Consider the following 57,671-nt stretch of genomic DNA (forward strand, 5'->3'; position numbering starts at 1 on the left):
CGTACACGGCAAAAAAGTTTTCTACATCAAACTGTTTCATGCCATCTTGAGCCAAGGTGGGCACATTAGGCATTAGGGGTGAGCGGTCCGAGGCAGCAATGGCAATCGGACGTAATTTACCGCTCTGAATATGCGGTAGGGATGCAGTCACACTATCAAACATCATCAGCGTATTGCCGGCAATTAAATCCGGCAAGGCGAACGCGCTGCCCTTGTAGGGAATGTGTGTACCAGTAGCCCCAATACGCTGCATGAACAAGGCTGACTCCAGGTGAGAGAGGCTGCCATTGCCCTGGGAAGCGTAATTAAAGTCACCCTTCTTGGATTTAATGAACGTGATGAGTTCCGGTAGATTTTTTGCAGGCACGGAAGGGTTGACCACAATCAGATGGGGAATGGTGCCAAGTAGAGCAACAGGCGCAAAGTCCTTGGTGAGATCTGCTGGAGGATTTTTAAAGAGTGCTTGTGAGATGGATTGATTAGTCAACGCACTAATGTGAATGGTATAGCCATCAGGAGCAGCTTTCGCAGCTGCACCCAAGCCAATCATGCCACCAGCACCAGGCTTATTTTCAATAACGATGGGTTGACCCAGTGCTTCGCCTAGGGGGACAGAAACTGCTCGCGCAAACGCGTCAGTAGAGCCACCTGGAGGGAATGACAAAATTGCGACCACAGATTTTTTTGGCCAATCCGCATCTGGCGCCGCTGTAACCTGTCCGAATAAACCTATTAGGGCAGCTAAACCCAACAATGGCTTAGAAAAACGTTTCAATGTATTCATTTGGATATCCAGTTTGTAAATGAGTAATATAGTATTAGAAGAATACGCCTATGTAGCGTGACCCATAAAAACTAATAACGAGACCACTATGACTGTAGCAAAAACCGCAAATCCGATTGACATGTCGGCCTATTGGATCCCTTATACGCCGAACCGCTACTTTCATCAGAATCCCAAAGTGATGGAGTCAGCAAAAGGAGCTTACTACTTCGACAATCATGGCCGTAAATTGTTTGACGGACTTTCGGGCCTGTGGTGCTCTCCTTTGGGGCATGGTGATCCACGAATTGGTGCAGCTATTCAAAAGCAATACGAAACCATGGATTACTGCCCGGCATTTCAGATGGCGAGTGAGGCTACCTTTACGTTGGCTAGCCGGATTGTCGATATGGCGCCAGCGGGTTTAGACAAAGTTTTCTTTACTAACTCAGGATCAGAGGCAGTAGATACTGCACTCAAAATGGCTGTTGCCTATCATCGCTGTATGGGCAATGCTTCACGCTTTCGCATGATTGGTCGCGAGCGCGCCTATCACGGCGTAGGCATTGGAGGTATTTCCGTTGGCGGGATTGTTGCCAATCGCAAAGCATTCGCCAATATGATGATGAATGGAGTTGATCATCTGCCGCATACATTCAATCTCTCTCAAATGGCTTTCTCAAAAGGGCAGCCTACCTGGGGTGCGCATTTAGCAGATGAGCTGGAAAATATCGTCACTTTGCATGATGCCAACACCATTGCCGCAGTCATTTTGGAGCCGGTACAAGGGTCAACAGGCGTTCTGGTACCGCCACAAGGCTATCTTCAAAAAATCCGCGATATTTGTACGAAGCACGGCATTTTGCTTATCTTCGATGAGGTCATTACAGGCTTTGGGCGACTGGGTACCAACTTCGGCGCAGATCTATTTGGTGTCACCCCTGACATGATTATCTTTGCCAAGGCCATTACCAATGGCGTGATCCCTATGGGCGGTGTAATAGTGCGTGGTGATATTTACGATGCCATCATGGCGCAGGGCGGCCAAGAGCAGACAATTGAATTCTTCCATGGCTATACGTATTCGGGCCACCCCATTCCAACAGCTGCTGCCCATGCTGTCTTAGATATTTTTGAGTCCGATAATTTGGTGAATCGTGCGAAAGCCCTTGAGCCTGTCTTAGAAAATTCGTTACATGCGCTTAAGGGTAAAACAGGCTTACTGGACATCCGCAACTGCGGTCTCTCTGGAGCTGTCGACTTGGTGCCTATTGCTGGTAAGCCGGGATTGCGGGCGATGAAGACTTTGGAGGCCTGTATTAAAAGAGGTGCATTAGTACGTATTACAAACGATACGATTGCAGTCGGCCCCCCATTCATTTCAACGCCAGCAGAAGTAGAATTCTTGGTGAGCGTATTGAGTGATGCAATTGATGATGCAATGAAGTTGGGTTAAGTGTAGAGCAAGCTTCAGTAAGCTACATGCGCTTTAGTTAAACAGGTGGTACAGCACCGGAATGGCTACCGCACTAATCACGCCATTCATGCCCATCGCCAAGCTGGCATAAGTGCCTGCCTCGGGATGAATGCTAAATGCGCGTGAAGTGCCGATGCCGTGGGCTCCAATACCAATGGCAAAGCCGCGTTGCCACCATGCCTTCATCCCCAATGCATTAAGAATAAATGGCGCCAAAATAGCCCCGAGTATTCCAGTAGTCACAGCAAAGATCGCTGTCAAAGTTGGAGATACTCCAATGCGTTCAGCGATGCCCATTGCAATAGGCGCGGTTACAGACTTGGGATACATTGCGCCAGTAATGCTCTCATCAGCCCCCAATAATTTAGCGATGTTCACCGCGCTAATAATCGAGACTAAGCCACCCGCAATTAGTGACGCTATTAAGGGAATGGAGCGACCCTTCAGGCTTTTGAGTCCCCTATAAATCGGGATCGCTAAAGAGACGGTAGCGGAACCCAAGAGGAAGTGAATAAACTGCGCGCCTTCAAAGTAAGTCGAATAGGGCATCTCAATAAACTGAATGATGCTGGCTACCAAGATGATGGCAATGGCCACCGGGTTGGCTAGAGGATTCTGTTTAGCGGACTTGTAAACCCAGAGACCGGTTTGATAAGCAGCTAAGGTAATAAAGAGGGCAAACAAAGGGCTACCGGATAGGTATACCCAAATTTCAACTATGGAGTGTTTTTCGCTCACTGATCCACCTCTGTGGGCTTAGAGCTTAAAAAACGAACCAGGACCGCGCTGGTGGCAATTGTCAGAATGACGCTGCCTACCAAGGCACTCACAATAGCTAGGGCATTGGCTTTGAGTTGCGGCAGAAACAGGACTACGCCAACTGCAGCAGGAACAAATAGAAGACCAAGGTACTGACTGAAGGCATCAGCAACAGTCGCTAACTCTGGATTGATTCCTTTGCGCAGTGCTAGCCAGGCAATCAGGAGCACCAGTCCAATCACGGGGCCGGGCAGTGTCGGCAGGACGAACTTAGAAACAAGCTCACCCAAGCTTTGAAATAACAGAATTTGAACCAGTCCAGAAATCATGCCTTGATCTTACTGCTCTGCAATATATGTTGCAAAGCAATATATAAATTCTTGTTTTAATATAAACCTAATAAAAGTAGGATATAAAAATAACAAAAGCTGAGGACATTCTGAAAAGAAAAGTTCTTAAATTACAAAACCAATAGGAGAGCGTTAATGGCTGACTTAAACATCAACGGTAAAAAGTACAAGATAGATGTAGATCCAGAAACCCCATTGTTGTGGGCCATTCGGGATCATGTGGGTCTGACTGGTACTAAATATGGTTGCGGTGTTGGTCAATGTGGTGCGTGTACCGTATTGTTCGATGGTCAAGCGATTCGAAGCTGCGCTATTCCAGTGAGCGCTGCCGCAGGAAGAAAGATTGAAACGATTGAAGGCCTTGCTAAGAATGGCCAACTCTCAAAAGTTCAAAAAGCATGGGTCGATAATCAGGTACCCCAGTGCGGTTACTGCCAGTCTGGCATGGTGATGGCCACTACCGCTTTGTTACGTAACACCCCGAAGCCTACTGATGCGCAAATTGATGCAGCAGTCACCAACATCTGCCGTTGTGGAACCTTCCAACAAGTGCGTGATGCTATTCATGCTGTGAGCAAGGCATAAGGAACGATCATGACTAAAACAATTCAAAACACAACTAATACAGTAATCAATTCAGAGATCAATTCAGAAGCTACGAATACTTCCCGTCGTCACTTTATTGTTGGCTCTAGTGCCATCGCTACTGGTTTAGCAATCGGCTTTGATTTCTCATTGATGTCTTCAGCTCATGCTGCAATGGGTTCTGGTACCACCGCGATGACTCCCCTAGAGACGCCGGAGATCGGTGTTTGGGTCGAGGTCAGGCCGAATGACGATGTCGTGGTGCGTATCGTGCGCTCTGAGATGGGTCAGGGAACCATTACTGGTTTGGCTCAAATGGTTGCTGAAGAACTGCAATGTGATTGGAAAAAAGTTTCTTACGACTATCCGTCACCTGCCGAGAACCTCAAGCGCAATAAAGTATGGGGTAGTTACTCCACCGGCGGCAGTCGTGGGATTCGTACCTCTGAACAATATGTTCGTAAAGGGGGCGCCGCAGCCTGCATGATGCTTATCCAGGCTGCAGCTAACCAGTGGAATGTGCCTGTATCAGAGGTCGTCGCTAAAGATAGCGTCATTACCCACACACCTTCTGGCCGTAAAACCACTTTCGGCAAAGTATCCGTAGCAGCTTCTAAGTTAGAGGTACCTAAAGAAGTTCCTTTAAAGGATCCTAAAGATTGGACCGTGATTGGTAAGTCAGTAAATCGTATTGACGGCACTGCGGACAAGGTCAACGGCAAGCAGGTATACGCCATTGACTTGAAGTTGCCTGGAATGTTGGTAGCAACCATTCATGAGTCTCCAGTCTTTGGTGGCAAAGTGAAGAGCTATGACGCTAGTAAAGCTTCTAGCATGAAGGGGGTCAAGAAGGTGATTCAGGTGGGTGACTCTTCTATCGTGGTTATTGCTGATACTTTTTGGCAGGCAAAGACTGGCTTAGATGCTGTCAAGATTACTTGGGATAACGGTAGCAATGGTGATGTCTCTAGTGCTTCTATTAAGAAGATGCTCGAGGGCGGCTTAACTGCGAACGATACCTTTGTGGGTAATGCAAATGGTGATGCTAAGGAAGCAATTTCCAAGGCATCTAAAACAATCGAAGCCACGTACTTCTACCCATTCTTGAATCATGCGACTTTAGAACCGCAAACAGCTACAGCGAAATGGACGCCAGATTCTTGCGAGGCTTGGGTTCCGACGCAAGATGGTGAAGCTTCTTTGGCCGCAGTGATTGCAGCTTCAGGCTTGCCTGCTGAAAAATGTAATGTATACAAGGTAAATCTTGGCGGTGGCTTTGGTCGCCGTGGCGCCTTCCAGGACTACACAACCCAAGCAGTCAATATTGCTAAGCAAATGCCGGGCACTCCAATCAAATTGATTTGGACCCGTGAAGAGGATATGACTCAAGGCCGTTATCACCCGGTAACGATGTGTAAGATGACTGCCGCTATTGATGATAAGAAAAATATCACCGGCTTAGATATGCGTATCTCCAGCCAATCTATCTTGGCTTCTGTGCGTCCAGCAGTAGTTGCCGCTAATAAAGGTAAGGATCCAGTAGTCTTCCAAGGGCTTGACGCTGCGGGTGAGCATGGTATTACGTACAGCTTCCCGAATTTGATGATTGACCACGCTATGCGTAACACGCATGTACCGCCAGGTTTTTGGCGCGGCGTCAACGTCAATCAAAATGCGATCTTCCTCGAAACCTTTATGGATGAGATGGCTGAAGCTACTGGTGTCGACGCGGTAGAGTTCCGTCGCAAGCATATGGAAAAGTTCCCGCGCGCAGTAGCAGTATTGAATGCGGTTGCTGACGGCATTGATTGGACTAAGCCGGCTAAGCCAGGCGTATTCCGCGGTGTTGCCCAGATGCGCTCTTTTGGTAGTTATGTCGCTGCTGCTTGTGAGCTATCAGTCACAAATGGTAATGAAGTAAAAATTCATCGCATCGTTGCTGCAACTGATCCGGGTTATGTTGTGAATCCAGCTCAAGTAGAGCGTCAGGTATCAGGCTCCTTCATGTATGGTTTGTCTGCTCTTTTTGAAGAAGAAATTACGATTGAGAAGGGCGCAGTGGTACAGAAGAACTTTGATACCTTCAACTCCATTCGTCTGGCACAGATGCCTAAAGTGGAAACGATCATCATTCAAGGTGGCGGTAAAGAATGGGGTGGGGTTGGTGAGCCAACAATTGCCGTAGCAGCACCAGCAGTACTCAATGCAATTTACCGAGCTACTGGTAAACGCTTGCGTACAGTGCCATTGAAAAACAGTGGCATCAAGTTGGTGTAAGTGAGATGTTCATGGGATTGGGTAAGGGTAAGAGGTGATGAGGAGCGTACTGGCAACGATCTTGCTAGGAACTTCGATCTTATCCCTTGCTAATCAAGCCCAAGCTCAAGCCCAGGCTCAAACCTGGTCAGGGGATTCCATCGTGAATCCCCTCACTTCATCTGCAGGTGATCCAGCCAAAGGTCGAATGATTGTGGCAAGTCGTCAAACAGGCTTATGCCTTCTCTGTCATAGCGGACCTTTTCCGGAAGAGCGCTTTCAGGGAAACTTAGCTCCTGATATCGGCGTTAGCGTTGGGCATCTCAGCGAGGCGCAATTGCGAGCCAGAATAGTCGATCCCAGTCGCTTTAATCCGGGTACGATCATGCCCTCCTACTACCGAACAGTAGGGCTCAGACGAGTAGCGCCAAAGTTTGAAGGTCAGCCAATGCTGAGCGGGCAAGAAATTGAAGATGTCGTCGCTTTCCTGCTGAGCCTGAAGATCAAGACTGTTCAATGAAATCTACACTATCACGATGAGTTCATTAAAAATACATTCCGCCTCCCCTAATTCTCCTAATCTCACTAGAAGACTCTATTTGTCTGCGCTAGGTATTTTGGGTTTGTCGAGCTCGCTTGCCCCATTCTCCGCTCTGGCTAAAAAACCTGAGGCGATGGAGGCGATTGCAAAAATTGTGGGGTCAAATACTATCAAGGAAGGACGGGTCAAGCTGATTATTCCGCCATTGGTGGAGAGTGGTAATTTGGTAGTGCTCAAGGTGAGTGTCGAGAGTCCGATGACCGCCAATGATTATGTCAAAGCAGTACATGTGATTTCTGAAGAAAACCCATCCCCTAATATGTTTGTAGCGTACTTCACGCCGCGCTCTGGGCGCGCAGATCTCACTACTCGTGTGCGGCTGGCTGATTCGCAAAGAGTATGGGCGATTGCTCAAATGAGTGACGGTAGTTACTGGCGGGGTTATGCGGATACCTCGGTGACTTTATCTGCATGCACGGAAATGATATGAGTAAGACCTCACGCACTAGCATCACTGTCCCCGCAACGGCCAAAAAGGGTTCGATTATTGAGATTCGGGCGATTGCCCAGCATGATATGGAAACAGGGTTTCGTTATACAGAGGATGGTAAGCGTATTCCTCGCGATATCATCCGCGTATTCACTTGCTTCTACAACGGAGAAGAAGTGTTTAAGGCGGACTTTTACTCAGGAATTGGTGCAAATCCCCTCATCATTTTTACTACTATCGCGGTCGCATCAGGCACGATTGAGTGCAAGTGGATAGGTGACAACGGTTATGAAGCAGTCACTCAAGCAAATATTACTGTCTCGTGAAAGCTCTACCAATTTGGAGTCGTTGGCTAACTGCATCAATGGCGCTCATGATGGTGCAGCTTGCATTTGCAAGGGAGACGCCAAAAGATAGTCGCCAGTCTAGTTATCAGTTAATGACGGCTGAAAATCAAGCTATGCAAGACGATCCTAACTTAAATCCTGCATTATTTTGGGTGATGGATGGCCACAGCCTCTGGAAAGAAAAGATGGGCAACAAGAATGTGTCTTGCGCATCTTGCCATGGCGATTCTGGAAAAAAGATGACCGGTGTTGCCACTCAATTTCCTAAAGTGATTCGGGGTAAGTTACAGACTCTAGAGGGGCAAATCAATCAATGTCGTACCTCGCAGCAAGATGCTCCAGCACTCGCATATGAAAGTAAAGATCTCCTAGCATTAAGCACATTTGTGGCCATTCAATCCAAGGGCATGCCTATTGCCGTTCAGGAAACGCCTCTGAATAAGCAGGATCTACAACAAGGTAAACGTTTTTTTAATGAAAGAATGGGGCAGCTCAATTTATCCTGTGCGCAATGCCATCAGGATCGCGCTGGCCTGAAATTAGGCGGTAGTCTGATTCCACAAGGACATCCCACCGCTTACCCAATCTACCGCATTGAGTGGCAAACCATGGGCTCTTTACAAAGACGTCTGCGCAATTGTATGAGTGGAGTACGTGCTAAGCAATTCGAGTACGGGTCTACTGAAATGGCTCAGCTAGAGCTCTTTCTCATGTGGCGAGCCAGAGGGATGCCCCTGGAAACTCCAGGGGTGAGGCCTTAAGAAATAGGCTTAGTCTGAGAAGACTACAGAAGTAGCGCTGTTAATTAATACGCGGTCATGCAGGTAATATCGGAGGGCGCGCGAGAGTACGGTGCGCTCTAAATCGCGACCCTTGCGAACCAAGTCTTCCGGTGTATCACCATGCGTGACGCGTGTGACGTCTTGTTCAATGATTGGACCTTCATCTAAATCACTGGTCACAAAGTGTGCAGTAGCGCCAATCAACTTAATGCCACGGGCATGGGCTTGATGGTATGGTTTGGCACCTTTGAAGCTAGGAAGAAAAGAGTGGTGAACGTTGATGCAACGTCCTGATAATTTGGTGGATAAATCATCTGACAAGATTTGCATGTAGCGCGCTAAGATCACCATATCTACTTTTGCATCATCCACAATTTCCAGTAACTTTGCCTCTTGCGTAGCTTTAGTCTCTGGGGTAACTGGCAGGTGATAAAACGGAATATCTGCAAAATCAATACTGGAATACACCTCGCGAGGATGATTGGAAACAATTCCGCAGATCACCATTGGCAACTCACCGTTACGCCAGCGATAAAGGAGATCCACTAGGCAATGATCCAACTTCGATGCCATGATCAGCACACGTTTTAAATCTTTCACAGCGCGCAAGTCCCAAGTGAGGTCAAAGCGTGTCGCAATATCTACAAAGCCTGCTTTGAGGGCTTTGCTATCAGCACTGCAACTAAAGCTAACTCGCATAAAAAAGCGCTTAGAGGCCTTGTCATCAAATTGTTGGGCTTCCTCAATATCACCGCCTAATTCAAAGATATAGGTGGATACGGCGGCAACAATACCCGGACGATTGGGGCAGGTGAGTGTGAGGTAGTAGTTTTCTGGAGTCATGGCTTCTATGTAAAAGGAGATTGCTAATTAAGGGTAATTTTAGACTGCTGACACAACCCTTGGACTAATTCACGGGCGAATAGCGCAAATAGGTCTCTTACTTTGGGGCGCGGTTCAGGGGCGCAGCAGGCTGGCTATCTGCCGGACCGGGATAGGGCTCGCTCATATCCTTGACTGGCGGAATAATAACGTCGGTACAGATCGGCTTGGATCCTAAAGCATTGAGAAAATTACAATCCTGTTTTGTTGCTGCTGAAGCAGCATGCTCAAGTGGCGACTTACCGGTTGTGGCAGTCGATATTAGGCTCGCTGCTGTTGAGGGGTTGGCTACTGCTACCGTTGCAGCTGTAGTTCCAACAGAGCTAGCCGCTGCACTCGTAGCGCCTCCAAGCGCCATGAGTGGTGCCGCACAACCTGTCAGATTGAGGCAGAGCAGTAAGCCGCTCAAGGTAAGGCCGGTATCTAAGAAAAAAGCAGACCACCTTGTTAGGTTTGGTCTGCTTAGATGGGCCATCAAGACGTTGAGTTTATTTGCGTTGGCAAACAACGTTAAAGACTCCAGCCGCCCAAGATTCACTCACGACTGGCTCAAATTCACTATTGGGAGTTTTGTTATCTGAAACTACTTTGCCTGCACCTTTATTGCCGGCAAATTCTTTGTATTCAATAGGGCGGTAGCTAATGGCAGGACAGTTGTATTCATTGATGCCGACGATGGAGCTCACGGGCTGCTTTGTTTTCGGATTCATGCCGGGCTTTTTAAAGTCAAGCATCGACATGATGCGCGCTTTTTCACCAGAATCACTAATGGTGTCAAGGTCTACATAAACCACCATAACTTCATTGGATCCCAACTCTTTCCAGGCGGCAAAGCTATTTGAAAGCGGCAAAAGGGATAGGGCAGTCAGGATGGTAAGTGCGTGAATTTTTTTCATAGATAGCATTGTCATTAGGGTGATTAATGGGGGAGAAGCTGGATTGGATTTAGTAATAGCTATTCTAACTCTCCCGCTTATTTTTCCTTAGTATTAAGATTGAGTTGCCGACTGACTTTTGCGGGCTTCATTTGGAGGGGGAGATACTCATTTTTAGCCCAGAGTGCACTCATATTTCGGTAGAGCTTGCTCTGTACCCAGCCAGATTGACCGGTTTGGTAAATAAAGAGGGATTGCTCTAAATCTGCAAGGTCATAGAGGGTGCGTAGGCTAGGTGCTTGCTTAGTCTCGAAGGGATTATCTGCCCTGAGAAGCTCAAGTCTGCCCACATTGACGGTAAAGCTATCCCCCGGAAATGCTTGCGTCAAATTGAAGAGGCTTCCCAGTAGAGGTACCTTACTAAAAGGACGATGCTCAGAAACTGCAGTATGGGCATTACCCCAAGTCCAATTTTTAGGATTGCTACCAAATTGCGTGCTCAACACTCCTAAAGCCTTATCTAAAGCTGCATTAGAAGCTTCAGCACAACTCTCGAATAGCTCAGTTTTGGGGTCATCACACCACGGACTATTAGGATTTTGTAATTGCAGAGTTAATGCTTGTCTGAAGCTACGACTGCCGTAATTTTCTGTAAACAAATATCCCAGGCGAGAAAAGAGTTTGCGCGTTAGTTGATCGGCCCAGGCATTGAAAATCAGTGCGCCAGCGCTATCCACCCGCATATCCCCCTCAAAATTTCTGGAGAGCTCGAAGGCTTGTTGAGCTAGGGGATGTTTGGACTGAGCAGATTTAAATAGCTCCAATAATGGTGTAGCACCCAAAGAGAGGGTATCGGCCTGCATCGATTTCATGGAAGGAAGATCATGACTTGATGTGTTCTTAATCAGATCCACAATTCTGTCGTAGCGGGTAGGAAGCTCCCAGTCGCCAGTTAATGGATTGGGATTATTGCTGGCCAGTATCTGTTGATTGGCTGTAGCAATCCAATTGGCATCTGGGTTATTGCTATTTGGTAGTTGATCAAATGGTACATAGCCTGTCCAGTCATATTGCTTTTCCCAGCCCAGGGCTGGAGCGACGCCATAGAGCCCTTGGTGCAGAGTCCGCTTAGGTGCAACCCCGGCTGCCTGAAATGAGATATTGCCATCGATGTCAGCAATCACCACGTTTTGCATGGGCGCATAGTTTTTGCGCAGTGCTAGCTTGAAGCTATCCAAATCTTTTGCCTGATTCATTTCCAGCAAACCAGCAACAGATTGGTTTTCTACATCTAAAGCCGTCCAGCGCAATGCCAAAGCAAAACGATCAGTATCGATAGCACGTTTTGCTCTTGCATACGATTCAGAAATCACCGGACCATGTCGAGTTTCTTTGACTAAAAAACGCAGAGGGGGTTCGCCTTTAATGTCGATGATCTCTTCGCGAACTTTAAAGGGAACCAGACCTTCAGGGCTACGATAGACGCCTGGATTTTTGGGGTCTAACTGCTCAATATACAAATCCTGAACATCTGGGCCAGTATTCGTGAAACTCCAGGCAAACTTATCCGTTCTACCTAGCACCACCGCCGGAATTCCTGGAAGGGTAGCGCCAATGACGTTGAGACCCGGAGCCTCTAGGTGGGCCATATACCAAATGGCAGGGGCAGAGAGACCCAGGTGCGGATCGTTGGCGAGCAAAGGCTTGCCAGATACAGTGAGCTTGCCATTGATCGCCCAATTATTCGAGCCAATACCCTCTTTACCCCCTAGCACTTCATTGATGGCCAGCTCGGTTGCGGGAAGCTTCTTCGACTTTTGATCCCGTGCCAATGGATTGGGATTGAATACATTGAGGTCGCGATACATTTTCGCAAAGTCGATATTACTTACGGGCTCACCTGGCGTATACGCTGGCATCACTTCCCATACTTGTTTGGTCGTTAAAAATTGCGATAGCTCGAGACGCTGTAATTCTTTATGCCAATTACCGCCGAGATCTAATGCCATCATCAGCATCCATGCCACGCTATCAGTAGGCGACCAATGGCCCGGTCTAGAATCTGTTAAAAAATATTCCAGAGGAAGTGCCCAGCCTAAGTGGGCATTTCCAGCATTGACGCCATCTGCATAGGATTGAAGCAAACGCTTCGTGGCAACAGGGTAGCGATCAAACTGCTTTTCTGCAGCATGCTTGATGCCAAGCGTGCGAATAAAGCGATCAATTGCTAACGTTTCTTTACCTAGAACTTCTGAGAGTCGCCCGCTCGCTAGTCGACGATTGACCTCCATTTGCCATGAGCGCTCGCTAGCGTGAAGGTAGCCTAGAGCAAAGAGGGCGTCACTCGAGCTCTTAGCCTGGATATGAGGTATGTCACTCTCATCAAAGCTAATGACCACGGCGTCACCCAAACTCTGAATGACTCGCTTTCCAGAGGGGTTGGTATGGGCTGAGAGTAAGTAAATTACTCCGGCAGTAATACTCAAGATCAGGACTGCAGAACTCAGCCAGAAGATGCCTTTAAAGAGGGTTTTAAGACCCGCACTTGGAGTAGGAATTTTCATGGGAATCAGTTTAGTGGGTTTGCCTCGATCGCAGCCTAACCTCGATGAAAGCAGGCTTCCGGCCAGTCAAAAGCCTCGCATGCTAAAATTTTGCTTGTCTTGATTTATTTAGTACGGCTTTATTGCTCGTGCGAGCCCGAGTGGTGAAATCGGTAGACACAGCAGATTTAAAATCTGCCGACTCAAAAAAGTCGTGCCGGTTCGATTCCGGCCTCGGGCACCAATCGATTGATTTCAGGCATCCTTGAAATACTTCCATATTCTCATCCTACTTCTTTGCGCTTCGCCCGCTTTAGCGTCCGAGTTCTTGATATTAACTTGTGAACGCACGGAAAAGAATTACACCGAAGTCTATGAGTTCAAAATACTTCCCGCTTCTAAAACTCAAAAGGCCAAAGTCTTGATCGATGGCCGAGATTTAGATCGCTCCGATGAGATGGGTCATCAGGCGGTTAAAAGCATCGTTGTTACAGAATCAACAATACTCATTTCAATGGAGGCGCACTTTCCACCAGAGAATTTTGATGGCGTGCAATATGGATCAGGATCTGTGATGACGGTGACCACGATTAATCGGTCCACCGGCCAACTCAGAAAAGTCGAAACTATTCGAGGTGGAATTCTCTCTACTACTGTGGGTGAGGGTACAAAGATCTATCAAGAGCAGTGCGTTGCCCCTAAAAAACTTTAGTTTGGCTCTGTGACAAAACCTAATTTAGTCAGGCCAGCGCGACGTGATGCTGCCAGCACTTGAGCAACATATTCATACTTCACGGCTTTGTCGGCACGTAAATTGATTTCTGGTTGTGGTTCTTTTTGGGCGGCTTTTTCAGCATAGCCATCAAAAGTCTTCAAATCAATGAGCGAGCTATTCCAAAAGATTTGACCCTGTGCATCAATGGTGAGCTGAACTGTCTCGGGCTTGACTTCGTTGCGAACGCTATTGGCTTTAGGGAGCTCAATCTTCACTGCTTGTTGGATAACGGGCAGGGTGATGATAAAAATAATTAAGAGCACCAACATGACATCCACCATAGGGGTCATGTTGATTTCCGCCATGATGGCGTCGTCGCTTTGATCGTTTTGCAAGTTGAAGGACATGCTTATTCTCCGGATTTCACGCGGGCACCAGTCACAAAGTAGGCGAGAAGATCATTGCCAAAGCGATTGAGATCGGCGACCAACAACTTATTTGCGCGATTAATCGCGTTAAAGCCTAGCACCGCTGGAATTGCAACAGCCAGTCCTAGGGCGGTCATGATGAGTGCCTCGCCAATTGGGCCGGCAACTTGATCAATTTGTGCGCTACCCGAGCTACTGATGGCAATCAAAGCATGATAGATGCCCCATACCGTTCCAAATAGGCCGACAAATGGTGATATTGCACCAGTCGATCCCAAAAAGGTCAGACCTTTTTGGAATTGTGCGGATACACCGTCAATACTATTTTTTAAGCTCCTCGCCATCCATTCAGAGTAGTTGAGTGTTTGGAGTAGCTCGCGATGGTTGGCGGACTGACTCTGATGGTGTACGGAGGCGCCACTCGCTGCCTTAGCAATCTGATAGTAAGGATTGCTTGCATGATTTGTGAATGCGCTCAGACCTTGATCGTATGAAGTAGCTCGCCAAAATTGGTCCAACTCTAGCTTAAGTTTGTTCAGAGTGCGTAAATCCCAAAAACGTGACAGCAGGATGACCCAGGTCACAACAGAGCAAGTGAGAAGGATGATTGCCACAAAGCGTGTGACTGCATCGCCTTCAAGCCATAAATTTGCCAAGCCAAATGGTGTATTCATAATAATTAGTTCTTTAAATTAAATTTAATTAAAAGGTTGGTAGAAATTCTGGCTGGTGAGCCGTTAACTAAAAATGGTTTGAAACGATAGCGACGACCAATCTCCGTAGCTGCACGATCTAGCCGTGGAAATGAGCTAGGGCGCAGTAGGGCTACATCTTCAACACTCCCTGATTCATCAATTATTAATCTGACCACCACCTCACCTTGCTCTCCAGATCGCTTAGAGAAGGAGGGGTAATAGGCATCTGCATCGGGTTGATACACGACGACCAGTTTACCAATGTCAGTCTGGATTGGTGTGCCACTGGCCCCTGAGGTAGTTGCAGGTGCAACGGTGGCATTAGGAGCTTGGGATTCACTTTTGGATTGCGGAGTGGGTGGTGTTGCAGCCTGTTGCTGGGTTTGTGGTGGACTTGGTGCTTGGGTGGACTTTTCATCCACGGTTTTCTTCTTTTGCTCTTGCTTCGGTTTTGGCGGGGGTGTGGCTGGAGCTGCTTGGGGCTGCTTAGCAGCCTCAGGACTCACGAGATTGGCCATCACCCGTGCATCATCAAGGTTATTTTCATTATCGGGTTTCATGCCGCTCTGAAAACCAATCAAGAAGAGGAAATGCAAACCAAGGACGATGCCAATGATGATCCGTTCGCTGGTATTAAATGGCAAGCGAGCGCTCATTCGGCTGAAGAAGGCGCTCATTTAAAGATGCTCACTAACTGAGATTGAGTGCTGCGCTCATCCAAATCCGATTGCATGAGCTCTTGTGCCATTTGATGTAAAAGTTCAGCATCCTTGCTACTAATGAATTGAATAGCGCCACATTTTCCATTGTCTAGATGCATGCCTTGCGCTTCTAGTTTACGTTTGAGCTGGCGAACTACGGCTTCGCTGGTATCAATTAAATTAACGGAATCTCCCAATAACTTGCGAATGGCTTTTCTCAAGAAGGGGTAGTGCGTACACCCAAGAACTAGGGTGTCAGCACCGGCATCCTGAATAGGCTCAAGATGTTCGGCAAGTAACTCTAGTGTTTCCTCGCTATTGGCTTGACCGGCTTCAATTAAAGGGACTAGACCAGGACCTGCTTGCTTAATAAATTGACAATCATTTGGTAGTGTTGCCAGCAAGGCGTTGAACTTATCGCTTTTCAGCGTAGCTTCTGTAGCAAGGACACCTACGACACCATTGCTCGATTGCATTGCCGCTGGTTTGATGCCAGGCTCCACGCCAATAATCGGAATATGACCTAGTGTCTTACGAATATGCGCGATTGCTTCCGCAGTCGCCGTATTACAGGCCACCATAATTGCATCACAACCCTGGGCTGCTAGATACTGACAGAGTTCCATGCTGCGGGAGGCAATCCACTCGCTAGACTTTTCTCCGTAGGGTGCATTAATAGAGTCTGCCAAATAAATATAGTCATGCTCGGGAAGCTGACGTAGAGCCTCATCCAAAATGGATAAGCCTCCAACGCCAGAATCAAAAACTCCAATGAGTGCCAAGTGGATGGTCTCTTAACTATTTATTGTTATGAAACTATCGTTTTATGCAATCTTGACTGGTATGCCACCAATCTTCGCTTGCCATTCTTTTGGACCAATCTCATGCATCGAGGTGCCATCAGAACTCACTGCTACCGTTACGGGCATATCCTTGACATCAAATTCATAAATGGCTTCCATGCCCAAGTCAGCAAAGCCAACAACCTTAGCTGTCTGAATTGCTTTGGAGACCAAGTAGGCGGCACCGCCCACCGCCATTAAGTACGCAGACTTATGTTTCTTGATGGCTTCAATTGCAGTAGGTCCACGCTCTGCTTTACCAATCATCGAGATGAGACCTGTCTGAGAGAGCATCATTTCTGTGAACTTGTCCATTCGGGTCGATGTGGTTGGGCCTGCTGGGCCAACGGCTTCACCGCCTACTGGATCTACGGGGCCGACGTAATAGATCACCCGATTCTTAAAGCTCACCGGCAGCTCTTCCCCCTTAGCGAGCATGTCTTGGATGCGTTTGTGTGCAGCATCGCGACCGGTCAAAATTTTGCCATTAAGAAGTAGCGTGTCACCTTCCTTCCAGCTAGCTACTTCATCGGCAGTTAGGGTATCTAAGTTCACGCGTTTGGATTTTTTGGTATCCGGTGTCCATGTGACATCTGGCCAATCGGACAAAGAGGGCGCTTCGAGTTTGGCTGGGCCATCACCATGAAGATGAAAATGTACGTGGCGAGTAGCCGCACAGTTAGGAATCATGGCCACTGGTAAGGATGCTGCATGTGTTGGGTAATCTAGGATCTTGATATCGAGAACCGTGGTTAAACCACCAAGACCTTGAGCGCCAATACCGAGCTCATTTACTTTCTTGAAAAGCTCTAGGCGGAGTTCCTCAATACGATTTTGTGGGCCACGAGCAATCAGCTCCTGAATATCGACTGGACCCATCAAAGACTCTTTAGCCATGAGCATCGCTTTTTCTGGGGTGCCACCAATACCAATACCCAAGATACCAGGAGGGCACCAACCAGCACCCATTGTCGGAACTGTTTTGAGAACCCAGTCTACGATCGAGTCCGAAGGGTTGAGCATGACCATTTTGGCCTTGTTCTCAGAGCCGCCCCCTTTGGCAGCGCAAATCACTTCAACATCGTCGCCCGGGACGATTTCATAATGGATGACAGCGGGCGTGTTGTCGCCGGTGTTTTTTCGCTTGCCCGCTGGATCAGCTAAGACAGAAGCGCGTAGCGGGTTATCTGGATTCATGTAAGCTTGACGAACGCCCTCGTTCACCATCTCAGTCACGCTCATAGTGGCATCGCCCCACTGGACATTCATACCAATTTTAAGAAAAACGACTGCTATGCCAGTGTCTTGGCACATTGGGCGGTGACCTTCCGCGCACATGCGGCTATTAGTCAAAATCTGGGCAATCGCATCCTTTGCAGCCGCGCCTTGTTCGAGCTCATAAGCTCTGCCCATAGCAGAGATAAAGTCCTTGGGGTGGTAGTAAGAAATGTACTGAAATGCGTCTGCAACGCTTTGAATGAGGTCGTTTTGTTTAATATTGGTCATCGTAGTGGGCTTAATAAAGTAAGGTTTCTTCTATTTTAAGGGTTTGCCATAGAGCAAATTTAACGGGTTTTTACTTATCCTATGAGCTGTTGGGGATGCGTTTCCCTAATTCTGCTGCATTTTCGTGGAAAAAAACGACTGATTACTGAACAGAAGGGCTGTGAAGCATGGAACCATTAATGCAAGAAAACCGCGTATTTAACCCACCTGCAGATTTTATTAAAGGTGCGACCATTTCAGGAATGGAAGCTTACAACAAGCTGTGTTCTGAAGCTGAAGCAGATTACGATGGTTTTTGGGGTCGCCTTGCCAGGGAAAACATCTTCTGGAAAAAGCCTTTTACTAAAGTTCTCGATGAGTCCAAGGCACCTTTTTACAAATGGTTCGAAGATGGCACTACCAATGCCTCCTACAACTGCTTAGACCGTCAAATTGAAAATGGCCTTGGCAATAAAACAGCGCTTATTTTTGAAGCAGATGATGGCTCCGTTACCAATGTGTCATATCAGGAATTACTTGGGCGCGTAAATCAATTTGCCAATGCCTTGCGCAAGATGGGCATCAAGTCTGGTGATCGCGTGATTATTTACATGGCAATGACCATCGAAGGCATTGTGGCAATGCATGCGTGTGCGCGTATTGGCGCTATTCACTCTGTGGTATTCGGTGGTTTCTCAGCGCAAGCTCTGCGTGATCGCATTGTTGACGTTGGCGCAGTTGCCGTGATTACGGCCGATGGACAGTTCCGTGGCGGTAAGTCATTGCCGTTGAAGGCAATTTGTGATGAAGCACTGTCAACAGGTGAGTGCCCTAACGTAAAGCATGTCATCGTGAACAAGCGTACTGGTTCAGAGGTCACCATGACCCCGGGTCGCGATGTGTGGATGCAAGAAATCGCCGCCAATGAATCTACTGTATGCGAGCCAGAGTGGGTCAGCGCAGAGCACCCCCTCTTTATTCTGTACACATCAGGCTCTACCGGCAAACCAAAGGGTGTTCAACACTCCACTGGCGGTTACCTCTTGTGGGCGATTCTCACAATGAAGTGGACCTTCGATATCAAACCCAATGATGTGTTTTGGTGTACCGCCGATATCGGTTGGGTAACAGGCCATTCCTATATTACTTATGGTCCGCTCGCTGTAGGTGCCACTGAGATTGTGTTTGAGGGTGTGCCAACCTATCCTAACGCTGGCCGCTTCTGGGACATGATTCAGAAACACAAAGCAACGATTTTCTACACCGCACCAACAGCGATTCGTTCATTGATCAAAGCCTCTAGCAATGACCAAGCAATCCATCCAAAGAGCTATGACTTGTCTTCATTGCGTCTCTTGGGTTCAGTTGGTGAGCCCATTAATCCAGAAGCTTGGATGTGGTATTACGAGAATGTGGGGGGCTCACGCTGCCCAATCGCTGATACCTTCTGGCAGACAGAAACCGGTGGTCACATGATTTCTCCATTGCCGGGTGCAACACCCATGGTTCCAGGTTCATGCACCTTGCCATTGCCAGGCATCATGGCGGCGATTGTGGATGAGGCTGGTGTAGATGTAGCGAACGGTAATGGCGGCATCTTGGTGGTGAAGCGTCCATGGCCTTCAATGATTCGGACGATTTGGGGTGATCCAGATCGTTTTATTAAGTCCTATTTCCCAGAGGAGTTGGGTGGCACTTTGTACTTGGCTGGTGATGGCGCTATTCGTCATAAAGATACGGGCTACTTCACCATTACTGGTCGCATCGACGATGTGCTGAACGTGTCTGGGCACCGCATGGGTACGATGGAAATCGAGTCCTGTTTAGTTGCAAATCCATTGGTTGCGGAAGCGGCTGTAGTGGGCCGTCCAGATGAGCTGACTGGCGAGGCTATTTGCGTATTCGTGGTTCTGAAGGGCGGTCGCCCAACAGGCGAAGAGGCCAAAAAGGTTGCTACTGAGTTGCGTAACTGGGTGGGTAAAGAAATCGGCCCAATCGCCAAACCTAAAGATGTTCGTTTTGGCGATAACTTACCTAAAACACGTTCTGGCAAGATCATGCGTCGCTTGCTTCGCGTGATTGCTAAAGGCGAAGAGATTACCCAAGATACTTCAACCCTCGAAAATCCAGCAATTTTGGAGCAGTTAAAAGAGTCTGTTTAAGTAGCTAATGCGGCTTTTAGAGGAAACCCTTCTGGGAAACGTATAATCGAAAGTTGTACGGAAGGGTGGATGAGCGGTTTAAGTCACACGCCTGGAAAGCGTGCGTAGGTTTATAGCCTACCGCGGGTTCGAATCCCGCCTCTTCCGCCAGTAGTATAAAGTCCTTGTAAATCAATAGTTTACAAGGACTTTTTTATTGTTTCAACCTATGTTTAAACCCCATACTGCTAAGTGATTTCTTCACACAAAGAGCTGGCTGATTTTCCTTATCATTCGCGTCCTTCGCTTTTACCAAGGAGGGCTCAGATAAGATTTAAATCTTATCTAAGTAGATTGGAGTGGGAGGGCTCTACTGCGCCCGATGAAAATTAAAGATCTTTTTTGGCGAATTGGAATTAAAAAACAAATCAAGCGCTGCATTAAGGTGATTTTCTTCGCAAATCTATTCCAAGATTCTCTCTACCTTTTCAGACCCATCTTCGTAGATGAATAGAATCTCGTACTCGCCAATAATTTTTGATTTTTTAAGTTTTTTATCGCCCCACTTAATTTCTCTTTGAATTCCCAATTCTTTATCCTCAACGGTAACAAAATTATTATCAAAGTCAGTTTCAATGAGATCGAATTGAACTGCTGTCAATTTAGGTCCACTACCAAAGAGAGTTTTTCTATAGTAAATCATTGCAGCAACATGGGTTGATTTTGTATTATTTGGGGTACTTGGGTTTGGGGTGCTGGTGGTCTGTAACCTAAAGCGCTATGCGGCCTGACATGGTTGTAATGCTTAACCCACTCCCCCACGATGATCTGGGCTTCTTTTAAGCTATAGAAGATCTCCCCATCCAAAAGATTGTCTCTAAAGGTGCCGTTAAAGCTTTCACAAAAGCCATTCTCCCAAGGGCTGCCCGGTTCAATGTAGGCTGTCTTTACTCCAATGCCAGATAACCAACTACGCAGCTCTTTAGCAATAAATTCTGGGCCATTATCACTTCGGATGTGCTCGGGGATGCCGTGAGTAATCATGGCGTTGGCCAGTTGTTCAATCACTTGGATTGAGCCAATTCGTCTAGCGCAGTGGATCGTTAAACACTTTCTACTGAACTCATCAATCATGGTCAGCATCCGGATCTTGCCACCATAAGCGTCCCTGATAAAGACAAAGTCATAACTCCAAACATGATTGGTATGAGTAGCTCGCAACCTCATACAGCTGCCATCGTTAAACCAGAGTCTGCCTCTAGGAGGTTGCTTTTGTGGGATCTTTAGGCCTTCTTGCCGCCAGATGCGAGCAACCTTGGCGGTAGTCGCTTGCCCCCAACCAGCGTTACGCATCATGCCCGCAATAAATCTATAACCGTAACGGCCATAGGTGCTGGCCATGCGGATGACTTCGGCTCTAAGGGGCTCTTCGTCATCTCTAGGCAATGGCATATAGCGATACGCTGCTCTAGATAGCCCCACTAAACTGCAGGCAGTCCGCTCAGAGATAGAATGCTGGTCCATGAGCAGCTGCGCTGCATTTTTACGCCTAGTAGGGCTTAGAAGTTTCCCTTAATGACTTCCTTAAGCATGACTTCTCGTAGCGATAAGTCCGCTACGAGCTTCTTGAGTCGGGTATTTTCCAGTTCTAGATCTTTGTACTTACGAGCTTGATCGACCTTCATGCCGCCATAAATCTTGCGCCAACGATAGTAGCTTTGCTCTACCGTTCCCACTTCTTTACAGGCCTGGGCTAGGGTTTTGCCGTTCGTTGTCAGGACATCGATTTGACGCAATAAGGTGACGATTTGCTCGGGTTTAAGACGTTGGCCTTTTGCCATATTTACACTCCTTTAAGGTGAAGATTATCAAAAATCCTCTCTTCTGGAGTGGTACTAAAAATCAAGTCAGTTCAGTAAAAATAATTTTTTTATAAAGTTCAGCATTTATTAATGTTCTAGAAGTTATAAGTTGTTATTCCACTTTAATCGATTAGAAGTTGAATTCCAAGTATTGAATGAATATCTAGAAGAGGTAAAAATTCAAATTAAGGGTAAGCACTAGTGCCGCACCAATATTGATCAATATCAATAGCTAAACTAAGATGTCAGAATAGAGTCTGGTTTTATAGTGATTTATGCAAAGTGGGTATGCAATGCCTTCAACAAGCGAGATGCAGGGATTTCAGTATTTCATCTATATGGATACGAAAGATCTCATCCATAAAAAATATCAGATTAATGATCGAGAATGCTTTGTCCTAAGAATGATTACTCAATCGTATCTTCAAAACCAGGCAATGCGAGTATCAGATGTCTTGAGGCTCAAGGAGTTTGCATCACCAGCAACTCTTCACAATATTCTTAAATCTTTAATTAAGAAGAAATCTTTGTCTGTATCTACCGATCCGAAAGATGGTCGAGTCAAATATTTAAAGCCAACTACGATGACTCTCAATATGTACAGAGAAATGACTGGAGAGTTCATTAAGATCTCCACGAGCGCATGAGTTGAATAAAGTATCAGCTATTCTTTTTAAGATTACCTAAAATAAGCAAAAAACCGTCTAATTAGGTAGTTTTTGTATTATTTTCTTCTTAATGCCCCCCTAAATTAGAGGGCATATACCCATTAGTTCATCCTATAACCCCCTGTTTTTAATCAAAAAATGGGGTTTTTGATCTTTTTGTTGCATTGCCGCAAATAATTCTTGCGCTGCAATAAAAAACTTCTTAGAATGGTGCATCGCAACACATTTATTAATTTTATAAAAGTTAGGAAAACACCATGTTCCAGAATCAATTAAACGACCAACTCTCACAAGCCCAAACTAAAGCTGTTGAAAATGCTAAATACTTGGCACAAGTTGCTGTTGAAAGCGCAAAAGAATTAGCTGAAATTAATCAAGCTGCCGCTAAAGATGCCTTAGTTGTTGCTCAAGATACCAGCGCACAATTGTTGGCAATCAAAGATGCACAGCAATTTGCAAAATTGGCTCAGCCAGAAACTGCTCAAGAAGCTGCTAAGTATGCTGCTGCCTACCAAGCCAAAGTAAATCAAGTAGTACGTAATGGCAACAAAGAAGTGGCTCAAGTTGTTGAGTCTTCTATCGATGACGCACGCGCTGATATGGTGAAGTTTGTTAAGGAAGCTACTAAGACAGCTCCTGCTGGTGCTGAGGCATTTGTATCTGCATTTGCAACTGCATTTGAAACTTCACTCCAACAGTTCGATCAAGTTCGCGCTACAGCAACTGATGCTTTCGCAAACTTTGAGAAAAGTGTTGATGCTGCATTGGCTAACATTCAAGGTCAATCCGCAGTTGCTAAGCCAGCTACAAAAAGCCGCAAAGCTGCTTAATTAGCCTTAACCGCTTTAAGTGATAAGCCGCCTTCGGGCGGTTTTTCTTTTGCCAGTTGCCGTAATATCTCGGTATCAAACCAAAACGGAGAAAAACATGATCTTTGCAATTCTTTTGATGGACCTCCCCGGCACGGCCGAGTTGCGTATTCAGACACGACCAGAGCATCGGGCTTACTTGGGACAATTTGCTGAAAAGATGGCCTTTGCAGGCCCACTGACGTCGGAGGATGGGCAGACTACGGTCGGTAGCTTATTGGTCATGGACTTTCCGAGTAAGGCAGATGTAGAAGCCTGGCTATCTGATGAGCCATTTACCAAGGCGGGTGTTTATGAGAAGCCAGTCATTCATGTATTTAACAATAGCTGGCCACAACAGGTTGGGTTTCCACCGGCCAAGTAATCCAGTAGACTTCGGGTATGAATTCAATTACATTGCGCCCCTTAGCTTTTGTTGCTGTTATTGCCACCTTTGCTTTATCTGGCTGCGGCTCAATCGAGTCTGCAGCTCAAGATGATTGCACCTCTATTGGTTGGCAGGTTGGTAGCAAGGGCGATAACGACTGCTTCAAAGCACGCGTTTATGAACGCAAACTCGACTACTCACTTCCGCCCGGTGACAAGCCCTCTCCATCAGTGATCTAATATAAGGGTTTACCCTTAATCAATACACTTGAGCGCCGTCAAGGACTTGAGGGTAGAAATAACCCAAAATCATTCGAGCTTTTGGGTTTCCTATATATAGCGAAATACACTTTTTCCGCTAATTCAGGCATTCTCAATTTATGTATTTGGCAGTATTTAACTGTTTAAAAAATTAGCAGCAATTATTGCGACTAGAAATTAGAGACTACATACTATGAATCATCCAAAACCCTCAGTAGAAATCCAAGCTGTTGCCCTAGCAACTGCAGATGATTTAAGGGAAACCATTCGTCGCAAAAGTAAGCTCAAAGGGCGACAGGCCGACGATGTGTCATTGGCAGAAGTTCGCCAGTTGATTGGTGCAGCGGCTGAGCGACGTGACTTGCTGATTGAAAATTTACATAAACTCAATGATGAGTACCGTGCTTTGCATGATCGTCATTTAGTTGCCTTGGCAAAAGAAATGAATTTGCCGATGGCTGAAGTCTATGAAGTGGCTACTTTCTATCATCACTTTGAAGTGGTGCGTGGCAATGATCCAGTAGCGGATATCACTCTGCGTGTCTGCGATGGTATTGCTTGTGAACTGGCTGGCGCGCAAGACCTGCTCGCGAAACTGCCAGCAATCTTAGGTAACCCGAATGTCAAAGTCATCCCAGCGCCATGCATTGGCCGTTGTGAACAAGCCCCTGTAGCAGTAGTCCATCAGTACCCAGTGTTATTTGCAACCACAGATAAAGTCGCTGCCGCTGTCAAAAACGGGCTGACAACTCAGCCAATGGCAAAAGACGATGCCGTATTTGATCCTGCAGCCTTGGCCGAAAAAGGCGTCTCTCCTCAAGGCTTAGACCAAGTAGTCTCACCCGATTATGTTGGTTACGAGTCTTATCGCGCGCAAGGTGGTTATGCCTTAGCAAAAGAAATTGTTGAAGGCAAAAAAGACGGTGAGAGTATTGTCAAGATCATGGAAAGCTCAGGTCTTCGCGGTCTTGGTGGTGCAGGTTTCCCAGCAGGGCGTAAGTGGCGCATTGTGCGAGATCAGCCAGCTCCGAAGTTGATGGCAGTTAATATCGACGAAGGTGAGCCAGGAACATTTAAAGACCGCACATACTTAGAGCGTGATCCACATCGTTTCTTAGAGGGCTTGCTCATTGCTGCCAATGTAGTGGGTATTGATGCTTGTTATATCTATCTGCGTGATGAGTACCACGGTGCCCGTGAAATGCTCGAGCTCGAGTTAAAAAAATTACAAGCCAATCCGCCATTCAAACTTCCGTTGATTGAATTGCGTCGTGGTGCTGGTGCTTACATTTGTGGTGAAGAATCCGCCATGATTGAGAGTATCGAAGGCAAGCGTGGCGAGCCACGGATGCGTCCTCCATACATTGCCCAAGTGGGGTTGTTTGGTCGTCCCACACTCGAGCATAACTTTGAAACTCTGTACTGGGTGCGCGATATTGTTCAGCGTGGCCCAGAATGGTTTAGTTCTTTTGGACGTCATGACCGCAAAGGTTTGCGCAGCTATAGTGTTAGTGGCCGAGTTAAACAACCGGGTGTGAAGTTGGCACCAGCCGGTATTACTATTCAAGAGCTGATTGATGAGTATTGTGGCGGCATGCAAGATGGCCACACTTTCTATGGCTACCTCCCTGGTGGCGCATCAGGCGGTATTTTGCCGGCAACAATGAACGATATTCCACTTGACTTTGATACCTTGCAACCCTACGGATGCTTTATTGGTTCTGCTGCAGTGATGGTATTCGGCCACAAAGACAAGGCGCGCGATATGGCGCTCAATGTGATGCACTTCTTTGAGCATGAGAGCTGCGGACAATGTACGCCGTGTCGTGTGGGTACCAGCAAAGCTGCTAAGTTAATGCAATCGGAGTCTTGGGATCAAGAGACCCTGGAGGATTTAGCTACTGTGATGGTAGATGCCTCCATCTGTGGTCTAGGTCAAGCAGCGCCCAATCCAATTCGATGCATTGCAAAATATTTCCCACAAGAAGTAGTCTAAATCCAAGGGAAAGACGAGACAAATATGAACGCACCAGTAAACCCTAAAGAGCTTGAGCTGCAAACAGTCGAGTTCAAGCTAGACGGACAAACCATCGTTTCTTACGAAGGTGAAACCATTCTCAAGGCAGCTAAGCGCCACGGAATTGATATTCCGCATCTGTGTTTTAAAGATGGCTATCGCGCAGATGGTAATTGCCGAGCATGCGTAGTCGAGATCAATGGTGAACGCACCTTGGCACCGAGCTGCTGCCGAAGTGCTACTCCTGGTATGGAAGTCAAAGCCAATAGCGAGCGCGCACTGAAGAGTCAAAAACTCGTATTAGAAATGCTGTTATCCGACATGCCCGATGAAGGTTTTAAGTGGGTAGGTGACAGCAAAGAAGAAGAACAACAGAATCAACACGGTGAGCTCAGTACTTGGGCCACTCGCATGGATGTAACGGTGCGTCCTGAGCTGAAGGCATTGCGTCGTGACAAAGTGGTCAACGACATATCTCATCCTGCAATGGCAGTGAACTTAGATGCTTGTATTCAATGTAATCGCTGTGTGCGTGCTTGTCGTGAAGAGCAAGTCAATGATGTGATCGGCTACGCAATGCGTGGTGCGCATAGTGAGATCGTTTTTGATCTCAATGACCCAATGGGTGATAGTACTTGCGTGGCTTGTGGCGAGTGTGTGCAGGCTTGTCCAACAGGTGCCTTGATGCCTAAGGGTTTAATTGGTTCGCAGACGGTAGATCGTAAGGTGGATTCAGTTTGCCCATTCTGTGGCGTTGGCTGTCAAATTACATATAACGTTAAAGATGAAAAGATTGTCAGCGTAGAAGGTCGTGATGGCCCAGCTAATCACAATCGTCTTTGCGTTAAAGGTCGCTTTGGTATGGACTACATCCATAACCCACAGCGCTTGACTAAGCCACTGATTCGTAAAGCGGGTGTTGCTAAAGATGAGGCCTTGCTGGAAGGTAAGCAGGACTGGTCTGATATTTTCCGTGAAGCGACTTGGGAAGAGGCTTTGGAAGTTGCTGGTGGCGGCCTGAAGAAACTCAAAGATCAATACGGCAATAAAGTATTGGCGGGCTTTGGCTCTGCAAAAGGCAGTAACGAAGAGGCTTACTTATTCCAAAAACTCGTACGTACCGGCTTTGAAAATAATAACGTCGACCATTGCACCCGTCTTTGCCACGCATCATCTGTTGCTGCGTTACTAGAAGGTGTTGGCTCAGGCGCCGTGAGTAATCAGGTGAATGACGTTGAGCATTCCAGCATGATTTTCTTGATTGGATCTAATCCAACAGCAAATCATCCCGTAGCGGCTACTTGGTTTAAGAATGCGGCTAAACGTGGCGCGAAGATTGTTCTCTGCGATCCACGTATGACCGATATTGCTAAGCATGCTTGGCGTACGATGCAGTTTAAGCCGGATACCGATGTGGCGATGCTCAATGCCATGATCTACACCGTGATTGAAGAGGGCTTGGCTGATCAAGACTTTATTCAAAATCGCGCTAATAATTTTGAAGCGCTGAAAGAAAACATTAAAGGCTACAGCCCAGAAGCGATGGCCCCCATCTGCGGTATTCCCGCGGAGACATTGCGTGAAGTGGCTAGAGAGTTCGCCACTACTAAATCTGCCATGATCTTGTGGGGTATGGGTGTCAGCCAGCACGTTCACGGCACTGACAATGCCCGCTGCTTAATTGCCTTGGTGAGTATTACTGGCCAAATTGGTAAGCCTGGATCCGGCTTGCATCCACTGCGCGGACAAAATAACGTCCAGGGTGCTAGTGATGCAGGATTGATTCCCATGATGTTCCCGAACTACCAGCGGGTTGATAACCCAGAAGCACATGCGTGGTTCGAGAAGTTTTGGGATACCCCATTGGATAAGAAGCCTGGCTATACCGTTGTAGAGATCATGCATAAGATCACTGCGCCCGATAGTGATCCGGACAAGATTCGCGGCATGTATGTTGAGGGTGAGAACCCCGCGATGAGCGATCCAGATTTGAACCATGCACGTCATGCTTTGGCTGCCTTAGATTTATTGGTCGTACAAGATATCTTCATGACGGAGACCGCACTCCTAGCAGACGTAGTATTGCCAGCCAGTGCCTGGCCAGAGAAGGTCGGTACAGCAAGTAATACTGACCGCATGGTGCAGATGGGCAAAAAAGCAATTAACCCTCCGGGAGATGCAAAGCCTGACCTATGGATTATTCAACAGATTGCGAAGCACATGGGCCTGAACTGGGACTACCAAGGTGCTGATGACGGTGTTGCTGCAGTCTATGACGAAATGCGTCAAGCAATGCATGCAGCGATTAATGGCATTACTTGGGAGCGCCTTGAAAAAGAATCTAGCGTGACCTACCCATGCCTGTCCGCCGAAGACCCAGGCCGCCCAATTGTGTTTAATGACAAGTTTGATACCAAAGATGGCAAAGTGAAGTTAGTGCCAGCCGATATCATTCCTGCCAACGAGCGTCCTGATACAGAGTATCCATTTGTATTAATTACAGGTCGTCAGTTAGAGCATTGGCATACCGGCAGTATGACGCGCCGGGCAACTGTATTGGATGCGATTGAGCCAATGGCAACGGTATCCATGAATGGTGAAGATATGACCCAGCTCGGTGTTTCTGCTGGCGATGTGATCACTGTTCAGTCCCGTCGTGGCGAGGTTGGCATTCATGTGCGTCGAGATGATGGCACACCCCGTGGCGTGATCTTTATTCCGTTTGCTTATTACGAGGCTGCAGCTAACTTAATCACCAACTCTGCCTTAGATCCATTTGGCAAGATTCCGGAGTTTAAGTACTGCGCTGTGAAACTGGCTAAAGGTGGACAGGCTTCTGCAGTAGTGGGTTATGGCACTAATGATCCCGATCGGCAAAAAGTTACATCTGTTTAGTAATAAATAGCCCCTCAACCAAGCCCCACCTTTAAGGTGGGGTTTTTATTTTTTTGGTTTGATCATCGGTGAAAATGTAGATACAATGTAGATACATTTTAAACAAGGGGGCATCATGCAAACTATCATTAAAAAGTGGGGTAACAGTCCTGCATTGCGTTTAAATACTGCTGTCATGAAGTCTGCCCACTTGAATATTGATCAGCTTGTCTCGGTTAAGGTGCAGAGAGGCCGAATCGTTATTGAGCCAATTGTTCAGAATGAATATCAGCTTGATGAATTACTTTCTGGGATAACTGCGAAAAATCTTCATCACGAAAATGATTTTGGTGGGCCTGTAGGCGAAGAATTGCTCTGATGGTTAAGGCTTACATTCCAAATGCTGGAGATATTGTTTGGTTGGAGTTTGATCCTCAAGCTGGGCATGAGCAAGCCGGGCGACGTCCCGCTGTGGTTTTAACGCCAGAAGCCTATAACAAAAAAACAAATTTGATGATTTGTTGTCCCTTGACTACAAAAATTAAGGGCTATCCATTTGAGGTTTTGGTGGAAATTGATGACATTCAATCCGCGATTCTTTCCGATCAAGTTAAATCTCTGGATTGGAAGATTCGTAAAGCGAAATATAAGGGCACAGTCAGCACTTTTGCCCTTGCTGAGGTGCGAAGTAAGGCTAAAGCGCTTCTTTCGATCACGTAAATATGTCGCAATTAATTCACTTGAATTTAAGTGGGCATACGCAAGCATTGCTTCGTAAGGAAAGCAATGTTCATACTATTGATCAGCAAGTCAATTTCTGGGCAAGGTGAGGTAAGGCCTGCATAGACAATCCAGAATTGCCAACTTCCTTTGTAGCTAACTGCCTAGAGTCTCTTAGTGAGGCTCAAAGCAATGGTTTCATACCTTTTATCCCTCGACCGACTGATTAGTGGGGTAAAAAATACCAAGAATCCTATTGCCCTTTAGAATTAACTTTCCATGGCTAGCTCAAAACCCTCAACACCACAAACTGATACCAAAGCAGAGCTTCCAGTTCTGATTATTGGAGCCGGATTAGCAGGCTTAACCGTTGCATTGCATATGGCCGAATCCCAGCCAGTGATTCTCATGGCCAAGCGTGGCCTTGGTGAAGCGGCGACAGCTTGGGCACAAGGCGGCATCGTAGGGGTCGTAGATAAAGAAAATGACAGTATTGATTCTCATGTGGCTGACACCTTAGATGCAGGCGCAGGCCTCGTAGTGGAGTCGACTGCACGTTATATTGCAGAAGAAAGTGCTGAGGCTATTCGTTGGTTGGTTGAACAGGGCGTACCGTTTACTACGGATGAGTCAGGGCCAATGGGCCTGCATTTAACTCGTGAAGGTGGCCACAGTCATCGTCGTATTGCACACGCTGCTGATGCCACTGGTAAAGCAATCCATGAAGTTCTTCTGGATAAAGCCAGGGCGCATCAAAACATTCATATCTTGGAGCATTGGATTGCGTTAGATCTCATCACCAATCGCCACTTAGATGCGAAGACGCAGCGTAGCAAACCGAATCGTTGCTATGGTGTCTATGCCCTCGATATTAAAAATAATCATGTAGAAACAATTGAAGCTAAGTCAGTCGTCTTGGCTACCGGTGGTGTGGGTAAGGTCTACCGATACACCAGCAACCCAGATACGGCTACTGGCGATGGTATTGCCATGGCCTGGCGGGCAGGTTGCCGCGTCGGTAATATGGAATTTATTCAGTTTCATCCAACGTGCCTGTATCACCCCAGCGACAGAACATTCTTAATTACTGAGGCGATGCGTGGTGAGGGTGGCTTACTCAAACTGCCAAACGGTACTCGCTTTATGCCAGAGCATGATGAGCGTAATGAGTTGGCTCCTCGTGACATTGTTGCTAGGGCAATTGACTTTGAGATGAAGAAGCACGGTTTGGATTACGTGCATCTGGATGCCACCCATTTGGGTGAAGCCTTCATTAAAGAGCATTTCCCGATGATCTATGCGCGTTGCATGACTCTGGGTCTAGATATCACTAAAGAGCCAATACCAGTCGTGCCTGCAGCGCATTACACCTGTGGTGGTGTGGTGACAGATCTCAAAGGAAAAACAGACTTACCGGGTTTATATGCCGTCGGTGAAGCCACTTACACCGGCTTGCATGGCGCCAATCGCTTGGCAAGTAATTCATTATTGGAGTGCATCGTCATTGGCAAGGCTGCTGCTGCAGATATCTCCGAAATGAAAACACCAGCAATGCCAAAACTGCCACTGTGGGATGAGAGTCAGGTTGAGGATGCCGATGAGCAGGTGGTGATTGCCCATAACTGGGATGAGCTGCGTTCATTGATGTGGAACTATGTTGGCATCGTCAGAACCAACCGCCGCTTAGAGCGCGCATTACACCGCATCAAACTCCTTAGATACGAAGTACAGGAGTATTACGCCAACTTTAAAGTGACGCGTGACTTGATTGAATTACGTAACCTACTAGAATGCGCAGAGCTGATTGTGAGATCCGCTTTAATGCGTAAAGAGAGTAGGGGGCTGCACTACAGCCGCGACTATCCGGGTACTTGGGCAGTTTCTTACCCTACAATATTGACCCCACAAGCTGAAGGTACCTCAGAAAATCCTGAGACCTAAATTCATTAAAGATCGCCTTTCAACACAGCATCTTTAATATATTTGTTTAGGCGAGTTTGCCAGCCTTTACCGCTTGCTCGCAGTTTCTCCAATACATCAAAGTCCATTCTTAGACTCAGCATCTCTTTGGTATTTTTAATGGGTGGTCTACCAACATAGACGTGCGCATCATTAAACCATTGCTCATCTAACTCTGGCGCATCATCTGGATCAACCCATTCTTCCTGCTTACTTTTTAATTTTTTCATCAACTTTTGCTTATGAACTCATGATTTTCAGTTATTTCCAATTATTGTATATACAAATATTAGTGCTTAAACAACCCCAATCCATTGTCAATTACAATGTTATAGCACTGAGTGCAATAGTTTAGAATTTTGACTATGAAAATAGTCATGAAAACAAAAACATTTGATCGTTGGGCAAAGAAGATTATTGCGGTCAGCGCTCTGTGTAATGCCGCAAGAGAGATTGATCGAGGCATTTATGAGGCAGACTTAGGTGATGGTATTTGTAAGAAAAGGGTTCCTATTGCAGGTCAAGGTAAGAGTGGTGGTATTCGTACGCTAGTGGCGAAGAAAAATAGTTACGCAATTATTTTTATTGTTGGTAGAGAGAAAAGCAGTCCTGGGTCAGACTTTACGGAGAGGGAGCAGGAGGCGGCAGGGATTATTGCCAGATCTTTTGAGAAAGCAGGCATAAAAACACTACGAGAGTTAGCCTGTTTGGGGACATTAAAGGAGTTAAATTGCAATGAGCAAGAAAATGATTACTGAAGAAAAACGAGTTTTGGATGAATTGCTTGAGATGGCCTTGGACTTGGATGGCCATGGCCTTTTAACTAAACATGACCTCGTGAAGATGAAGGCACTTTGCATAGAGAAGCCACCAGTATTTACGCCAAAAAAGGTGTCAGATCTCAGAATTCATCGCGCCAAAATGAGTCAATCTATTTTTGCCGCTTTACTCAATGTCAGTGTTTCGACCGTTCAGAAGTGGGAGTCTGCGGGCTCCGGAAAGCACCCCAGTGGAGCTGCAGCCAAATTACTTCAAATCATTGATATGAAGGGAATTCAGTCCGTGCTGTTATGAGTCTTTATTCTCATCGAGAAATCCACCGCTTTAATATCTTTTGTCAGCTTTCCAAGGGAGATGCGATCAACACCAGTGGCTGCAATCGCACGCATCTGATCTAAGTCAATACCGCCGGAAGCCTCCAATAAAGCGCGGCCATTGGTAAAGGCAACAGCCTCTTTCATTTGCTCGGTGGTGAAGTTATCAATCAAAATGCTCTTTGCTCCAGCATCCAAAGCCTCTGTCAATTCAGCAAAATTTTCCACTTCCACCTGAATATCCACGCCCGAATTAAGAGCTTGCGCAGCTTTCACTGCAGCCGCAACACCACCAGCTGCAGCGATGTGATTTTCTTTAATCAGAATGCCATGCCAAAGTGCAAGACGTTGGTTTTGACCGCCACCCACTCGAACCGCATACTTCTGCGCTTGACGTAATCCCGGTATGGTTTTGCGGGTATCGAGTACCGCGCAACCCTTTGGATTGGGGCTAACACCGGCAATCGCATCCACATGTTGGCGCGCAATGCTTGCCGTCCAAGAGAGTGTTTGTAGGAAGTTAATGCAAGGGCGCTCAGCAGAGAGCAGGGCACGAGAATTCGCTTCAATATCACAGACTTTAGTATCGGGCTTCATCAAGTCACCCTCTAGGTAATGCCATATCACTGTTGCTGCAGGATCTAATTTCTTGAGCGTACCCTCGAACCAATCTACTCCGCACAACACGGCCTCTTGACGAACGATCAGTTGTGCGCGAACAGGTTTACTAGGAACCAATTGCGCAGTCCAATCACACTGACCAATATCTTCCATCAGCGCATCGGCGATATTGCGTTGACGCGCTTGCTCTAAAGTTTCGTTGTGATCAAACATAGGTATAGGGTCAATCAGTTTAATTAGGCAACGCCTATGTTCTTCACAAAGCCATGCTGGGCTTGGGCTAGAAGGTCGGGGTGATTTTTTGTAAAGTCGAGCATGCGATCAATGCAGCCTAGGGCTTTTACACGCACCGGTTCATCAATGAAGATTTCACCAGAGGCATTCTCAAGACAATTCAAAATTCCTTGCAGGCCATTCATGGCCATCCAAGGACAGTGAGCGCAGCTCTTGCAGGTGGCGCTGTTGCCGGCAGAAGGCGCTTCAATCAAGACTTTATTGGGTGCTAATTGACGCATGCGATGCAAGATGCCATTGTCAGTAGCCACAATATATTCAGTTGCAGTGCCTTCAACAACTGCCTTGATCATGGCAGAGGTTGAGCCAACAACATCCGCTAAATCTACAACTGCTTGTGGAGATTCTGGATGAACCAAAACCATAGCATCGGGATGTGCAGCCATTAACATTTCTAATTCAACCGCCTTAAATTCATCATGAACAATGCAGGCACCATTCCATAACAACATATCTGCGCCAGTCTGTTCTTGAATATAGCGACCTAGGTGACGATCAGGCGCCCACAGAATTTTCTTGCCTTCAAGCTTAAGTTGATGAACGATCGCTAATGCACAAGAACTAGTTACCATCCAATCAGCTTGTGCTTTCACTGCAGCGCTAGTATTGGCATAGACAACTACAGTGCGATCAGGGTGCATTGCTCTAAACGCAGCAAAGTCACTCGCTTCGCAACCTAAATCCAATGAGCAGGTTGCCTCTAGATCAGGCATGAAGACGCGTTTCTCGGGACTCAGAATCTTTGCAGACTCTCCCATAAAACGCACCCCAGCCACAATCAGATTCTTGGCCGGATGATTCTTACCAAAGCGGGCCATCTCCAATGAGTCAGAAACAAAACCACCGGTCTCTATCGCCAGATCTTGAATATCGCCATCGACATAGTAGTGCGCTACCAAGGCAGCATCTTTTTCAATTAAGAGTTGCTTAATGCGGGCAATGACGGCAGCCTTTTCAGTGCCATGGAGTTGGGGAGGGGTCTTGGCCCAAGCTTGGGCGGTACAGGTGGCCCCAGCAGCATTTTGCTGAGGGTAGTCAAAAGCGATGGATTTGCTAACAGTTGAAGTCATGTGTAATTTTAGCCTCCTTATTTCAGTGGCTTAATTGACTTAATCGTTGTGATTATTGTAGCTACAATGTAGCTACAATATTGAGAATCGCAAGTTACCTGAGTGGAGGCAAAAATGGCAGCAAATGCAGTTGTTCGTGCGCGCATAGATGCAGAAATCAAACATGAGGCAGGTCTCGTACTTGAAGCAATGGGCCTAACTGTATCCGATGCACTGCGGATGATGTTGGTAAGAGTGGCTACTGAAAAGTCCCTACCATTTGAGCCCCTCGTTCCAAATGCAAAAACAATTTCGGCTATGCGCGAAGCTCGTGAGCGTCAGCTAATGTCCTTTGGTTCGGCAAAGGAGTTACTAAAGGATTTAAATGCGGAGGATTGAGCGAACTACTCAATTCAAGAAGGATTACAAGCGTGAGTCGAGAGGAAGATATAAGACGGTCGTAGAGTCCGCTTTGATCGAGGTGGTAGGGCTGTTAGTCCTAGATCTAGAGTTGCCAGAGCGATATTTTGATCACAGCTTAGCAGGGCAATGGAAAGATTTTAGGGATTACCATATCAAGCATGACCCAGCAAGCTTGAGACTAGCAAGGATTGGTTCGCATAGCGAGTTGAGTCTATAGAGATTCTTGCCTGAGCTTATAGCTCTAAATGTATATCGCCACTCTTATTGAGGGCTCTATTTAGTATGAAGATCGTACTGATGGTGGTGCGCAGCTCCATTTCAGGCTGCCTATTGCTGGCTAAGCAGGAAGTCAATAATGGTTCGTTATTGGCTTTAGGGCTAATGTAAATTTTTCATTCTTTGAATAAATCCATATAAAATCTCGCAATTACTTGAATTTATTGATAAAACTACCTCGGAAAAGTTTCAGATATGCCATTGAACTACATGCGCCGCTTGTTCCAGCTGATCACTATTTGTTCCGCGCTGTCTCCTGCGTTGAGCTTTGCACAAATTGATGCCGGCGCCTTGCAGCAGGGTCTCGAAAGACAGCTCCCAAGCCCATCTCCGTTGGCATTGCCAGAGCCAACCGAAAGAGATCCACAGCGCGCAGCTCCTACAGCTCAGAGTTCAGTGACATTTGAGGTGAAATCATTTGTATTGGAGGGTGTGAGTATTTTGCCAGCAGATACGGTTCAGGCTGTTTTGAAATCGTGGCTTGATCGTGCGGTGAGTTTTGATGACCTACAAAAAGCCTGTGATGCCGTAGTCGAGTTGTATCGCAAGAATGGATATACCGTGCAGGCTATATTGCCTCCGCAGAAAATCGCCAATGGCGTTGTAAAGATTTTGGTGACAGAGGCGAAGCTCAGCAGCGTGTTTGTCGATACACCCAATGGCGCAACCCGTTTTAATAAAGAAACGGCCGCCGAATACATTACTTATGCCAATCCGATTGGTGAGCCTCTGAACACCAAGGCAATTGAGCGTGCCCTGATCATCCTGAATGAAACGCCTGGTGTCATGGTTTCTAGCCAGTTAGAGCCCGGTCAAAAAGATGGTGAAACTGCCTTACGTTTACAACTCACTCAGCCGCAGTGGTATCAAGGTAAGGTGGAAGCGAATAACTACGGTAGCCGTTCAACTGGAGCCAATCAAGGCGTGATTGCATTAAGTGCCATTAACCCAACGGGTATTGGTGATTCAGCATCCGTTAATGGTATCTACTCCGAAGGTTCGCAGTATGTGCAAGGGGCCTACTCGCTTCCAGGCTCTAAGAATGGCTTGCGTCTTGGTGTATCTGGCACTTTCTTGAACTACAAGAACGTGAGTAACTATGCAACGAGTGCCGGCGGTGGTTATGGTGATGCATGGACAACCGGTGTCAGCGCTGCCTACCCATTAGTTCGGCGGCAAGGTACAAACGTCAACGTGACCGCAAACTATGACGTCAAGAGCTATACCAATAAGAACATGCTAACTCTTTCTACTATTAGTGCCTACACCATTAATAACGGCTCTCTCGGTATTTCTGGTAATCATTACGATAGCTTCGGTGGTGGCGGCGTGAGCGCCGGCTCAGCCAATATCGTATTGGGTAGCCTGAATATATTGAGTACTAGTACTCAGGGTTATGGTGAGTACACCCCGCAGAGCTTCACGAAATTTACCTTTGCCGGCAATCGAACGCAGCAGCTATCAGAGGACGGAACAACCACTGCATTTGTATCCATTAGCGGACAGCTAGCCTCCGTGAACCTCAACTCCGCAGAACAAATTTATATGGGTGGTCCCTATGCCATTCGTGCCTATCCAGTAGCTCAGGGCGGAGGTTCACAGGGTGGTATTGGCACTATCGAGTTGCGCCAACAATTTCCTCAGCGCATTATTGCCAGCGTGTTTTTTGATGCTGGTGTAGTACAGCAATACAAAAACCCCTACACCAATTGGCAAGGTCAAACGAATGCGAATAATACCTACTCATTGATGGGTACTGGTGTGGGTTTGAAGTGGGATTGGGAAGGCTGGAACTTAGGGGCTATGGTAGCCTGGCAGGTTGGTAACAATCCTTTGTATAGCACCTCAGGACAGGCAGTCAATACCGACGGAACTACAACTAATCCCCGTGGATGGTTAACAGCGAGTTACCAGTTTTAATTCTACTGAATTGATCTTTTGAGATAGGCTTACCGATGCAAACGAAACACTTTCTACCTACTACATTCTTTGCATTGGTCGGCCTAGTCAGCATAGTCAGCCTCAATCCAGCGCTGGCCCAAACAAAATCTGATGCCAAAGATTCCAAGCCTGACTACGAATTTGTTGCCTCAGTCAACGGCGTAGCTATTACACAAGGCCTTCTCAATCTCAATATCCGCGCACTGGTCAATCAAGGCCAACGCGACACACCCGAGTTACGCCAGGCCATAAAAGAAGATTTAATTAATAAAGAGTTAATTGCGCAAGAAGCAAATAAGCAAGGGCTCGCAAAGGAAATTGATTTTCCGGATCAGATCACGCAGCTCAAGCAAAATTTATTGCTCCAAGCATTCTTGGAGAATCACTTTAAGAGCAATCCCATCTCTGATGCCAAGTTACGCGAAGAATACGATCGTCAACGTAAGTTGATGGGGGATGGCAGCAATAGTGTTCAGTACCGCATCAGTCAAATTGTGGTCGCCAATGAAACCGATGCCCTGGATCTGATCCGCCGTATTCAAAAAGGGGAGTTGTTTGGTAAATTAGCTTCGGAATACTCTATTGATACCAATTCAAAGGCACAGGGCGGGGCGCTAGGCTGGCTCATGGCTGGTCAAGTGATCCCGGCAGTAGCCAATGTTTTGCCCAGTATGGCCAAGGGTTCAATCACGGCAACTCCGGTCCAAACGCCGGTAGGTTGGGTCATTCTCAAGCTGGACGATAAGCGCAACTTTAAGATTCCTACCTTTGAAGAATCTAAGCCCCAGTTAAGACAGGCTTTAGTTCAGCAATACTTAGCTGAGGTGGTTAAAGGCCTCAGAAGTAATGCCAAGATTGTCCAGTGAAGCCTATTAAAAGCCTCCTGCTCGCCTGCATTCTGCTGATATCTTTGTCAGCCCATGCTGAGAAGCTGCTATCTCAGAACTGGGTTGTGGACCTCAACGGTCAAACCAATGAGGCTCATACCGCAAACGACTCCAAATCCACCTTTGGCGTCTTCTGCTCTGGTGAAAAGTGCCTTTTTTACCTCCAGCAGGGTCTCAAATGCGACCCAGGCACCAAATACTCCGTTTTGATGAATAGTCAGGCTGTTTCAACCGCCTTAAGCATGGAATGTACCCTGATTGGGGGCAACTTATTCCAGATCCTGGACCCCTTTGAGGCGGTTTTAAGGGCCACCCAAGCCGGGGAAATGATCGGATTTGCGGTTGCCCTCCAGTCGGGTGCTTTTGCCGTCAATCGCTTCAGTTTGGCAGGGGCAAAACCCGCCATTGAGAGGGCACTTTTGGAGGCTGCCAAAAGCAAATTTTTAGACCCAAAAACACCCCAAATAAACACACCAAAATCCGCTCCAAAAGCCACTCAAATTTAATGTGATTGTGTAGTGCATCTCGTGATTGATTGCGGCAATTTATTGCGGCGATCAACACACTCAAAAGATAAAACATCATCCTTCAGATAACCACATTGCATGATGATGTAATCCATAGTTAATGCAATGGATGAACTTAAGATGAATTTTTTTACTCCTACTTCATGCATTACATGAAGTTGAAAATTAGAAAAAATAAGTCATTACGCAAGCGACTTTTTATAACAAAGCATACTCATATTGAAGATCAAGCCAACAAAAAATCCTGGCAAAAAACAGTAGCAATAGACCAGATCATGACATCCCTCATGCACCAAAAACGAGCCTATTTTTCACTCGAAAAAATGAGAAAACATTTGGAGAGTTCAGTTAAAAAAATGAGAACATTTAGCGTCGATATCAAAGACAAAAAATAGATCTTGGGGTGAAAAAAAAGACGAAAAATAAGTCAATATTTTGATAAAAGTAATATCAACTTTTTAATGCAGATACGCAATATTTTTTCCCAAATTTTGTAAATAAACCCATCGAAAAAATCAGCATTTTTTTAGCTCAAATGAGAAGAAAAATTCATCAAAAAATGAGCCGATTTGAGTCCATTTTGAGCCCCAAAATGACAGATACAGCAGCGCCAGTTCTGGCATAAAAACGCTAAAAATACCCAAGATCAGATAGGGTAAAGCCACACTGGTTTAAAGGGGTATCTCTAAACCCTTGTATCTAAAGGCTCTGATTTGCACCTCATAGAGCGCTAAAAGATGGCTGGCAGTTGGACGCTTTTTTGAATAAACTATCTGTCGTTGAGCTATATATCTATTGGCTTACAGGGATATATCAGCAGTAAACACAATAACAATTTTGAGTAACTATTTTGCTCTCACGAGCAGGCAACAAAGATGTAATTTTTTTGAAAAATTCTGTAGCAAAAATTCTCGATCAATTTGCATTTTCGTTTGCAAAAACGAAGGGGATTTTTGTCGTCAAAAAATCACGAATCATTGCTGGATTGCTGGTGCTCAGTCAATGTAATTTTGCGATCTCGCAAACCGCAGTTAATGCACTCCCAACTGGTGGAAATGTAGTCGCTGGAAGCGCAACAATTTCACAAACACAAACAGCCAATTCTGAGACGATGAACATCAACCAAACTTCACAGCGTGCCGTTGTGAATTGGGATAGTTTTAACGTTGGCAAAAATGCCCAGGTCAATTTCAATCAACCGAATGCACAAGCAGTTACTCTTAATCGCGTGACAAGTGCAAGCGCATCGATGATTGATGGCGCAGTGCGGGCAAATGGACAAGTTGTACTAGTGAATCCAAACGGTGTGACCTTTGGTAAGGGTGCCGACATCAATGCAGCTGCTGTAGTAGCTACCACCATGAACATCGCAAACAAAGATTTCATGGATGGAAAATCGACCTATAAAGGCAATGGAAAAGGGGCGGTCGTAAACGAGGGAAAAATCAGCGTAAATGACCCTAACGGATACATCGCTCTTTTAGCCCCAGAAGTTCGCAATGAAGGTTACCTTTTGGCCAAAAAGGGACCCAATAATGGGGTAGCTTTAGCTGCTGGTGAGCAAATTACCCTCGATTTCCGGGGTGATCAGCTGATTTCAGTCAATGTGGACAAGGCAACCTACGGTGCCCTGATCGAAAATAAGCGGGTTATCGAGGTTTCAGGGGGTCTGATTGTGGTGGCCGCCGGATCTGCGAACCAGCTCATGGGCTCCGTGATTAAGAACACAGGCCGCATTTCAGCGTCTACCATGGTGAACAACGGTGGGGTGATCGAATTGGTTGCTGCCAACGTGACCCAGGCCGGTACAGTGGCTGCAAATGGCAAGGGAGCCAATTTCAAGGGTGGTCAAGTCAATATCGTGGGTGAGAACATCACTTTGGCCCAAGACTCCAAAACTACAGCTACCGGTAAAGCGGGTGGTGGCAATATTGAGATTGGCCTAGGTAGAACTCAGGCCACTAATGTAAATCAAGCGCCAGTTCAGGCTGTTGCTCTAGCCGCTGCTCCATTGGCTGCAGCAACTACTATGGAAGATCGTCAAGTTGCCATCAAGCAGGTAGCTGCTGTTGCAAGTGAAGTTAAGCAATTAGCAAAAACAGCCACTGTTGAAGCCAATGCAAAAGTAAATACATCCGCAACACAAAATGGTGATGCCGGAAACATTGCGATTTGGTCAGAAGTAAAAACTACGGTTAATGGAATTCTGAAAGCAGTAGGCGGAGCACTTGGTGGTAATGGTGGCTTTATCGAAACCAGCTCTAAAGGAAGTGTTGTTCTTGGTAAGCAATTTACGGTGGATACCAGTGCAACAAATAAAAATACTGGCAAGTCTGGATTGTGGTTCTTAGACCCAATTGATTTAGTTATTGACTCCGGTGCTGCGAATGTGATTTCTGCTGCGCTCTCACGTAACAACGTCACGATTGAAGTCAATGGCAATGTCTGCCCAAGCCTTGGTGGCTGTACGCAGAACGGTAGTGGCAGCTTGACGATTGCTAGTGGCGCTGACATCTTGAAGCAGGGCAATACACTCACCACATTGAAATTAAATTCCTCTGGAATATTTAATCTCAACGCCAATATTTCTGGTGAAAACTTAAACGTCATCATCAACAGTTCAGTTGCATTTTTAAACGTTGGTACAACGATTAGCGCATCGCAAGTAACAGTACAAGCGCAAACAATTTATGCGAACGGCACGATCAATGCTTATGGTGTGAGTGGTGTATCAACACCATTAGGTGCAGCGATCCAATTGCTTGCACAAGCTCTCTATGTTTCTGGAAGATTGAATGTTGCAAGTAACGTAAATACAAGCAACAACACAAACACGAGCACAAATACAAACAGCAACACCAACACAAACAGCAACACAATTACCTATAACGGTAGTGTGATTCGTGAAGAAGACTTGCCTGCGTTCTTAACTGCACAAAATAATGCAAGTAACAACGCAAACAACGCAAACAACGTAAACAGCACAACAAATGCACTCGATGTAGTGTATTCAAGTACTGCTGCGAACGATGCAGTAGCAAACCGCATCAATACACAGACTAATGTCATCTATTTGAATGCAGTAAATGACATCACTCTCTACAGCACTGCAGAAATCAAGGCAAATGGCACCACTGGTGGCTATGTCAACATCACTGCACAAGCCTTTAACGCACAAAGTGGTTCACTCATACAAGCCAACGGCAACAACGGCCCCGGTGGAGTTATCAACATAACAACTAGTGATGTACACCTCTCAGGAGCGATCAGCGCCAATGGCGCAAACGGTGGCTCTTTTGCGCTTTCTGCCCAAAACGCCCAAATTGATGCTCAAGCAGTCGTTCAGACCAATGGCTCGAATGGCCCTGGAGGCACCATATCTATTGATGTTTCACAAAATATTGATTTTGTCAATAGTGGTTTATACGCAAATGGCAGCACAGACGGCGGAAGCATCCGCATCCTCAGTCGTGCTGGCAATTTAAGTCTCTTTGATTCATTAATTCAGACCAACGGCTCAAACGGCCGCGGCGGCAGTATTGGAATTTCAGCTTTCAATCAAACCATTCTCAGTAATACATCAGTTGAAGCGAGTGGCTTTATTAAAGGTGGCACCATATTAATCGGCAATGATGCGGAACATGGCACATTGCCTTTTTCTATTTATACGAGCATCGATTCTTTAAGCAGTATTTCTGCAGTGTCAACAAACACCAGTGCCTTATCAAGCGGCGGCTTCATTGAAACCTCCGGTCAAGCTATTAATCTACTTTCAAGTGTTAATGCAGGAAGGGGTGGGATGTGGTTGATTGATCCAAATGACATCATTATCGGCTCAGGCGCAACTTCTGGCGGATCATTGCCTAACTTTACGGCAGGTGCTAGTAGTTCGGTAGTGAATGCTTCAGCCATTTCTACTGCATTAAATGGGAATAACAATGTAACGATTAGAACCGCCGATGGTTATATCAAAATCGAGGCAAATATCGTAGCAAATTCCGATGCCAGCCTGACCATTTCTGCTCAAGACTATGTTTGGATCGCATCCGATGTAAAGATCTGGCTTAACTCAACTAGCTCTACAGCGACAGGCACATACTCTCGGACCAATAGTCTTGGCAGTCTTATCATCGGTGGACCTTCCGTGAGTACTTTGGTTAATATTAATACGGGTGCTGTCAACTCCGAATGGAAAACTAACTCTGCATTCTATGCGAACGGTGGTGCAGCTACAAATGCCAGCGATGCCTTAGCCGGAGTATTCGTCGGTAATGGTGGAGTAGCTGAACTACAAGTTGGTCTTGGTAGCGTCGTTTTGGCGGGGGCAAACTACTCCACTGCTTCTGGTTGCGGCTTTGCAGGCACGTCATGTAGCTCCAATAATCAAAATATGGGAGTGATTGTTTTTTCTGGCTCTACGATAAGCGGTAAAAATGTTTATTTGCTTGCACAATCCTCAGGTACTACTGCCACCCAAATCGGGTATGGTTCGAGTGCATCTTCAGTATTGACGGCTACTGAACGAATTAGTGTCTATTCAACATCCGCAAGTGCAAATACAAGTGGCGGCTACTACTCGTATGGAGTATTTACCAATGGCTCTACTTGGAATGCGCCGACAATTAGTATTGCTGGTTACGCTCTAAATGGCAGCTTATACCAATCAGGTGTTGCACTTGGCTGGTATAACACTTCGGGTGCAAGTGCCAATACATTCACTACAGATAATTTTTTACTAACAACAGACAGATTAACTCTTGGGTCAACAGCAACTACAGTTTCATGTCGCAGCGCATGTAGTGCTTTTAACTTATCTGTTTCAACTGCAACCACAACTGGTACAACACAATTCCAGGTTTATAACAATTTGAATTCACCTGTTGATGGAATTTCAGGGTTATTTGGCTTTAATAAACTTACCTTGCCATCAATGACTTCAGGAGCTCCCTACAAATCGTACTCAGCAACACAGCCAGGGGATATAACAATTAGTTCCGCCGTTTACGCCAGCACGATTTTATTAACAACCATCGGCCAAATGAATATCAATGCAAATCTAATTGCAAGCGCATCTACTGGCACAGTGAATATTAGTGCTGGAAATTTTAATGCGTCTAATCCAACTATTACAGCTACTAACATCAATATTATTGAAACCAGTGTGACATCTTTAGTAAATTTGAATACCAATTGGATAAACGGAACCATAAATCTTAATAACAATGGCAGCTTGCAATTAACCACTCCAGCCAATTCTTATTTTGCTTTGACAGCAAATATTGCCGGTACTGGCGGAACAACTGCTGCAACAGTTACGTTGACATCTTCAAATGCTGGTGCAATTCAGTTTGGAGGCACTAATACCTATACTGGCGTAACCACAATCAATGGGGGAACGTATGTAAATGCGTACAATGGGTGCGCACTAAATGCTGTATGCACTACTAAAAGTTATTTTTTAGTAAATGATGGCGGAATATTTCAATATGTAGGCAATAGTTATTTCCATGTTAATACTGCATCAGACCATGTAATTACTGCTAATACAGGTAGTACTATTGATTTAAATGGTATTTCTGTTACGGATAGTGGTTCTCGTTATTATGGCGTGAAGCTCAATGGCGGAACCCTAACCAATACATCAGCAACTGCAGCGGTTTTAAATAACACTTACAGTAACGCATTCTTATTTAGTAGTGATTCTGCAATCGGTGGCAGCAATGGAAATATCACTATTCAAGGCCCAATATCTGGTTCGGGCGGCCTTACAAAAACTGGTTCAAATACTGTTACTCTTTCAGCAGTTAACACCTACTCCGGTGGTACACGGATTAACGCCGGAACGCTAAATGCAGGCTCTTCTGGTGCGCTTGGTAGTACAGGCACCATTACTTTTGGCGGCGGCACATTGCAGTACAGCGCAAGCAATACTACGGATTACTCAAGCCGCTTTAGTACCGCAAACTTTCAAACATTCAGTATTGATACAAATGGCCAGTCAGTCACTTTGGGTGGCTCCATTCAAAGTGCTGGTGGTAGTTTGACTAAGTCAGGATCTGGCACATTAATCCTAAGCGGTGCAAATACCTATGGAGACGGTAGTGGTACAGCAGTGAATGGCGGTGTTTTGCAAGTCAGTAGCGATGGCAATTTAGGTGGTAGCGGTAACGTTAGCTTGAATAATGGCGGGACTTTAATAGCCACATCATCATTTTCAACTGCTCGTTTCTTTGTGATACTCGGTAGCGGAAATGTAATTAACGTCGCAAGCGGCTCAACCTTAACGATGACTGGCATTGTTTTCAATGGCATTGGTACCTCAACACTGAACATTGGTGGCACAGCTACCGGCGGTGTTTATACGGGAACGCTTGCCTATTACCTCAGCAATAGTTCGTTGAATAACTTAAATATCTATGCCGGTACTGTTTCTATTGATAGCAACAACTCTGCACTAAGTGGCACATTATCTCTATATGCCGGCACATTGCTGGCAAGCTCTACATTTACGAGTACTAGTGCCATTTCAGCGGCTGGTGGAACCATCTCGGCTGCAGCGGGCACAACACTCACCTTGAGCAATGCCATCAGTGGTGCTGGCGGTATCAATATAGGTGACTCTACTAATACTGGTACGGTAGCGCTTTCTAGCACTTCGAATGTATTTACTGGTGGTATGAATGTTAACTATGCAACTTTAAGTGTTGGTGCGCAAACCAATGTACCAAGTACTAACATTATCACGCTCACCAATGGTGCGACTCTTTTAGCTACCGCTACCACTACCCTTGCTAATAACATCGTGCTGGGAACGGGTGGTGGAGTAATTGCAGTCAATGGCTCTTCCAATACATTAACCTTGTCTGGCACGATGACGGGTGCTAACGCGGTTCAGTTCGGAACAAGCGCTAATACTGGAGCCATTACCTTGACAACAAACAAAGCATTTACAGGAGCTATGACGGTTAGTGCCGCTACAGTTAATCTGACTGCTGTTTTGTCAACAACCACTATTGGTATTTCAGGAAACGGTACGCTTGCAGTAACAGGTGGTGGCGTCAATCGAATTAATGCAGCAAGCATTATCACTATTAACAATGGAACTTTTGCTAATAGCCAAACTGGTAGCGGAGCAATTGGACAGACTATGGGCTCATCATCCGTAATTAATTTGAACGGAAATGCAACTGTCAGTCTTACTGGAGCGGGAGATACATGGGGGTCTATTTCTGTTCAAGGCCTCACCATTAATTCATCTGGCTCTGGAAATTCCATCACTGGTGGCTCGCTAGCGATCTACAACACAGGCTTAACTATTAACGTAGCAAGTGCTACATCACTGACGATCAGCTCTCCTTTGTTGAACTCCAATGGTACTGCTGGCCTGTATACAAAAACTGGTGCTGGCACACTGATTCTGACTGGCGCAAATACCTACACCGGCGTAACCACAATATCTGAAGGTACTTTGCAGATTGGTTATAGCAGCACAACCGGTACTCTAGGTTCAGGCGGTGTTACCAATAATGCTGCTCTTGTGTTTAATAGAAGCAATGCTATTACAGTTAATAATATTATTTCCGGTACAGGTACCGTGACGCAGAATGGCTCTGGTACTACAACGCTTGGTGGCGCCAATACCTATACGGGTAGCACAACAATCAACGCAGGTATCTTGACTAATGCTTCATCAACAAGCACAAGAACATCGAACTTCATTATTAATAATGGCGGTACGTATAAGATAGCTTCCACCAATGGATTTCCAAATAATCCGACAAATGGTTATACGTTCATTGTTAACGCTGGTGGCACCCTTGATCTAAATGGCGTAGGCTGGTTGGACGGTGGTTCTACTGGATATGCCATTCAAATTAATGGCGGCGCGTTATCTAATAGCTCAGCAACAGCAGCCACTGTGACTATGGGGTATTCAGCAACCCCATCTAGGCAGATTGTCCTCGCTGCAAACTCTAGCATTGGTGGTGTCGGAAATATCACAATCAATGGCGTCATTAGCGGCGCATTTAGCTTAACCAACTCTAATTCTGGGGTTGTTGTCCTTGGTAGCGCCAATACCTATTCGGGTGGCACCATCATCAATGCTGGCACAGTACAAATTAGCTCTGATAGTAATTTGGGAGCTGTACCAGGCTCAGCCGCTACAAGCGTCACTATCAATGGCGGTACTTTATTGGCCAGCGGTCAAAGTGCAGCATTTACGATCAATACAAATCGAGGCATTGCTATCGGCGCTAGTGGCGCAACTATTAATAATGCCAATGCTACCTATGCAGTTACGGTGGGCGGAATTATTTCAGGTTCCAATACGCTCATCATTAACTCTGGCAGTTATACAGGTACTGTCATTCTGTCAAATGCCGCCAATACTTATTCCGGTAATACGACCATTAATGGGGGCACCTTACAAGTAGCATCTGCTGGGACACTCGGTAGTGGATCTTATGCTGGAAACATCAGCATTGCATCAGGCGCATTCTTTAAATATTCTTCATCAGCAACACAAGCGCTTTCAGGTCTAATCTCTGGTGCGGGTACATTTACAAAAGATACTGGTACATCTGTCTTAACAATTTCAAATGCCAACACTGGCTTTACGGGTCCAGTCAATGTGAATGCTGGTACCCTAGCAATCTCCAATCTAAGTGCCTTGGGTGGTTCTTCGGGCGGACTGGTAACGATTGCTTCAGCCGGAACCCTTGATTTGCAATCTGCCGGAACAGTCACTTTAAATTCTTTATCGATGGCTTCTGGAGGTGCAATTACCAATTCCACTGCTAATTCAGCGCTCACTATTACCGGTGTTAGCACTTTGGCAGGCGCTATCACTACTGATGGCCTGCAAACATACACTGGAGCAGTAACGCTAGGTGCAAATACAACATTAACCACTACCTCAGCACCTGTTTACTTTACCTCGACAATTAACAGTGTTTCTGGATCTAATTATTCATTAACCATTTATAACAGTAGCGGTACCAATACGTTTACCGGAGTGGTGGGTGGTACAACACCTTTATCTGCTATCTCTGTATCGGGAACGAGCACTTTGCTAGGTTCTGTAACAACTAATGGTGTTAGCGGTCAATTATGGAGTGGCAACTTAACTATCGCAGGTAATGTAACGCTCTCTAGTAACAACGGCCCAGTCACGGTCAATGGGACCATTACTGTTGCGCAAGGAAAAAATATATTGCAACTGAATCGCTCTGGCGCCTATAGCATTACGGTTGCTGGAGTTGTTACCACGGGTACGGCTGGATCCTCTGCTGTGACATTGCCTGGTGGTGCGGGAACACTTTCTTTTGCATCAGGAACAGGAACGTATTCATGGACTGCACCTGTTAACGTCATTACAGAGTATCTAGTGGTTGCTGGCGGCGGTGGTGGTGGTGGATATTATGGCGGTGGTGGCGGTGGTGGCGGTGTTCTTACTGGCACTTTGACTTCAAGTTCAGCTGTTGTGTTTACGGCGGCCGTTGGGGCAGGTGGTTCATATATTAATCAAGCTGGAACGGCTGGCGGAACCGGTGGTAACTCCACCTTGGTTCAATCCAGCTTAGGTTTGAATATCTCTACTATTGGTGGCGGTGGCGGTGGCGGTAGCGGCTTTGATGGGGTCAGCGGCGGGTCAGGTGGTGGCGGATCAGTTAGTTCAGTAGGTGGTACAGGAACTAGTGGTCAGGGCTATACAGGTGCTGCAGGCGGGGACTCGCGCGCAGTTGGCGGTGGTGGTGGTGGCGCCGGTGGACCTGGCGGCGCAACGGATGACTGGAATATTGTGGGTGGTACTGGCGGCCCAGGTCTTGCCTCAACTATTACCGGTAGCACGGTTTACTACGGAGCAGGTGGTGGTGGTGGATCAGGTGCTTGGGGTGGTGCTGGCGGTCAAGGCGGCGGCGGTGTGGGTGCAACGGGTTATTTAGTCGGCGGAAATAATCAAAGTGGTGATGGTGCTGGCTACGGGAGTGGCGGCGGCGGCGGTTCGGGTAATCCACAGGGTGGAACTGGCTCTGCGGGTACTGTGATTCTGTCTTCATACACCGCTTACACTTTTACCGTTAACTCGGGCACTGGAAAAGTAACACTTGCTAATAACGTAAATTCTTCAACAGCTAATTCTAGCTCCCTTAAATCGATCGCCATCACCTCATCCAATGCGGCGAACATCATTAGCGGAAATATCTATGGCACCACACCTTTACAATTTAACGGTTCTGGTACCCTACAGTTAAGCGGTGCAAATACCTTTACTGGTGGAACAACAATATCTGGTGGCATCCTGTCTGTTACATCTGGAGGTGCTAGTGATAGCAACCTATCTAATGGAGCTGTGACGATCGGTGGCGGTACCTTGTTACTGACTGGTGGCGGAACAGTTAGTAATAATATTGTTTTGACCACAGGTAGCAATAAGATTGTGACCGCTGATAGCACAACCGGAATATTTGGTGGTGTAATTTCTGGGGCGGGTACTGGTGCGCTGACTATTGGCGATACTAATTACTACGGCACCACCGTACTACAAGGCGCTAATACATACACCGGTGGCACAGCGATATCTGTTGGCTTGGTGAGGGCGGCTAGCTCCACAGTAGGCGCCATTACTTCAGGGCCATTTGGTACAGGCACTGTAACTATTACCAGTGCTTCAGGTAGTAACGGCGGCAGAATTGATTTATATGGTCAGACCATAGCAAACAATTTAAATCTTTCCACTTCAGGCACCAATGGTGTCATTGTGAATTCCTCCACTGCAGCTACCGCGAGTGGCAACATCACTTTGTCATCGAGTACACCAATTGGTGGTGCTGGTGATTACGCTCTAAGTGGAATTATTTCAGGCGCTTACTCTCTAAACGCTAAAGGTTCAAATACCATAACGCTCTCCGGTGTAAATACCTACAGTGGTGGTACTACCATTACATCAGGAACCCTAAAGCTAGGTTCCAGCTCCACGGGTTCTACCTCCTCCATCACCAATGGCCCATTAGGAACCAATACAACTATTGCCTCTAACGTCATTAGTAGTGATGCTAGCTTAGACATTAATGGTAAGACTTTATATAACCCCCTAACAATTAGTGGTACTGGTATCTCAAGCGCCGGTGCGTTGATCAATAGTAATAGTACTGGCGGAACCTTTGCTGGTCTTATAGCTTTGGGCGCTACATCATCGATTGTTGGCAGTGCCGGAACCATTAGCTTAACTAATACTGGAACAATTAGTGGCGCCACTTCTGGGCTCACATTAGGCGGTGCGCAGGGCGGTTCTATCGCTTCTATTATTGGTACGACCACTGGTTTCTTGACAAAGGTTGACGCGGGGACTTGGACCTTATCAAAGGTCAATACTTATAGCGGAGCTACAACCGTATCAGGGGGTACGTTAGCTTTATCTATTACTGTAACTACGCCTTCCAATATTAATCTCTCAACCTCTGCTGTAACAGTTAATGGTGGCACGCTGAAGGTTACCCATCCTTCAGTGGATGTGACGATAAGCTCGCTCACCGTTGGCGCTAGTGGTGGAACTATTATTCCAATCAGCAGCTGCTGTGCTTTAAATATTTCTTCTCTTACTACAACTGCCGGTGGTTTGATGACTATTGGTGATGGTAGTAGCACGGGGTACCTTCGTTTGACATCGGTGTCCACCATCAGTGGTGGTCTATCCGTCACTACAGGTAGCACATTGCAGCTTAATAATAATGCTACAGCCACTATTGCTGGTGGTACGTTTACTAACTCCGGAATCATTAATACCAATAGTCCAACGAATACCCCAACTCTAGCTTTTGCTAATACCGCAATTAATACCCTTGGTACCATTGCTTCTGGGGTTGCAATTTCAGTTGGTAGCACTTCTGGTGTGAAGTTCTCTACCAATGGCTCAAATAACTATGGCACGATGACCGTCTCTAGTGGCGGCTTTATTGATTTAAATGGCATATCTACATCCGGCAATGCGATCTCAATAGCGGGATCTGGTAATACGCTCAATAGCAGTAGCGGAGCTTTAATTAATAGCAGCGCTTCACCAGTGACCAAGGCCGGAACAGTAACGATGACTGCCGCTAGTACTATCGGTGGTACGGGCAACATCACTTTAAGCGGTGCTATCGGCGGTGCCTTTTTGCTAACTAAAGCCGGCGCTAATACTCTCACTTTGGCAAGCAATAACACCTATTCTGGCGGCACTACTATTAGTGCTGGCACTCTTGCGGCAGGCAATGCTACCGCATTAGGTACAGGCGCTGTTACTGTTGGCTCTTCAGGCGTGCTTGATTTAACTTACAGTGGTACGGTAACTCTAGCATCTACGCTTTCGATGAGCTCCGGATCTGCTGTTACTAATAGCTCTAATACATCTAATTTATATGTTACGGGCGCTAGTACTCTTGCAGGCGCTATTAATACTTTAGGTAATCAAACCTATTACGGCGCAGTTGCTCTCGGTATCAATACAACCCTCACAACTCGCAATGGTGCGACTAATACTAATGGCGCTATAACGTTTAGCTCAACAGTAAATGGCACTGTGGGTACAGAAACCTTGACCATTAACAATGGTAGTGGCAACGTTATTTTTGGCTCAACCATCGGTAGTTCAACTGCGCTAGGCTCACTGACAATTACTGGTGGCGGCTCATCAACAGCGCAGACAACGACTCTGGCCGGTAATGTTACGACGGCAGGCAATCAAACTTATGGTGGCAATTTAGCACTTGCTGCAAGTGTGACTCTAAATTCGACTGCAAATAGCAGTAATGGCGATATTGCGATAGCGGGTAACGTGACTGCAACGAGCGCCACCCTAACTCAATCTATTATTAAATTCCTGGGTGCCGGCTCCTACTCATATTCAACTAACGGAGGCCTTGCTTTCTCAACTCCGGTGACTGCGACCTCCACACCAACTGTGATTACGGGTATCGGTTCAATATCGTTTAGCAGCTCTAGCTATAGCTTTACGCCGGTCGGACTTGTGAGTAATGAATTGTTGGTTGCGGGCGGTGGCGGTGGCGGTTGGGGTCCTGGTGCCGGTGGCGGCGGTGGCGGCGGTGTCATCACAAGTACGAGTGCCTTCACTGTAGGATCTACTTATTTAATTACTGTGGGTTCAGGGGGTTCAGGCGGTACTGGTAATAACTCCAATGGCGGTACTTTCTTAAACTCAGCAACAAATGGTGGTAACTCAAGCATCACTGGCACGGGCGTTAGCCTCACAGCCAATGGTGGCGGGGCAGGTTCATCCTACGCGCAAAGTAGTTCAAGTGGCTTTGCCGGCGGTAATGGTGGTGGCGCTAATAGAGTAGGCACCAGTGGCGGAGCGGGTAATCAAGGTTATGCCGGTGGCGCTGGTATTGCTGTTGGTTGGCCAAATTACGGCGGTGGCGGCGGTGGCGGTGCTGGAGGGCTGGGATCAAATGCAGTTTCTGGACAGGCTGGTAATGGAGGGGTTGGTATCGTCAACACCATAACTGGCACTAGTACTTATTATGCAGGTGGTGGTGGTGGCTCAGGATTGGGTGGTGATGCTGGAGCATCTCGTCCTGGTAGTGGTGGTAATGGTGGTGGCGCAACTGGTTCGGCCAATAGTAGCGCTCCAAATGCCGCAACTGTAAACACTGGCGGCGGTGGCGGCGGTGGCGGTTATGCAGGGGGAGCCTTTGGCTCTGGTAGTTCAGGTGGCTCTGGAATTGTCGTGATTACTGAAACCACTCCAAGCAGCGCACTCGTAATTAGTGCTGGCTCTGGTAGCAGCACTATTGGCGGAACAGTTTCCAATCTCACGACACTGAGTATTAATTCCAAGTCCAGCGTATCTTCAGTTAGTGGTGCTATTAGCGGAACTACAGCGCTGAACTTGAATACTGCTGCTGGCTATACCGGTTCTAACTCTACTGCTGCAGTATTAATTCTAGCGGGCACTAATACCTTTAGCGGCGGCACTACATTGAGCGGTGGAACCTTGAAGGCAGGAAGCACAACGGCTTTCGGTGCTGCAGCTGGAGCAATCACCGTTGGCAGTGGTGCGGCACTGGATCTGAATGGTAAAACTCTCGCAAATGCGAATTCATTGACGATTAATGGCTCAGGTATTAGTAATACAGGGGCATTAACCAACTACAGTGCAACAGCTGGGACCTATATTGGTGCTGTGACATTGGCTAGTGCATCTCTAGTTGGTGCTAGCAATGGCGCCATCACCATCAGTGGTGCAATTTCTGATTCAAGTAATTATGGCTTGGCTTTAGTTGGCTCCAATGCAATTACTCTGAGTAGCGCTAGCAATACCTTGTCTGTCATTGCATCTAGTTCTGCTGTAGGCGCAATCACAGTGCTCAATAATGCCGCTCTAGAAATTGGTACGGTGACAGCTGGCAACACTTATAGCGGTTTGAATTCAGCCGGTACTATCTCTGTTCAAACTATTACTGGCAATTTAACAATTTCTCAGTCTATTAATACAAGTAGTCCTGCAGGAACTGCATCTTCACCCAATCTCTTATTTGCAGCAGCTAAGAATGCAAGTACTGGAAGTACAACTTACAACATCCTATTAAGTGGGTCGCCAGCAATTACAATGGGGGCAGGTGGCATTGCAGACTTCTATTCTGGATCATCTAGTTTGAGTACTGGGCTGGCTAGCTTTATTTCCCTTCAGAATCCCAATTCAGTTGCCAACGCCTCAACTACCTCTACCCAGCCAAGTACCGCTGGATTCAATGCTGTTTATCGTGAAAATGTTATTTATATTGGAGTGAGTGGGTCTAGTTATTACGGCAGCACCCCGGTATTAAGTTATCAAGAATGTACTACTGCTAGTTGCTCTAGCTTAGTTGCAAATCCTTCCGGCTTAACTGGTACGGCCATTTGGTCTGGGTCTGCTCCAACTTCTACATCCAATGCTGGATCTTATTCTCTAACTTACGTATCTGGTTTATCAGTTTCTGGATTTGCCGTGCTGGCCGCAAATGCCCAAAACTTTGTCGTTTCCCCAGCTGTGTTAACAGTGAATTTGAGTGCAGTCTATAACGGAACTACAACCGTAATTCCAGCGGCACGCTCTCTGACAGGAGTGAATGGTCAAACCATTACTTATGTATCAGCTAACGTTGCCAGCAAGGATGTGAGTAGCGCTAATAACTACGTCACTAGTTTAAATAGCCCATCTATCTCCAGTGGAAGTCTATCCAATTACACAATCAATGGCATGACTAGCTTGGCAAGTAATTCCAGTGGTACATATGATGCTACCTCCAATGCGGTGACAATAACCAAAGCCACCTTAAGCGTGACTGCCGCTGCCAAGACCAAGGTCTATGGCGATGCCAACCCGACACTGACTGCCACCATTGCCGGTTATGTCAACGGGGAGAGCGCTTCAGTTATTACGGGTACACCAGCGATTAGCACGACTGCAACCCAGTACAGCAATGTGGCTAGTTACACCATTACGCCAGCAGCCGGCACGCTAGCTGCAAGTAACTACAACTTTAGCTATACCAATGGCGCATTAAGTGTGACTGCTGCGCCACTGACCATTACTGGCGCTAGCGCTAATCCAACATACTCTGGCTTGGCACAAACCAATAGCGTAGCAACAGTAAATGGTATCAAAGGTAGTACCGATAGCTTTACGATCACCGGCTACGGTACGGGAACTAATGCGGGTACTTATAACGACAGCTTAGTAGCTACTGCTGCAGGTGCTACCCAAGCTACCAACTATGACATCACCATTACCAATGGGGCGCTCACGATTGCCAAGGCAAATGCGACGGTCACCGGTAATAGTGCCAACCCAACCTATACTGGTTTAGCACAATCAGCTACCGGCTTTACTGCTAGCGGTCTGGTGAATGGCCAAACCGCATCCGTCTTAACCGGTGTTACTGCATCTGGTGCTACTGGTACTAACGCGGGTACCTATACCAATACCGTCAGTGGTACAGACAGTAACTACAGCCTCACTTTAGTGAACGGCACATTGACCATTGCTAAAGCCAATGCCACCGTCACTGGTAATGGTGCGAACGTAACTTATAACGGCAGCGCGCAATCGGTCTCGGGCTTTACTGCTTCTGGTTTACTCAATGGTCAAACTGAATCCGTCTTAACCGGTGTCACTGCCTCTGGTGCTTCTGGCACGAACTATGGCACTTACACCAATACAGTTGCTGGTACAGACACTAACTACAACCTGACTTTAGCCAATGGCACCTTATCGATTGCTAAAGCAGGCTTGACAGTGACTGGTACTAATGCCACCCCAACTTACTCTGGCTTGGCACAAACCAATACCGCTGCTACTGTGACTGGCGTCCAGGGCAGCACCGATAGCTTTACGATTAGCGGCTACGGTACTGGCACCAATGCGGGTACTTATAACGACAGCTTAGTAGCGACTGCAGCAGGCGCTACGAGCGCAGCGAACTACACCATTAGCTATACCAACGGCACCTTAACTATCGGTAAAGCCACCTTAAGCGTGACTGCCGCTGCCAAGACCAAGGTCTATGGCGATGCCAACCCGACACTGACTGCCACCATTGCCGGTTATGTCAACGGGGAGAGCGCTTCAGTTATTACGGGTACACCAGCGATTAGCACGACTGCAACCCAGTACAGCAATGTGGCTAGTTACACCATTACGCCAGCAGCCGGCACGCTAGCTGCAAGTAACTACAACTTTAGCTATACCAATGGCGCATTAAGTGTGACTGCTGCGCCACTGACCATTACTGGCGCTAGCGCTAATCCAACATACTCTGGCTTGGCACAAACCAATAGCGTAGCAACAGTAAATGGTATCAAAGGTAGTACCGATAGCTTTACGATCACCGGCTACGGTACGGGAACTAATGCGGGTACTTATAACGACAGCTTAGTAGCTACTGCTGCAGGTGCTACCCAAGCTACCAACTATGACATCACCATTACCAATGGGGCGCTCACGATTGCCAAGGCAGCTTTAGTGGTGACTGGCACTCAGACCTATAACGGTACTACTGTATTTAGTGCTTCCAACTTATCTGTTGCTGGTGTTAATAGTGAGATTATTACTGCGACAGGATCTGCAGATTTATCTAGTAAAAATGTACAAACTAACCAACCTTTATCCAATATCAATGGATTGACTTTAGTTCCTGGAGCTGGAGTTTCTCTGGATAATTACCTTCCATTCACGGTAGCAAATACCGCAGTTAGTGTCACTGCTTTACCGATTTCCTTGATAGCGCCTACGATCACTAAGGTTTACGATGGTGGTTATGCATATAGTGTTACCGCCGCTGATTTAACTAGCATGTCGACACAACTGGTTGGTGGTGATAGGGTGGTTGCGGCCTCAGTTTCATTTGCGGACAATACCGCTGGCAGCAACAAGCAGGTTGATTTGTTATCGGCCACTATTAATGATGGTAACAGCGGTGCTAACTATAACGTTTCTCGCACAAGCTCAAATACGAGCGTGATTTCTAAGGCGTTATTGAGGATTGCTGCAGTTAATGATGCTAAATTTGTCTCGCTATCAGATCGTGTTGCTGTTCCGAATGCCGATCCACTATTAAATGATCCTGGCTATGCCGGTGTCCTTATTAATGGCTTTGTGAATGGTGAAACTGCCTCTAATTTGACTGGTGCTTTAGTGATCACCCGAAGTAATGCTTCCCAGAACTTGGCCAATCCAATTGGCTCTAGTTATGTTGGTGTTCTGCAGCCAGCTGGATATACCTCCGCAAATTACAACATTAGCTATGTCAATGGTGACTTCACCATTGTTCCGGCGCAGACATTGATGATTCGAGTGACATCTGGTGTCGCAGTATCTCCAGGTGTGTATACCAATCTCGCTACAGTTGTTTATGGCAATACGCCAAATTATCGCGTTTCTGCCCAGTACCTCTATCTGAATACAACAACCCCAGTGAATTTGCCGGTAGCAAATAACGGTCTATATGTCGTGAATGATGGGGCAGGTGGATCTGCAACATTTGCTATATCTGCTAATTTGGCGGCACAAGGTGCGCAGTTATCTAATGCAGGCTATATCCCTGTAGGTGCTTATAACCTAGTTAACACTGGGACAACGATCGTAGGCCAGAATTTCCTAGCTATGGTGGCGGTGGGTTCTCTGAGCGTAACGCCAATGAAGCTAACCTCAACTCAGTTAGGTGTATCTGGAATATCTAAGGTTTATGACGGCAGTGCTGCCATTACCGGCGCAGGCTCATCACGATCAGGGTCATCTCTGAATATAGATCAACTGACGAGTTCCATATTGAGTAATGATGTAGTTGCAATTGCAGCAACAGGTCAATTCAATAATCAAAACGTCGGTAGCGGCAAAGCAGTCATTATCGACGTGTCCTTGAGCGGTGCAGATGCAGGAAACTATATATTGGTTGATAGCAATAATTTGCCAAGTACCCGAGTCACCGGAAATATCGGGACTATTAGCCAGCTGCCGTCGGTAACTTATGTTGGCACCACAGGTGGCAATTGGTCGAATGCCGCTAACTGGGCAGGTGGTGCGATTCCAACCCTCAATAACGTTGCTAATGTTGTGATTCCAACTGGCCTGACGGTGAACTATGACAGTATCGCTGTAGATGAAATTGCCAGCACGATCAGCAATAACGGCGTGATTAATTTCACGGGCGGGAATAACTTCACCTTCAACAATGCTGTATCTGGCTCTGGTTTACTAAGCTTGTCTGGGGCTGGAGTCACTACGTTCTCTGGGTCTAAGACTCACACAGGTGGCACAAATATCAATGCATCCCAACTAGTCATTGGATCTGTAAACGCATTAGGAGTTGGCTCGGTCACCTCCAATGGTGGATCGATTGGCCTTGCAAGCAACATAGTCTTGCCATCGCTGACCGTAAATGGGCCGGTTACCTTAACCAGTGATATCTACACGACCAACAATCAAGCCTATAACGGAGCAGTAACTATTTCTGCAGGAAATGCAGTTAATAGTGTTATTACTCCAATGGTACTGAGCTCTACCGCAGGAGATATTACATTTAACAGCACATTAAGTGCTGGCTCCGCCTCACTCGGAGCTAAGCGCTCTCTCACTATTAATGTTGGAGTAGGTGGATCAGTGAGCTTTATGGATCGCGTTGGCGCTAATATTGCTGGAGCGGCATATAACCAAGCGCTTTATAACGCATTCCAGAACGGTACGGCTGGAGAGAGTATTTATCAGCTCATCGTTAATGCTGGAACAGCACTCAACCCAGGAACAATCTATATTAAGGGTGATATC

The 57,671-nt window shown here is 46.6% G+C and carries 43 protein-coding genes and 2 tRNA genes (1 of these 45 only partly in view); 28 read left to right on the plus strand and 17 right to left on the minus strand.

The window, feature by feature from the left end:
* Positions 1 to 784 (minus strand): Bug family tripartite tricarboxylate transporter substrate binding protein (locus DN92_RS04045; protein ID WP_173961248.1); only part of this gene is annotated, 784 nt, incomplete at its 3' end.
* 88 nt (positions 785 to 872) lie between these two features.
* On the opposite strand from DN92_RS04045, the gene aptA reads away from it, so the two are divergent.
* Positions 873 to 2,219, plus strand: a complete 1,347-nt coding sequence (gene aptA / locus DN92_RS04050) for an omega-aminotransferase AptA (protein ID WP_173960052.1) — start codon at positions 873 to 875, stop codon at positions 2,217 to 2,219.
* Between the two features lie 33 nt (positions 2,220 to 2,252).
* Here the strand turns inward: aptA and DN92_RS04055 are convergent, their stop codons facing one another.
* Positions 2,253 to 2,978: an LrgB family protein gene (locus tag DN92_RS04055; protein WP_173960053.1), complete on the minus strand. Its 726-nt coding sequence runs from the start codon at positions 2,976 to 2,978 to the stop codon at positions 2,253 to 2,255.
* Positions 2,975 to 3,328, minus strand: a complete 354-nt coding sequence (locus tag DN92_RS04060) for a CidA/LrgA family protein (protein WP_173960054.1) — start codon at positions 3,326 to 3,328, stop codon at positions 2,975 to 2,977. The genes DN92_RS04055 and DN92_RS04060 overlap by 4 nt, the downstream gene beginning before the upstream one ends.
* A gap of 156 nt (positions 3,329 to 3,484) precedes the next feature.
* On the opposite strand from DN92_RS04060, the gene DN92_RS04065 reads away from it, so the two are divergent.
* The 6 genes from DN92_RS04065 to soxA are packed head-to-tail and all read left to right on the plus strand — an operon-like array spanning position 3,485 to position 8,329.
* Positions 3,485 to 3,934, plus strand: a complete 450-nt coding sequence (locus DN92_RS04065) for a (2Fe-2S)-binding protein (protein ID WP_173960055.1) — start codon at positions 3,485 to 3,487, stop codon at positions 3,932 to 3,934.
* A gap of 9 nt (positions 3,935 to 3,943) precedes the next feature.
* A complete protein-coding gene (locus DN92_RS04070) occupies positions 3,944 to 6,211 on the plus strand; it encodes a xanthine dehydrogenase family protein molybdopterin-binding subunit (RefSeq protein ID WP_217426049.1) in 2,268 nt (755 codons plus the stop codon).
* Between the two features lie 37 nt (positions 6,212 to 6,248).
* On the plus strand, positions 6,249 to 6,710 hold the full coding sequence (gene soxX, locus DN92_RS04075) for a sulfur oxidation c-type cytochrome SoxX (protein ID WP_173960056.1): 462 nt from the start codon (positions 6,249 to 6,251) through the stop codon (positions 6,708 to 6,710).
* 16 nt (positions 6,711 to 6,726) lie between these two features.
* The gene (locus DN92_RS04080) at positions 6,727 to 7,221 is read left to right on the plus strand and encodes a SoxY-related AACIE arm protein (RefSeq protein ID WP_173960057.1); all 495 of its coding nucleotides are present in this window, start codon (positions 6,727 to 6,729) and stop codon (positions 7,219 to 7,221) included.
* Positions 7,218 to 7,547 (plus strand): thiosulfate oxidation carrier complex protein SoxZ, encoded by a 330-nt coding sequence (locus DN92_RS04085; RefSeq protein ID WP_173960058.1) that lies wholly within the window; start codon positions 7,218 to 7,220, stop codon positions 7,545 to 7,547. Before DN92_RS04080 ends, DN92_RS04085 begins: the two co-directional genes overlap by 4 nt.
* Positions 7,544 to 8,329 carry a sulfur oxidation c-type cytochrome SoxA gene (gene soxA / locus DN92_RS04090; RefSeq protein ID WP_254598339.1) on the plus strand — a complete coding sequence of 262 codons (786 nt, stop codon included), beginning with the start codon at positions 7,544 to 7,546 and terminating at the stop codon, positions 8,327 to 8,329. The genes DN92_RS04085 and soxA overlap by 4 nt, the downstream gene beginning before the upstream one ends.
* 9 nt (positions 8,330 to 8,338) lie before the next feature.
* On the opposite strand, the gene purU is transcribed toward soxA, so the two are convergent.
* From purU to DN92_RS04110, 4 genes are all read right to left on the minus strand, one after another.
* Positions 8,339 to 9,193 (minus strand): formyltetrahydrofolate deformylase, encoded by an 855-nt coding sequence (gene purU / locus DN92_RS04095; RefSeq protein ID WP_173960059.1) that lies wholly within the window; start codon positions 9,191 to 9,193, stop codon positions 8,339 to 8,341.
* Between the two features lie 97 nt (positions 9,194 to 9,290).
* Positions 9,291 to 9,641, minus strand: a complete 351-nt coding sequence (locus tag DN92_RS04100; RefSeq protein WP_173960060.1) for a hypothetical protein — start codon at positions 9,639 to 9,641, stop codon at positions 9,291 to 9,293.
* Between the two features lie 79 nt (positions 9,642 to 9,720).
* Positions 9,721 to 10,128: a surface-adhesin E family protein gene (locus DN92_RS04105; protein ID WP_173960061.1), complete on the minus strand. Its 408-nt coding sequence runs from the start codon at positions 10,126 to 10,128 to the stop codon at positions 9,721 to 9,723.
* Between the two features lie 77 nt (positions 10,129 to 10,205).
* Positions 10,206 to 12,671, minus strand: a complete 2,466-nt coding sequence (locus tag DN92_RS04110) for a penicillin acylase family protein (RefSeq protein ID WP_173960062.1) — start codon at positions 12,669 to 12,671, stop codon at positions 10,206 to 10,208.
* A gap of 134 nt (positions 12,672 to 12,805) precedes the next feature.
* Between DN92_RS04110 and DN92_RS04115 the strand changes: the two genes are divergently transcribed.
* Together DN92_RS04115 and DN92_RS04120 are read left to right on the plus strand one after the other, a co-directional pair.
* Positions 12,806 to 12,894 (plus strand) — tRNA-Leu (locus DN92_RS04115).
* Positions 12,895 to 12,915: 21 nt separating this feature from the next.
* Positions 12,916 to 13,362: a hypothetical protein gene (locus DN92_RS04120; RefSeq protein WP_254598340.1), complete on the plus strand. Its 447-nt coding sequence runs from the start codon at positions 12,916 to 12,918 to the stop codon at positions 13,360 to 13,362.
* Here DN92_RS04120 and DN92_RS04125 read toward each other — a convergent pair.
* Genes DN92_RS04125 through DN92_RS04145 form a run of 5 tightly spaced genes read right to left on the minus strand, consistent with a single transcriptional unit; the run spans position 13,359 to position 17,537 of the window.
* Complete coding sequence (locus DN92_RS04125) at positions 13,359 to 13,772, minus strand: ExbD/TolR family protein (protein WP_173960063.1); 414 nt, start codon at positions 13,770 to 13,772, stop codon at positions 13,359 to 13,361. The two genes, DN92_RS04120 and DN92_RS04125, sit on opposite strands and share 4 nt — an antisense overlap.
* Before the next feature lie 2 nt (positions 13,773 to 13,774).
* Entirely contained in the window at positions 13,775 to 14,467 is a 693-nt protein-coding gene (locus tag DN92_RS04130; RefSeq protein ID WP_173960064.1) for a MotA/TolQ/ExbB proton channel family protein, read from the minus strand.
* Positions 14,468 to 14,472: 5 nt separating this feature from the next.
* The gene (locus DN92_RS04135) at positions 14,473 to 15,165 is read right to left on the minus strand and encodes a TonB family protein (protein ID WP_173960065.1); all 693 of its coding nucleotides are present in this window, start codon (positions 15,163 to 15,165) and stop codon (positions 14,473 to 14,475) included.
* The gene (murI, locus tag DN92_RS04140; RefSeq protein WP_173960066.1) at positions 15,162 to 15,971 is read right to left on the minus strand and encodes a glutamate racemase; all 810 of its coding nucleotides are present in this window, start codon (positions 15,969 to 15,971) and stop codon (positions 15,162 to 15,164) included. The genes DN92_RS04135 and murI overlap by 4 nt, the downstream gene beginning before the upstream one ends.
* A gap of 42 nt (positions 15,972 to 16,013) precedes the next feature.
* A complete protein-coding gene (locus tag DN92_RS04145) occupies positions 16,014 to 17,537 on the minus strand; it encodes a fumarate hydratase (RefSeq protein WP_173960067.1) in 1,524 nt (507 codons plus the stop codon).
* A gap of 167 nt (positions 17,538 to 17,704) precedes the next feature.
* Here DN92_RS04145 and acs point away from each other — a divergent pair, with 167 nt between their 5' ends.
* Together acs and DN92_RS04155 are read left to right on the plus strand one after the other, a co-directional pair.
* Positions 17,705 to 19,678 (plus strand): acetate--CoA ligase, encoded by a 1,974-nt coding sequence (acs, locus tag DN92_RS04150; protein WP_173960068.1) that lies wholly within the window; start codon positions 17,705 to 17,707, stop codon positions 19,676 to 19,678.
* 59 nt (positions 19,679 to 19,737) lie between these two features.
* Positions 19,738 to 19,828, plus strand: a tRNA-Ser gene (locus DN92_RS04155).
* A gap of 292 nt (positions 19,829 to 20,120) precedes the next feature.
* Here the strand turns inward: DN92_RS04155 and DN92_RS04160 are convergent.
* Positions 20,121 to 20,318 carry a hypothetical protein gene (locus tag DN92_RS04160; RefSeq protein ID WP_173960069.1) on the minus strand — a complete coding sequence of 66 codons (198 nt, stop codon included), beginning with the start codon at positions 20,316 to 20,318 and terminating at the stop codon, positions 20,121 to 20,123.
* A gap of 38 nt (positions 20,319 to 20,356) precedes the next feature.
* Positions 20,357 to 21,498, minus strand: a protein-coding gene (locus DN92_RS04165) for an IS3 family transposase (RefSeq protein WP_173959624.1) whose coding sequence is annotated in 2 segments (ribosomal slippage) — positions 20,357 to 21,231 and positions 21,231 to 21,498 — 1,143 coding nt in all. Because the reading frame shifts where the segments join, the coding sequence is not laid out codon by codon here.
* Between the two features lie 314 nt (positions 21,499 to 21,812).
* On the opposite strand from DN92_RS04165, the gene DN92_RS04170 reads away from it, so the two are divergent.
* From DN92_RS04170 to nadB, 9 genes are all read left to right on the plus strand, one after another.
* The gene (locus DN92_RS04170) at positions 21,813 to 22,166 is read left to right on the plus strand and encodes a helix-turn-helix domain-containing protein (RefSeq protein WP_173960070.1); all 354 of its coding nucleotides are present in this window, start codon (positions 21,813 to 21,815) and stop codon (positions 22,164 to 22,166) included.
* Between the two features lie 278 nt (positions 22,167 to 22,444).
* Entirely contained in the window at positions 22,445 to 23,017 is a 573-nt protein-coding gene (locus DN92_RS04175; protein WP_173960071.1) for a phasin family protein, read from the plus strand.
* Positions 23,018 to 23,114: 97 nt separating this feature from the next.
* Positions 23,115 to 23,420, plus strand: coding sequence for a YciI family protein (locus DN92_RS04180; protein ID WP_173960072.1), 306 nt, complete (start codon positions 23,115 to 23,117; stop codon positions 23,418 to 23,420).
* A gap of 17 nt (positions 23,421 to 23,437) precedes the next feature.
* The gene (locus DN92_RS04185; protein WP_173960073.1) at positions 23,438 to 23,662 is read left to right on the plus strand and encodes a hypothetical protein; all 225 of its coding nucleotides are present in this window, start codon (positions 23,438 to 23,440) and stop codon (positions 23,660 to 23,662) included.
* 214 nt (positions 23,663 to 23,876) lie between these two features.
* Positions 23,877 to 25,679 carry an NADH-ubiquinone oxidoreductase-F iron-sulfur binding region domain-containing protein gene (locus DN92_RS04190; protein WP_173960074.1) on the plus strand — a complete coding sequence of 601 codons (1,803 nt, stop codon included), beginning with the start codon at positions 23,877 to 23,879 and terminating at the stop codon, positions 25,677 to 25,679.
* Positions 25,680 to 25,703: 24 nt separating this feature from the next.
* The gene (fdhF, locus tag DN92_RS04195) at positions 25,704 to 28,595 is read left to right on the plus strand and encodes a formate dehydrogenase subunit alpha (RefSeq protein ID WP_173960075.1); all 2,892 of its coding nucleotides are present in this window, start codon (positions 25,704 to 25,706) and stop codon (positions 28,593 to 28,595) included.
* 115 nt (positions 28,596 to 28,710) lie between these two features.
* Positions 28,711 to 28,953, plus strand: coding sequence for an AbrB/MazE/SpoVT family DNA-binding domain-containing protein (locus DN92_RS04200; RefSeq protein WP_173960076.1), 243 nt, complete (start codon positions 28,711 to 28,713; stop codon positions 28,951 to 28,953).
* Positions 28,953 to 29,294: an endoribonuclease MazF gene (gene mazF / locus DN92_RS04205; protein WP_173960077.1), complete on the plus strand. Its 342-nt coding sequence runs from the start codon at positions 28,953 to 28,955 to the stop codon at positions 29,292 to 29,294. The genes DN92_RS04200 and mazF overlap by 1 nt, the downstream gene beginning before the upstream one ends.
* A gap of 279 nt (positions 29,295 to 29,573) precedes the next feature.
* Positions 29,574 to 31,235, plus strand: coding sequence for an L-aspartate oxidase (gene nadB / locus DN92_RS04210; protein WP_173960078.1), 1,662 nt, complete (start codon positions 29,574 to 29,576; stop codon positions 31,233 to 31,235).
* A gap of 5 nt (positions 31,236 to 31,240) precedes the next feature.
* On the opposite strand, the gene DN92_RS04215 is transcribed toward nadB, so the two are convergent.
* A complete protein-coding gene (locus DN92_RS04215; RefSeq protein WP_173960079.1) occupies positions 31,241 to 31,483 on the minus strand; it encodes a BrnA antitoxin family protein in 243 nt (80 codons plus the stop codon).
* 147 nt (positions 31,484 to 31,630) lie between these two features.
* Between DN92_RS04215 and DN92_RS04220 the strand changes: the two genes are divergently transcribed.
* Both DN92_RS04220 and DN92_RS04225 read left to right on the plus strand, forming a co-directional pair.
* On the plus strand, positions 31,631 to 32,011 hold the full coding sequence (locus DN92_RS04220; protein ID WP_254598341.1) for a type II toxin-antitoxin system RelE/ParE family toxin: 381 nt from the start codon (positions 31,631 to 31,633) through the stop codon (positions 32,009 to 32,011).
* A complete protein-coding gene (locus tag DN92_RS04225; RefSeq protein ID WP_173960081.1) occupies positions 31,989 to 32,327 on the plus strand; it encodes a helix-turn-helix domain-containing protein in 339 nt (112 codons plus the stop codon). Before DN92_RS04220 ends, DN92_RS04225 begins: the two co-directional genes overlap by 23 nt.
* On the opposite strand, the gene nadC is transcribed toward DN92_RS04225, so the two are convergent.
* Together nadC and nadA are read right to left on the minus strand one after the other, a co-directional pair.
* Positions 32,309 to 33,181: a carboxylating nicotinate-nucleotide diphosphorylase gene (nadC, locus tag DN92_RS04230; RefSeq protein ID WP_173960082.1), complete on the minus strand. Its 873-nt coding sequence runs from the start codon at positions 33,179 to 33,181 to the stop codon at positions 32,309 to 32,311. The genes DN92_RS04225 and nadC overlap by 19 nt on opposite strands.
* 23 nt (positions 33,182 to 33,204) lie before the next feature.
* A complete protein-coding gene (nadA, locus tag DN92_RS04235) occupies positions 33,205 to 34,332 on the minus strand; it encodes a quinolinate synthase NadA (RefSeq protein WP_173960083.1) in 1,128 nt (375 codons plus the stop codon).
* A gap of 114 nt (positions 34,333 to 34,446) precedes the next feature.
* Between nadA and DN92_RS04240 the strand changes: the two genes are divergently transcribed.
* The 6 genes from DN92_RS04240 to DN92_RS04265 form a co-directional block, all read left to right on the plus strand.
* Entirely contained in the window at positions 34,447 to 34,710 is a 264-nt protein-coding gene (locus DN92_RS04240; protein ID WP_173960084.1) for a type II toxin-antitoxin system RelB/DinJ family antitoxin, read from the plus strand.
* Entirely contained in the window at positions 34,697 to 34,951 is a 255-nt protein-coding gene (locus DN92_RS04245; RefSeq protein WP_173960085.1) for a type II toxin-antitoxin system YafQ family toxin, read from the plus strand. The genes DN92_RS04240 and DN92_RS04245 overlap by 14 nt, the downstream gene beginning before the upstream one ends.
* 254 nt (positions 34,952 to 35,205) lie before the next feature.
* Positions 35,206 to 36,930 carry a ShlB/FhaC/HecB family hemolysin secretion/activation protein gene (locus tag DN92_RS04250; RefSeq protein WP_173960086.1) on the plus strand — a complete coding sequence of 575 codons (1,725 nt, stop codon included), beginning with the start codon at positions 35,206 to 35,208 and terminating at the stop codon, positions 36,928 to 36,930.
* A 35-nt stretch (positions 36,931 to 36,965) separates the two neighbouring features.
* Complete coding sequence (locus tag DN92_RS04255) at positions 36,966 to 37,817, plus strand: peptidylprolyl isomerase (protein ID WP_173960087.1); 852 nt, start codon at positions 36,966 to 36,968, stop codon at positions 37,815 to 37,817.
* Positions 37,814 to 38,344, plus strand: coding sequence for a hypothetical protein (locus DN92_RS04260; RefSeq protein ID WP_173960088.1), 531 nt, complete (start codon positions 37,814 to 37,816; stop codon positions 38,342 to 38,344). The genes DN92_RS04255 and DN92_RS04260 overlap by 4 nt, the downstream gene beginning before the upstream one ends.
* 907 nt (positions 38,345 to 39,251) lie before the next feature.
* Positions 39,252 to 57,671: the 5' portion of a beta strand repeat-containing protein gene (locus DN92_RS04265; protein WP_173960089.1), read on the plus strand. Its footprint extends 771 nt past the window's final position; 18,420 of the gene's 19,191 nt are visible here — the first part of the coding sequence; it begins with the start codon at positions 39,252 to 39,254; its stop codon lies beyond the right edge, outside the window.

The sequence above is a fragment of the Polynucleobacter arcticus genome (assembly GCF_013307205.1).
Lineage (GTDB): Bacteria > Pseudomonadota > Gammaproteobacteria > Burkholderiales > Burkholderiaceae > Polynucleobacter > Polynucleobacter arcticus.

Coding starts and splice junctions, on each gene's coding strand:
- purU (WP_173960059.1), bottom strand. CDS start 9,193: ATGACTCCAGAAAACTACTACCTCACACTCACCTGCCCCAATCGTCCG.
- nadC (WP_173960082.1), bottom strand. CDS start 33,181: ATGTTTGATCACAACGAAACTTTAGAGCAAGCGCGTCAACGCAATATC.
- nadA (WP_173960083.1), bottom strand. CDS start 34,332: ATGACTTCAACTGTTAGCAAATCCATCGCTTTTGACTACCCTCAGCAA.
- DN92_RS04105 (WP_173960061.1), bottom strand. CDS start 10,128: ATGAAAAAAATTCACGCACTTACCATCCTGACTGCCCTATCCCTTTTG.
- DN92_RS04110 (WP_173960062.1), bottom strand. CDS start 12,671: ATGAAAATTCCTACTCCAAGTGCGGGTCTTAAAACCCTCTTTAAAGGC.
- DN92_RS04085 (WP_173960058.1), top strand. CDS start 7,218: ATGAGTAAGACCTCACGCACTAGCATCACTGTCCCCGCAACGGCCAAA.
- DN92_RS04220 (WP_254598341.1), top strand. CDS start 31,631: ATGAAAACAAAAACATTTGATCGTTGGGCAAAGAAGATTATTGCGGTC.
- DN92_RS04130 (WP_173960064.1), bottom strand. CDS start 14,467: ATGAATACACCATTTGGCTTGGCAAATTTATGGCTTGAAGGCGATGCA.
- DN92_RS04250 (WP_173960086.1), top strand. CDS start 35,206: ATGCCATTGAACTACATGCGCCGCTTGTTCCAGCTGATCACTATTTGT.
- acs (WP_173960068.1), top strand. CDS start 17,705: ATGGAACCATTAATGCAAGAAAACCGCGTATTTAACCCACCTGCAGAT.
- soxX (WP_173960056.1), top strand. CDS start 6,249: ATGAGGAGCGTACTGGCAACGATCTTGCTAGGAACTTCGATCTTATCC.
- DN92_RS04200 (WP_173960076.1), top strand. CDS start 28,711: ATGCAAACTATCATTAAAAAGTGGGGTAACAGTCCTGCATTGCGTTTA.
- DN92_RS04060 (WP_173960054.1), bottom strand. CDS start 3,328: ATGATTTCTGGACTGGTTCAAATTCTGTTATTTCAAAGCTTGGGTGAG.
- mazF (WP_173960077.1), top strand. CDS start 28,953: ATGGTTAAGGCTTACATTCCAAATGCTGGAGATATTGTTTGGTTGGAG.
- DN92_RS04065 (WP_173960055.1), top strand. CDS start 3,485: ATGGCTGACTTAAACATCAACGGTAAAAAGTACAAGATAGATGTAGAT.
- DN92_RS04245 (WP_173960085.1), top strand. CDS start 34,697: ATGCGGAGGATTGAGCGAACTACTCAATTCAAGAAGGATTACAAGCGT.
- DN92_RS04255 (WP_173960087.1), top strand. CDS start 36,966: ATGCAAACGAAACACTTTCTACCTACTACATTCTTTGCATTGGTCGGC.
- DN92_RS04215 (WP_173960079.1), bottom strand. CDS start 31,483: ATGAAAAAATTAAAAAGTAAGCAGGAAGAATGGGTTGATCCAGATGAT.
- fdhF (WP_173960075.1), top strand. CDS start 25,704: ATGAACGCACCAGTAAACCCTAAAGAGCTTGAGCTGCAAACAGTCGAG.
- DN92_RS04135 (WP_173960065.1), bottom strand. CDS start 15,165: ATGAGCGCCTTCTTCAGCCGAATGAGCGCTCGCTTGCCATTTAATACC.
- DN92_RS04240 (WP_173960084.1), top strand. CDS start 34,447: ATGGCAGCAAATGCAGTTGTTCGTGCGCGCATAGATGCAGAAATCAAA.
- nadB (WP_173960078.1), top strand. CDS start 29,574: ATGGCTAGCTCAAAACCCTCAACACCACAAACTGATACCAAAGCAGAG.
- DN92_RS04170 (WP_173960070.1), top strand. CDS start 21,813: ATGCCTTCAACAAGCGAGATGCAGGGATTTCAGTATTTCATCTATATG.
- DN92_RS04070 (WP_217426049.1), top strand. CDS start 3,944: ATGACTAAAACAATTCAAAACACAACTAATACAGTAATCAATTCAGAG.
- DN92_RS04185 (WP_173960073.1), top strand. CDS start 23,438: ATGAATTCAATTACATTGCGCCCCTTAGCTTTTGTTGCTGTTATTGCC.
- DN92_RS04225 (WP_173960081.1), top strand. CDS start 31,989: ATGAGCAAGAAAATGATTACTGAAGAAAAACGAGTTTTGGATGAATTG.
- DN92_RS04125 (WP_173960063.1), bottom strand. CDS start 13,772: ATGTCCTTCAACTTGCAAAACGATCAAAGCGACGACGCCATCATGGCG.
- DN92_RS04080 (WP_173960057.1), top strand. CDS start 6,727: ATGAGTTCATTAAAAATACATTCCGCCTCCCCTAATTCTCCTAATCTC.
- DN92_RS04180 (WP_173960072.1), top strand. CDS start 23,115: ATGATCTTTGCAATTCTTTTGATGGACCTCCCCGGCACGGCCGAGTTG.
- DN92_RS04190 (WP_173960074.1), top strand. CDS start 23,877: ATGAATCATCCAAAACCCTCAGTAGAAATCCAAGCTGTTGCCCTAGCA.
- DN92_RS04175 (WP_173960071.1), top strand. CDS start 22,445: ATGTTCCAGAATCAATTAAACGACCAACTCTCACAAGCCCAAACTAAA.
- DN92_RS04145 (WP_173960067.1), bottom strand. CDS start 17,537: ATGACCAATATTAAACAAAACGACCTCATTCAAAGCGTTGCAGACGCA.
- aptA (WP_173960052.1), top strand. CDS start 873: ATGACTGTAGCAAAAACCGCAAATCCGATTGACATGTCGGCCTATTGG.